51 protein-coding genes and 1 pseudogene (2 of these 52 cut by a window edge) are annotated in these 56,299 nt (G+C 69.1%); 35 read left to right on the top strand and 17 right to left on the bottom strand.

The genetic code is table 11. The features are described from left to right. On the top strand, positions 1–129 hold the end of the coding sequence (locus tag MLE43_RS13455; RefSeq protein ID WP_243304875.1) for a DUF748 domain-containing protein. The gene continues 2,736 nt to the left of window position 1, outside the view; 129 of the gene's 2,865 nt are visible here — the last part of the coding sequence; its start codon lies beyond the left edge, outside the window; its stop codon occupies positions 127–129. Here MLE43_RS13455 and MLE43_RS13450 read toward each other — a convergent pair. The 4 genes and pseudogenes from MLE43_RS13450 to MLE43_RS15120 form a co-directional block, all read right to left on the bottom strand. After that, entirely contained in the window at positions 116–730 is a 615-nt protein-coding gene (locus MLE43_RS13450) for a 1-acyl-sn-glycerol-3-phosphate acyltransferase (RefSeq protein WP_243304874.1), read from the bottom strand. The genes MLE43_RS13455 and MLE43_RS13450 overlap by 14 nt on opposite strands. A 147-nt stretch (positions 731–877) precedes the next feature. Continuing rightward, the gene (locus MLE43_RS13445; RefSeq protein WP_243304873.1) at positions 878–1,204 is read right to left on the bottom strand and encodes a sll1863 family stress response protein; all 327 of its coding nucleotides are present in this window, start codon (positions 1,202–1,204) and stop codon (positions 878–880) included. Between the two features lie 235 nt (positions 1,205–1,439). Further along, positions 1,440–2,540, bottom strand: a complete 1,101-nt coding sequence (locus MLE43_RS13440) for a sigma-54 interaction domain-containing protein (RefSeq protein ID WP_243304871.1) — start codon at positions 2,538–2,540, stop codon at positions 1,440–1,442. A 66-nt stretch (positions 2,541–2,606) separates the two neighbouring features. Then, positions 2,607–2,945, bottom strand: a pseudogene (locus MLE43_RS15120) (PAS domain-containing protein); the annotation flags it as partial. A gap of 509 nt (positions 2,946–3,454) precedes the next feature. Here MLE43_RS15120 and MLE43_RS13435 point away from each other — a divergent pair. The 4 genes from MLE43_RS13435 (at position 3,455) to MLE43_RS13420 (ending at position 5,826) form a co-directional block, all read left to right on the top strand. Continuing rightward, positions 3,455–4,228, top strand: a complete 774-nt coding sequence (locus MLE43_RS13435) for a 4Fe-4S dicluster domain-containing protein (RefSeq protein ID WP_243304869.1) — start codon at positions 3,455–3,457, stop codon at positions 4,226–4,228. Positions 4,229–4,296: 68 nt separating this feature from the next. Continuing rightward, positions 4,297–5,427 carry an NrfD/PsrC family molybdoenzyme membrane anchor subunit gene (nrfD, locus tag MLE43_RS13430; protein ID WP_243304867.1) on the top strand — a complete coding sequence of 377 codons (1,131 nt, stop codon included), beginning with the start codon at positions 4,297–4,299 and terminating at the stop codon, positions 5,425–5,427. A gap of 39 nt (positions 5,428–5,466) precedes the next feature. Further along, positions 5,467–5,625, top strand: coding sequence for a hypothetical protein (locus tag MLE43_RS13425; RefSeq protein WP_243304866.1), 159 nt, complete (start codon positions 5,467–5,469; stop codon positions 5,623–5,625). A 15-nt stretch (positions 5,626–5,640) separates the two neighbouring features. Next, positions 5,641–5,826: a hypothetical protein gene (locus MLE43_RS13420; RefSeq protein WP_243304864.1), complete on the top strand. Its 186-nt coding sequence runs from the start codon at positions 5,641–5,643 to the stop codon at positions 5,824–5,826. A gap of 108 nt (positions 5,827–5,934) precedes the next feature. On the opposite strand, the gene MLE43_RS13415 is transcribed toward MLE43_RS13420, so the two are convergent. After that, positions 5,935–6,516 carry a peroxiredoxin gene (locus tag MLE43_RS13415; RefSeq protein WP_243304862.1) on the bottom strand — a complete coding sequence of 194 codons (582 nt, stop codon included), beginning with the start codon at positions 6,514–6,516 and terminating at the stop codon, positions 5,935–5,937. Between the two features lie 188 nt (positions 6,517–6,704). On the opposite strand from MLE43_RS13415, the gene MLE43_RS13410 reads away from it, so the two are divergent. The 8 genes from MLE43_RS13410 to MLE43_RS13375 all read left to right on the top strand — a co-directional run bounded on the left by MLE43_RS13410 (position 6,705) and on the right by MLE43_RS13375 (position 15,625). After that, positions 6,705–8,006 carry an arginine deiminase gene (locus MLE43_RS13410; protein WP_243304860.1) on the top strand — a complete coding sequence of 434 codons (1,302 nt, stop codon included), beginning with the start codon at positions 6,705–6,707 and terminating at the stop codon, positions 8,004–8,006. Continuing rightward, positions 8,003–9,124: a glycosyltransferase family 9 protein gene (locus tag MLE43_RS13405; RefSeq protein WP_243304858.1), complete on the top strand. Its 1,122-nt coding sequence runs from the start codon at positions 8,003–8,005 to the stop codon at positions 9,122–9,124. The genes MLE43_RS13410 and MLE43_RS13405 overlap by 4 nt, the downstream gene beginning before the upstream one ends. Positions 9,125–9,191: 67 nt before the next feature. Continuing rightward, positions 9,192–10,160 carry a lysophospholipid acyltransferase family protein gene (locus MLE43_RS13400; RefSeq protein WP_243304855.1) on the top strand — a complete coding sequence of 323 codons (969 nt, stop codon included), beginning with the start codon at positions 9,192–9,194 and terminating at the stop codon, positions 10,158–10,160. Positions 10,161–10,211: 51 nt separating this feature from the next. Further along, positions 10,212–10,682 carry a GreA/GreB family elongation factor gene (locus tag MLE43_RS13395; RefSeq protein ID WP_243287802.1) on the top strand — a complete coding sequence of 157 codons (471 nt, stop codon included), beginning with the start codon at positions 10,212–10,214 and terminating at the stop codon, positions 10,680–10,682. Between the two features lie 25 nt (positions 10,683–10,707). Then, positions 10,708–11,952: an ATP-dependent Clp protease ATP-binding subunit ClpX gene (gene clpX, locus MLE43_RS13390; RefSeq protein ID WP_275976216.1), complete on the top strand. Its 1,245-nt coding sequence runs from the start codon at positions 10,708–10,710 to the stop codon at positions 11,950–11,952. Positions 11,953–11,965: 13 nt separating this feature from the next. Then, positions 11,966–14,398: an endopeptidase La gene (gene lon, locus MLE43_RS13385; protein ID WP_275976215.1), complete on the top strand. Its 2,433-nt coding sequence runs from the start codon at positions 11,966–11,968 to the stop codon at positions 14,396–14,398. Between the two features lie 64 nt (positions 14,399–14,462). Then, the gene (locus tag MLE43_RS13380) at positions 14,463–14,663 is read left to right on the top strand and encodes a hypothetical protein (protein ID WP_243287799.1); all 201 of its coding nucleotides are present in this window, start codon (positions 14,463–14,465) and stop codon (positions 14,661–14,663) included. 8 nt (positions 14,664–14,671) lie between these two features. Continuing rightward, entirely contained in the window at positions 14,672–15,625 is a 954-nt protein-coding gene (locus MLE43_RS13375; RefSeq protein ID WP_243304852.1) for a YihY/virulence factor BrkB family protein, read from the top strand. A gap of 268 nt (positions 15,626–15,893) precedes the next feature. Here MLE43_RS13375 and MLE43_RS13370 read toward each other — a convergent pair whose 3' ends face one another. Beyond that, positions 15,894–16,217 (bottom strand): hypothetical protein, encoded by a 324-nt coding sequence (locus MLE43_RS13370; RefSeq protein WP_243304850.1) that lies wholly within the window; start codon positions 16,215–16,217, stop codon positions 15,894–15,896. A 177-nt stretch (positions 16,218–16,394) separates the two neighbouring features. Between MLE43_RS13370 and MLE43_RS13365 the strand changes: the two genes are divergently transcribed. Together MLE43_RS13365 and MLE43_RS13360 are read left to right on the top strand one after the other, a co-directional pair. After that, entirely contained in the window at positions 16,395–17,582 is a 1,188-nt protein-coding gene (locus MLE43_RS13365) for a transglutaminase-like domain-containing protein (protein WP_243304849.1), read from the top strand. Beyond that, the gene (locus MLE43_RS13360; protein ID WP_243304847.1) at positions 17,579–19,573 is read left to right on the top strand and encodes a transglutaminase domain-containing protein; all 1,995 of its coding nucleotides are present in this window, start codon (positions 17,579–17,581) and stop codon (positions 19,571–19,573) included. The genes MLE43_RS13365 and MLE43_RS13360 overlap by 4 nt, the downstream gene beginning before the upstream one ends. On the opposite strand, the gene MLE43_RS13355 is transcribed toward MLE43_RS13360, so the two are convergent. From MLE43_RS13355 to MLE43_RS13340, 4 genes are all read right to left on the bottom strand, one after another. Continuing rightward, positions 19,570–21,066, bottom strand: a complete 1,497-nt coding sequence (locus tag MLE43_RS13355; RefSeq protein ID WP_243304845.1) for a sigma-54-dependent transcriptional regulator — start codon at positions 21,064–21,066, stop codon at positions 19,570–19,572. The two genes, MLE43_RS13360 and MLE43_RS13355, sit on opposite strands and share 4 nt — an antisense overlap. A 41-nt stretch (positions 21,067–21,107) precedes the next feature. Beyond that, positions 21,108–21,827 carry a helix-turn-helix domain-containing protein gene (locus tag MLE43_RS13350; protein WP_338029083.1) on the bottom strand — a complete coding sequence of 240 codons (720 nt, stop codon included), beginning with the start codon at positions 21,825–21,827 and terminating at the stop codon, positions 21,108–21,110. A 28-nt stretch (positions 21,828–21,855) separates the two neighbouring features. Continuing rightward, positions 21,856–25,494 (bottom strand): DNA polymerase III subunit alpha, encoded by a 3,639-nt coding sequence (gene dnaE / locus MLE43_RS13345; protein WP_243304841.1) that lies wholly within the window; start codon positions 25,492–25,494, stop codon positions 21,856–21,858. A 73-nt stretch (positions 25,495–25,567) separates the two neighbouring features. Beyond that, positions 25,568–26,782: a hypothetical protein gene (locus tag MLE43_RS13340; RefSeq protein WP_243304840.1), complete on the bottom strand. Its 1,215-nt coding sequence runs from the start codon at positions 26,780–26,782 to the stop codon at positions 25,568–25,570. Positions 26,783–26,945: 163 nt separating this feature from the next. Here MLE43_RS13340 and MLE43_RS13335 point away from each other — a divergent pair, with 163 nt between their 5' ends. From MLE43_RS13335 to MLE43_RS13320, 4 genes are all read left to right on the top strand, one after another. After that, entirely contained in the window at positions 26,946–27,869 is a 924-nt protein-coding gene (locus MLE43_RS13335; protein WP_243304838.1) for an ABC transporter ATP-binding protein, read from the top strand. Positions 27,870–27,871: 2 nt separating this feature from the next. Continuing rightward, entirely contained in the window at positions 27,872–28,732 is an 861-nt protein-coding gene (locus MLE43_RS13330) for a hypothetical protein (RefSeq protein ID WP_243304836.1), read from the top strand. After that, positions 28,732–29,652, top strand: a complete 921-nt coding sequence (locus tag MLE43_RS13325) for an ABC transporter ATP-binding protein (protein WP_243304915.1) — start codon at positions 28,732–28,734, stop codon at positions 29,650–29,652. Before MLE43_RS13330 ends, MLE43_RS13325 begins: the two co-directional genes overlap by 1 nt. A 166-nt stretch (positions 29,653–29,818) precedes the next feature. Next, entirely contained in the window at positions 29,819–30,607 is a 789-nt protein-coding gene (locus tag MLE43_RS13320; protein WP_243304833.1) for an ABC-2 transporter permease, read from the top strand. Positions 30,608–30,643: 36 nt separating this feature from the next. On the opposite strand, the gene MLE43_RS13315 is transcribed toward MLE43_RS13320, so the two are convergent. Continuing rightward, positions 30,644–31,630 carry a quinone oxidoreductase family protein gene (locus tag MLE43_RS13315; protein WP_243304831.1) on the bottom strand — a complete coding sequence of 329 codons (987 nt, stop codon included), beginning with the start codon at positions 31,628–31,630 and terminating at the stop codon, positions 30,644–30,646. 133 nt (positions 31,631–31,763) lie between these two features. Here MLE43_RS13315 and MLE43_RS13310 point away from each other — a divergent pair, with 133 nt between their 5' ends. After that, the gene (locus MLE43_RS13310) at positions 31,764–32,072 is read left to right on the top strand and encodes an ArsR/SmtB family transcription factor (RefSeq protein ID WP_243304830.1); all 309 of its coding nucleotides are present in this window, start codon (positions 31,764–31,766) and stop codon (positions 32,070–32,072) included. 38 nt (positions 32,073–32,110) lie between these two features. After that, positions 32,111–33,379 (top strand): M16 family metallopeptidase, encoded by a 1,269-nt coding sequence (locus MLE43_RS13305; protein ID WP_243304827.1) that lies wholly within the window; start codon positions 32,111–32,113, stop codon positions 33,377–33,379. Here MLE43_RS13305 and pdxR read toward each other — a convergent pair. After that, on the bottom strand, positions 33,376–34,809 hold the full coding sequence (pdxR, locus tag MLE43_RS13300; protein ID WP_243304825.1) for a MocR-like pyridoxine biosynthesis transcription factor PdxR: 1,434 nt from the start codon (positions 34,807–34,809) through the stop codon (positions 33,376–33,378). The genes MLE43_RS13305 and pdxR overlap by 4 nt on opposite strands. An 85-nt stretch (positions 34,810–34,894) precedes the next feature. On the opposite strand from pdxR, the gene MLE43_RS13295 reads away from it, so the two are divergent. From MLE43_RS13295 to rlmN, 5 genes are read left to right on the top strand one after another with little or no spacing between them, the layout of a single operon-like run. Next, complete coding sequence (locus tag MLE43_RS13295; protein WP_243304822.1) at positions 34,895–35,344, top strand: carboxymuconolactone decarboxylase family protein; 450 nt, start codon at positions 34,895–34,897, stop codon at positions 35,342–35,344. Beyond that, positions 35,341–35,802: a GNAT family N-acetyltransferase gene (locus tag MLE43_RS13290; protein ID WP_243304820.1), complete on the top strand. Its 462-nt coding sequence runs from the start codon at positions 35,341–35,343 to the stop codon at positions 35,800–35,802. Before MLE43_RS13295 ends, MLE43_RS13290 begins: the two co-directional genes overlap by 4 nt. Then, positions 35,802–36,230, top strand: coding sequence for a hypothetical protein (locus MLE43_RS13285; protein WP_243304819.1), 429 nt, complete (start codon positions 35,802–35,804; stop codon positions 36,228–36,230). The genes MLE43_RS13290 and MLE43_RS13285 overlap by 1 nt, the downstream gene beginning before the upstream one ends. Continuing rightward, complete coding sequence (locus tag MLE43_RS13280) at positions 36,227–37,111, top strand: DMT family transporter (RefSeq protein ID WP_243304817.1); 885 nt, start codon at positions 36,227–36,229, stop codon at positions 37,109–37,111. The genes MLE43_RS13285 and MLE43_RS13280 overlap by 4 nt, the downstream gene beginning before the upstream one ends. Positions 37,112–37,140: 29 nt before the next feature. Next, positions 37,141–38,217 carry a 23S rRNA (adenine(2503)-C(2))-methyltransferase RlmN gene (gene rlmN / locus MLE43_RS13275; RefSeq protein ID WP_243304815.1) on the top strand — a complete coding sequence of 359 codons (1,077 nt, stop codon included), beginning with the start codon at positions 37,141–37,143 and terminating at the stop codon, positions 38,215–38,217. 9 nt (positions 38,218–38,226) lie between these two features. On the opposite strand, the gene MLE43_RS13270 is transcribed toward rlmN, so the two are convergent. Next, the gene (locus MLE43_RS13270; protein WP_243304813.1) at positions 38,227–38,775 is read right to left on the bottom strand and encodes a metal-dependent hydrolase; all 549 of its coding nucleotides are present in this window, start codon (positions 38,773–38,775) and stop codon (positions 38,227–38,229) included. A gap of 137 nt (positions 38,776–38,912) precedes the next feature. Continuing rightward, complete coding sequence (locus MLE43_RS13265; RefSeq protein WP_243304811.1) at positions 38,913–40,043, bottom strand: hypothetical protein; 1,131 nt, start codon at positions 40,041–40,043, stop codon at positions 38,913–38,915. A 154-nt stretch (positions 40,044–40,197) separates the two neighbouring features. Here MLE43_RS13265 and dut point away from each other — a divergent pair, with 154 nt between their 5' ends. The 8 genes from dut to MLE43_RS13225 all read left to right on the top strand — a co-directional run bounded on the left by dut (position 40,198) and on the right by MLE43_RS13225 (position 50,026). Continuing rightward, complete coding sequence (gene dut, locus MLE43_RS13260; RefSeq protein WP_243304808.1) at positions 40,198–40,653, top strand: dUTP diphosphatase; 456 nt, start codon at positions 40,198–40,200, stop codon at positions 40,651–40,653. Between the two features lie 188 nt (positions 40,654–40,841). Beyond that, positions 40,842–44,378 (top strand): PKD domain-containing protein, encoded by a 3,537-nt coding sequence (locus MLE43_RS15010; RefSeq protein ID WP_420843203.1) that lies wholly within the window; start codon positions 40,842–40,844, stop codon positions 44,376–44,378. Between the two features lie 180 nt (positions 44,379–44,558). After that, positions 44,559–45,323 carry a dienelactone hydrolase family protein gene (locus MLE43_RS13250; protein ID WP_243304804.1) on the top strand — a complete coding sequence of 255 codons (765 nt, stop codon included), beginning with the start codon at positions 44,559–44,561 and terminating at the stop codon, positions 45,321–45,323. Positions 45,324–45,401: 78 nt separating this feature from the next. Further along, positions 45,402–46,229 (top strand): helix-turn-helix domain-containing protein, encoded by an 828-nt coding sequence (locus MLE43_RS13245; RefSeq protein ID WP_243304802.1) that lies wholly within the window; start codon positions 45,402–45,404, stop codon positions 46,227–46,229. A 165-nt stretch (positions 46,230–46,394) separates the two neighbouring features. Then, positions 46,395–47,648 (top strand): porin, encoded by a 1,254-nt coding sequence (locus tag MLE43_RS13240; RefSeq protein WP_243304800.1) that lies wholly within the window; start codon positions 46,395–46,397, stop codon positions 47,646–47,648. A 94-nt stretch (positions 47,649–47,742) separates the two neighbouring features. After that, entirely contained in the window at positions 47,743–47,910 is a 168-nt protein-coding gene (locus tag MLE43_RS13235) for a twin-arginine translocase TatA/TatE family subunit (protein WP_243294860.1), read from the top strand. Between the two features lie 47 nt (positions 47,911–47,957). After that, positions 47,958–49,643, top strand: coding sequence for an FAD-dependent oxidoreductase (locus MLE43_RS13230; protein WP_243304798.1), 1,686 nt, complete (start codon positions 47,958–47,960; stop codon positions 49,641–49,643). A gap of 29 nt (positions 49,644–49,672) precedes the next feature. Then, positions 49,673–50,026 (top strand): cytochrome c3 family protein, encoded by a 354-nt coding sequence (locus tag MLE43_RS13225; RefSeq protein ID WP_243304796.1) that lies wholly within the window; start codon positions 49,673–49,675, stop codon positions 50,024–50,026. Between the two features lie 3 nt (positions 50,027–50,029). Here the strand turns inward: MLE43_RS13225 and MLE43_RS13220 are convergent, their stop codons facing one another. Both MLE43_RS13220 and MLE43_RS13215 read right to left on the bottom strand, forming a co-directional pair. Then, a complete protein-coding gene (locus tag MLE43_RS13220; RefSeq protein ID WP_243304793.1) occupies positions 50,030–51,097 on the bottom strand; it encodes an alpha/beta fold hydrolase in 1,068 nt (355 codons plus the stop codon). A 1-nt stretch (position 51,098) separates the two neighbouring features. After that, a complete protein-coding gene (locus tag MLE43_RS13215) occupies positions 51,099–54,374 on the bottom strand; it encodes a S41 family peptidase (protein ID WP_243304791.1) in 3,276 nt (1,091 codons plus the stop codon). Between the two features lie 136 nt (positions 54,375–54,510). Between MLE43_RS13215 and MLE43_RS13210 the strand changes: the two genes are divergently transcribed. Further along, entirely contained in the window at positions 54,511–56,040 is a 1,530-nt protein-coding gene (locus MLE43_RS13210) for a M28 family peptidase (protein ID WP_243304790.1), read from the top strand. A 1-nt stretch (position 56,041) separates the two neighbouring features. On the opposite strand, the gene rsmH is transcribed toward MLE43_RS13210, so the two are convergent. Continuing rightward, positions 56,042–56,299: the final stretch of a 16S rRNA (cytosine(1402)-N(4))-methyltransferase RsmH gene (gene rsmH, locus MLE43_RS13205; RefSeq protein WP_243304788.1), read on the bottom strand. It continues 768 nt past the right edge of the window; only the last 258 of its 1,026 coding nucleotides appear in the window; the start codon falls outside the window, past its right edge — the gene reads right to left on this strand; the stop codon is at positions 56,042–56,044.

Raw genomic sequence — 56,299 nt, 5'->3', positions numbered from 1 at the left:
CTGGCGGATGCCCGGGCCAAGGGCGTGCTCGCCTGGCTCCTGGATACCGGCAAGGCCGATCCCGCCCGGATCTTCCAGGTGCGGAGCGGCCAGGCCAAGGGCCCGGCCGTGGCGTTCACGCTGAAGTAGCCGCCCCCCTGGGCCGCTCCCGCAGGCCGTGGATGTCCTTGAACAGGGCCTGGATGCGGGGGAGGTCCAGGTCCAGGTTCCCGTCGGGCCGGAACACGGGCATCAACCGGATCACGTGATCCCGGAAATCGAACCCCACGGGGAAGAGGGGCACTTTCGCCGTGGTGGAGATGGCGTAGAAGCCGGATCGCCACTGGCTCACGCCCTTGCGGGTGCCTTCCGGTGCCAGGGCCAGCAGGCGGGCGGGGACGCCCTCGAAGGCCTTCACACAGGTGTCGACCACCCCATGGCGCACCTGGCGGTTCACAGGGATGCCGCCCAGCCAGAGGAAGAAACGCTTGAGCGGGGTCTGGAAGAGGGAGTGCTTGCCCAGCCAGGACACGCGCAGTTCCAGGGCGAAGACCACGGCCACGCCCACCACGAAGTCCCAGTTGGAGGTGTGGGGGGCCACGATGGTGACGAACTTGAGCTCTTCCGGGAAGGCGCCCTCGATGCGCCAGCCGCCCAGGCGCAGGTAGGCCCGTCCCAGGGCCCGCCACAGCCAGCCCCGGGGCTGGCGGAGGGCCTCAGGGGGGGCTGGGTAGGGTGTGGACTGGTGCAAGCGATGCCTCGGGAGAGCGGGGACGGTGTCTGCTGTGAGATGGGGCCTCACAGGGTAACCGCCCTCCCTTTCTAATGACAGAAGGGCACCGCCAGTCACCCATCCCCATTCAGAACCCACCCGCCATGGACCGCCTTCGACATCCGCTCAGATCTCGGCCTCGGCCCGCCGAAGGCGGGTGCGAATGAGCGTCCATCGGTTGTCCAGCTCCGCCAGCAAGCTCTCCCCGCCGAGGCCGGTCGAACCCTTCAGGCGCATGACCTGTGCGCCAGCCTCATTCCGGAGGAGTTGCAGCTCATCCGCGATCCGGTCGAATTCGAGCCCGGTGTCTGGCCTGCACCGCTTCGCCCTGGCCCGGGCCTGCGCGATGGTTGCGGTCCATTCCGCGAGCAGGGCCTCCAGGCGCTCGGTGTCGGCCTTTCGCCTGGAGAATGTGGAGAGGGGAGGTAGGGGGGAGTCCTCTTTGGCGCGCATCGTTCCATCCCGTCCAGAAGTGTTGGAGGCCGGGCCGGGGCCCGGCACCTGCTCTTTGACGACCTGGATCTGGAGGTGTCAAATCACGTGCCAGACGATGTAAAGATGAAAAAATTGTCTTAATGATGATAGATGTGCAGCTTGACCGATCCATGCCTGCCGGCACAGCCGGAATCCCGGTCCGGCCCACCGCGCCATGGCGCGGATTCGTCAAATGCGACGGACCTCCGCTTGGTCAGGGGCGGTGGATGCCCTCCTTCCGCATCCGGCCGCGGAGGGTGCTCGGATTCAGGCCGAGGATGCGGGCCGCCCCGTGGCTGCCCTCGATCCTCCAGTTGGTCTTCCGCAGCACCTGATCGATGTAGTCGCGCTCCAGATCGACCAGCGGCTTCGCTTCATCCTGCGGCCCGGCCAGGGAGGGGGCCTCGAAATGGTCCAGCACCTGCAAGGTCGTGCCCCTGGAGATGATCACGGCCCTCTCGATGACGCTCTCCAGCTCCCGCACATTGCCGGGCCAGGAGTGGGCCATGAGGTCACTCATGGTGCCATTGGTGACCATTTTGATGTTTTTCCCAAGCTTGCGATTGAACTTATCAAGGAAGTATTCCACGAGCAGAGGGATGTCCTCTTTGCGCTCCCGCAGTGGGGGCACGGTGATGGGAAAGATATTGAGCCGGTAGAACAGATCCTCCCGGAAACGGCCCAGCCGGATCTCCTCGTAGAGGTCCCGGTTCGTGGCCGCAATGATGCGGACATCGACCTTCACCGTCTTCGCGCTGCCCAGGCGGCTGAACTCGCCTTCCTGGATGACGTGCAGCAGTTTGGCCTGCAGCTCGAAAGGCAGGTCGCCAATCTCGTCCAGGAGGATGGTGCCCTTGTCGGCCAGTTCGAAGCGGCCCAGCTGCTGGGAACTGGCCCCCGTGAAGGCGCCCTTCTCGCGCCCGAAGAGCTCGCTTTCGATCAGGTTGCCGGGCAGGGCGGTGCAGTTGACGGTGACGAGGGGGCGGTGCTTGCGCAGGCTCCTGCTGTGGATGGCGCGGGCGACCAGTCCCTTGCCCGTTCCCGTCTCTCCCAGCAGCAGCACCGTCGAATCCTGGGGGGCCACGGCTTCGACCCGGAAGAAAACGTCCTCCAGGCAGTGGCTTTGTCCGATCACCTCACCGAAGTTGTAGGTGCGGTTGATCTCCTGGAACAGGTACGCGTGCCCCGCCTGAAGATGCTTCTTCAGCTCCTGTATCTCCGCGTGGGCCCTGTGGAGTTCCGCTTCCGCCTGTTCCCGGAGTTCCTGTTCCCTCGAGAGCGGGTGCGTGGGCTGGCCTGGTCGTCCGCTTCCCATCAACGGCTCCTGGCCGGATGGGAAAGGGTGGGCTCCCGCCCGCCTTCCCCAGGTGATATCCGAGTGGACGCCCACGGCACCGATGATCCGGCCCATTTTCAGAATGGGCGCGGCCGTGATCCGGAGGATGATTTCATCGCCGGTCCCGGCGTGGGTGGCCAGAACCATTTCGGTCAACCGTTCCCCCGAGAGGGCGCGTGTGAGGGGGCGCTCCTCCTCGCGGAGGGGGAGTTGGCTGTTCGGCCATCGAAGGGTGAACCCCTCAAGATTCCTTCCGAAGGTTTCCCGAAGCTCATCGAGCGAGGTGGCGCCAAACATCCGGAGGGCCGCGGGATTGCACCGGGTGACCCCGGCCTTGGACATGATGCAGACGGCGTTTGGAGTCGTATCGAGAATGGCATTCATCTCAGTCCGCTTCAGAAGCAGTTCGGACACGAGGGCTGCGAGGGACCGGCGCCGTCGGCCTTGAACGGGGTCGAAACGAAAACGGACTCCGGAGGTCTGGCTGGGATGGAATGCGTAAGGCCCATGGTGCATTGACATTACAGCCCCCCAACGATTTGTTAAATACCTACCGGTCATCAATCAATGTAAGGCTTTTCCCTTCGCAAACCCGCGAATCCCGAAATTCCGCATCGAGTCTTTACGAACTGTTTAAGTACCCATCAAGTCCCAATCCAAGTCTGCATCCGTCGCATTTGACGGTTCCGCGCCAGGGCGTGGTGGGGAGGGCACAGCCCGGGTCTGATCTGGGCGACATTCATTATTTAAGATTAATTATTAAAGCAGATGGATAATGAGCGGTCGCTCCTTCGCTCTGGCATGGGACTTGATTTATAGGCACTAGGATGGTGGCCAATATCCTATGCACTCAATAAATAAATTTTTTTCATCCTGATGGATGGGCAGAGACCATGAGTCAAAAGAAAGCCATGCTAATTGACCTGACTCTCTGTGTCGGGTGCAACGCCTGCCAGAGCGCCTGCAAGGAAGAGAACCGGCTTCCCCCCAACGAGGAAAAGCACCTGTCCTTGACCGCCTACACGGCCCTGGACAAGTACAACGACCTGTACGTGCGCCGCCTGTGCCAGCACTGTGATGTGCCCACGTGCGTGTCGGTCTGCCCCGTGGGCGCTCTCAGCAAGACGGAAGCCGGCCCCGTGGCTTACGATGCCGAGAAATGCATCGGTTGCCGCTATTGCCTGCAGGCTTGCCCATTCCATGTCCCGAAATATGAATGGAGCAGCACAAAGCCTCGTATCCAGAAGTGCAAGTTCTGCGCACCCAGGTTGGCCAGGGGGCTTCCGCCCGCCTGCGCCGAAGCCTGCCCCACTGGGGCGACCCTGTTCGGTGATCGTGAGGAACTGCTGATCGAAGCGGCCCGCCGGATCGACGCCGAGCCGGCCAAGTTCGTTCACAGGATCTACGGCAAGGATGACGTTGGCGGCACATCGATGTTCTACCTAAGCCCGGTTCCGTTCGAGCAGCTGGGCTTCGATTCCCGGATGGGGAAGACGCCCATGCCCATGTTGACCATGAGCGCCCTCTCCAAGGTTCCCAACGTGCTTTCCGTGGGAGGGGTCCTGCTCGGCGGCGTCTGGTGGATCACCAACCGGCGCGCCAAAGTCCAGGCCTTCGAGGCCTCCCAGAAGAAGGACCCCACCTGCCCACCCGAGGACAAGCCATGAAGATCCCAGGTCTGCCGCGTATCACCGGATGGCACCCCATCGCCACCACCCTGATCCTGGCCGGGGCCATGGCGGCCTTCGCCCGGTTCAACTACGGACTCGGCGCCACCACGAACCTGAGCGATGAGTTCCCGTGGGGGCTCTGGATCGGCTTCGACTTCCTCGGGATCGGACTCGCCGCCTCGGGCTTCACCATCGTGGCTGCTGTCAACCTGTTCCACGCCAAGGAGTACGAGCCCATCGTGCGACCGGCGATCCTGACGGCCTTCATCGGGTACCTGCTGGTGGTCCTGGTTCTCATCATTGACCTCGGCCGCCCCGACCATTTCTGGCATCCCCTGGTCATGTGGAATCCGCACTCGGTGATGTGCGAGATCAGCTGGTGCCTCATGTTGTACACCACCGTCCTCTCCCTCGAGTTCGCTCCGATCGTCCTCGAAAAACTGAATATCGTTTCGCCGATCAAGTGGATTCATGCCGTCTCGCTGCCGCTCATGATCTTCGGCGTGCTGCTGTCCACCCTGCACCAGTCCTCGTTCGGCTCGCTGTACCTGATCGTCCCGAACCGCCTGCACCCGCTCTGGTACACACCGCTGCTGCCCGTCCTCTTCTTCATCTCCTGCATCGCGTCCGGGATCTCGATGGTCATCCTCGAATCTCTGATCTTCGCCCGCGGCGGCCGCGACCTCCTTCCCACGCCGCTCCGCGCCAACCTGGCCAAGATCATCGCCGTCGCTCTGGCCGTGTACTCCGTCGTCCGGGTCCAGGATCTTCTGACAAGGGGGGCGTGGCACGAACTGACGACCCTCACCTATTACAGCCTTGCGTTCTACGCGGAGTTGCTGATCGGCTTCGTCCTTCCGTTCGCGATGCTGCTGCTGGAAAGGGTCCGGACCTCGCGACTGGGGCTGTATGCCGCGACCCTGCTGGTGGTGGTCGGGTTCGCCTTCAACCGGATGAATACCGCGATCACCGGGCTGGAGCACTACCCCACGCAGACCTACTTCCCGTCCCTGATCGAGGTGTTCATCACGCTCGGCATCACGGCGGTCGGGTTCAGTGCCTTCTCCTTCATCGTCAAGTACCTGCCGATCTTCGAACCCGTGGTGGCCGGCCCACGCCCTCGGAAGGAGGTCGTGACCGGGCGTCCCGAGCCCATCTTCATCGCCCGTGAAGGTGGAGACCTGGAGTCCCGGTGAGTGGAGTTCCCCTCAGTGAATGTCCTACAGGAGGTCTACATGTTCGATTTGGCCAATTGGAAGAACCCAGAAGCGCTCATGTTGAACATCACGAACAGCGCGCTCGGAATCGCGGCCTTCGTGCTGGTCGCCTGGATCTGCGGCGAGGGGATCCGTGAATTCATCCTTCAGCGCAGGGAATCGCACCGCAAACACTAGACCCGGAGGCCAGCCATGACCATGCTGCTCGTCCTGTTCCTCATCGTCGCATTTGTCGGCACGGACTTTGTCGTGCAGGCCGTCTCCCGGCGGGCGAAAGTCAGGCGGGAAGAACCCCAGGAAACGGTCACGCGGCTGAATCTGTCGGCCGGATCCGCCCAGCTCCAGGGGGCCGAGGGCCACAGACCGATCCACCCTTGAACCTCAGGTCTAGGTGCAGGCCAGCGGCCGGACTTTGGAGGCCATCCTGCTGGCACTGGGTACACGAAGGGGGCGCCTTGGCGCCCCCTTCGTGCATTCCCTTCCGGTCTACTTGGACGCGACGTAGGCCTTCAACCCATCGGTTGTGGGTTTCATCGCCTTCTGGCCCTTGTGCCAGTTGGCGGGGCAGACTTCGCCGTGCTCTTCGGTGAAGTCGACGGCGTCGAGGAGGCGCAGGACCTCATCCACGCTGCGGCCCAGGTCGTTGTGGTTCACGGTGATGTGCTTGAGGATGCCGGCGGTGTTGATGATGAACAGGCCGCGCAGGGCGATGCCGGCGGGCAGCAGCACGTTGTAGTCCTGGGCGATGGTCTTGTTCAGGTCGGAGACCAGGGGGAAGGTCACGCCCTGGATGCCGCCATCCTTGCGGGGGGTGTTGACCCAGGCGTGGTGGCTGAACTTGGAGTCGACGCTCACCCCGATGACCTGGGTGTTCCGGGCCTCGAACTCCTTCGCGGCGTCGGCGAAGGCCAGGATCTCGGTGGGGCAGACGAAGGTGAAGTCGAGGGGGTAGAAGAAGAGGACAACCTTCTTGCCCTTGTAGTCGGACAGCGAGATCTGCTTGAACTCGCCGTTGACCAGGGCATCGGCCTTGAAGTCGGGAGCGGGCTGAGTGACGAATGCGGCCATGGAGCCTCCAGAAGGGGTCATTCCCCGGGTTTCGTTGGGAATAATCAGGCTATGCCGGGGCCCTCCGGGGTTCAAGGAAAATATCCGACCAATTCGGTAAACTATATCGAACCCACGGGTCAACTGAGCGATGCAGTTGCAGATGGGACAGGGCTTCCGTGCTAATCTGCGGGGTTTCAGGACCCCGCATGCAACCCATCCAACTCTCCGTGTTTTCCGAGACCGCCCGGCTCCGGCAGGTGGTGGTCCACAACCCCGGCCCCGAAGTGGACCTGATGGTGCCGGGGATGATGGAGAAGCTGCTCTTCGACGACATCCTCTACGGCGACCTGGCCCGCCAGGAGCACGCCCAGTTCCGCCAGGTGCTGGCCCGCGTGGCCGACGAGGTGCTGGACATCCAGGACCTGTTCATCGCGGCCCTGCAGGACGAGGGCGTGAAGCTGGCCTTCGTCGAGGACCTGCGGCGCCTGGTGGGCCTGCCAGACGACACCTGCAACCTGCTGCGGGACATGGTTCCGGCGGACGTGGCCCGCAGCGTCATCGGGGGCCTGCCCTGGGACGACATGCCGGCCCACACGCACTGGGAGGAGGAGTTCGACTACCGCGTGCGCCCCATCCCGAACCTGCTGTTCATGCGCGACCCGGCCTCGGTCATCGGCGACGGCTACAGCGTGAACTCCATGGCCACCTGGGCCCGGGAGCGCGAGCCCCTGATCCTGAGCTACGTCTTCCGCCACCACCCGCGGCTCCGGCACCACACCGAGCACGACAAGTGGTTCGACCAGGTGACACCCCTCATCCGGGGCGAGATCAAGGCCCCCGTGAGCATGGAGGGCGGCGACATCCTGGTGCTGAGCCGCAAGGTGCTGGTGGTGGGCTGCTCCGAGCGCACCCAGACCGACGCCATCCAGCTGCTGGCCGAGAACCTCCGCGCCCACCGCGCCGAGGACGACAGCAGCTTCGACCACCTGCTCATGGTGCTCATGCCCAAGAAGCGCAGCGCCATGCACCTGGACACCATCTTCACCCGCACCAGCGAGGATGAGTGCCTGGTCTACCCGCCCTATTTCGTGGAAGGCAGCCGGGAGCTCCTGAACGTCACCAGCATCGACCTGCGCCACCCCGAGCTGCGCATGAGCACCCACCCGAGCCTGCTGAAGGCGCTGAGGGGGGTGGGCATCGACCTGCAGCCCATCTTCTGCGGCGGGAACGACTCCATCCTCCAGCAGCGGGAGCAGTGGACGGACGGCGCCAACGCCTTCTGCCTGGCCCCGGGCGTCATCACCAGCTACGGCCGCAACCTCGCCACCGCCGAGGCGCTGGACCGGGCGGGCTACCGCGCCCTCACGGCCCGGGAAGTCCTGGCGGACCCCACCCTGGACCTGCTGGACGGGAAGAAATACCTCGTCCAGATCGAGGCCAGCGAACTGAGCCGCGCCCGGGGTGGACCGCGCTGCATGACCATGCCCCTCGCCCGGGAGGGCGCATGAGCGCCGGCCCGGGGGGCGCCGGGAGCGCTGCCGCCCGCCACCCGGCCCTGGCCCGCTTCGACCGGGCCCTGGCCGGCGGCGCGGCCCCAGAAGTGTGGATCCGCTTCCCGAGGCAGCTGGGCGACGTGGTGATGACGCTGCCCTTCCTGCGCACCCTCCAGCACCACTGGAATGCCGTGGCGGCGGAGCGGGGCGTCTCCCTGAAATGGATCGCCGTGGGCCACCACATCGGCGCGGCCCTGCTGGCCGAGGCCGACCCGGCCTTCATCGCCGAGGCCCACATCGAGGGCGGCGGCGCGGCCAAGCCCGATCCCTGGGCCCTGGTGCGGGGCTGGCGGAAGCGCCCGCCCGCAGCCTTCCTGAACCTCTCCCAGAGCGCCCGGCTGCCCTTCGCCGCCTGGCTGAGCCGGGTGCCGCTCCGCGCCGGCATCGCCGACAACCACCTGCGCCTGCTCTACCACCACAGCATCCGCTACCGGAACCTGCCCCTCCACATCGCCACCCGCATCCAGCCCCTGCTCGAAGCCCTCTCCGGGGACGACCGGGCCCTCTGGCTGCCCCTCACGCCGGCCCTCCTGGGCGGCCACCAGGGACCGGACAAGCTGCGGGCCGAGGGCTGGGCCGACGAGCCCTATGCCACCCTGGCCTTCGGCACGCGGGGCTTCGGCAAGCGCTGGTTCCCGGAAGACCGCACCTGGCCGGAGCTCATGCGGCTGCTCCAGGGCCTGGACATCCGTCCGGTGCTCCTGGGCGGGCCCGACGAGGCGGCCCTGGGCGCGGCCCTGGCCGGGGCGGTGCCCGGAGCCATCAACCTGGCGGGGAAGACGACCCTGCCGGAAGCCTGCGCCATCCAGGCTGCGGCCTGGGGCAATGTGGCCATCGACACGGGCCTGGCCCACACCGCCGCCGCCACGGGCCGGCCCACGGTCACCCTCTTCGGGCCCAGCCCCGAAGTGTGGGTGAACCCCATCGGGCCCCGGGCCCTGCCATTGCGGGGGCCGGACGTGGACTGCGATGCCGAGGTTCCGGCCGGCTTCCCCACCCACGGCTCCAGCGCCCACCGCATTTCCCCCGTCAGGGTTCTGGAACTGCTGGAAATGCTCGTGAAAGAATCCTGAGCCGGGTTGCTGCTAGACTGGTTTTCCGCGCCTCGTTCTCCGAGGCGCCCCTTTTTTTAGGGCCGACTTGACCGCCACCCCCTCCCCGAGCCTCCGGCACCGCCTCGAGTACGGTCTGTTCCGACTGCTGGACGGGGTTCTCGGCCGCCTGCCCTGGACCACGGTCCAGGCCCTGGGTGAGGGCGCCGGGTCGCTGTTCTACCTGGTGGATCCCCGGCACCGCCGCATCGTCCGGGAGAACCTGCGCTTTGCGGACCTGGGCCTGTCCGAGGCCGAGACCCGGGCCATGGCCCGCGGCTGCTTCCGGCACTTCGGGTCGCTCTTCGTCAGCCTCCTGCGCCTGCGCCATGCCACGCCGGAGGAACTGGACCGGTGGATCAAAGTCGAGGGTCTGGAACACTTCGACGCCGTCCAGGCCGCGGGCAAGGGCTTCATCCAGCTCACAGGCCACTACGGCAACTGGGAGGCCGTCGCCCTGGCCCAGAGCCGCCACGGCCGTACCATTGACGCCATCGGGCGGGAACTGGACAACCCGCTGCTGGAGCCCATCTCCCTGGGTTTCCGCACCCGGTTCGGCAACCGGGTGATCCTCAAGGACGGCGCCATGCGCGACACGCTGAAGGCCCTCAAGGCGGGGCGGGGCGTGGGCTTCCTGCTGGACCAGGACGCCCTCACCAGCGGCGTGTTCGTGCGGTTCCTGGGCCAGTGGGCCTCCACCTTCTCCACGGCCGGCAGCCTGGCCGCCCGGTACGACCTGCCCGTCCTGCCGGTCTTCAGCTGGCCCAATCCCGACGGCACCACCACGGTGCGCTTCGAGCCCGCCTTCCGGGTGCCGGCCACCGGGGACGCGGCCCGGGATGCCTGGGTGGCCACCCAGCTCATGACCGCCCGCATCGAGGCCCAGATCCGGAAGGATCCCCGCTGGTGGTTCTGGATGCACCGCCGCTTCAAGACCCGGCCGGGGGAGGGGCACCCCCTCCCGGCATCGCTTCCCCCCCCGGAGTGGGTAGAATCGATCCAACCACCCCTTGCCTGACCGGGCCCTTTCGGCCCGCCTTTTTTTGACCCCCCTTTCCAGGACAGCCCCATGCCCAAGCACGTGCTTGCGAAGCTCGAACAGGAACTCAAGACCGTCAAACAGGCCCTTCTGGTGGACATCCCCCAGGAGATCGCCCGGGCCGCCGGCCAGGGCGACCTGTCCGAGAACGCCGAATACGAACAGGCCCTCGCCAAGCGGGACATGTTCCAGAACAAGCTGGTGACCCTCGAGAAGCGCATCTCGGAAGTGGCCAGCCTGGACATCAGCCGGCTGCCCAAGACCCGGGCCGCCTACGGCTCCAAAGTCACCATCCTGGACCTGGATTCCGAAGAGGAGTTCACCTTCAAGCTGGTGCTCCCCGAGGAACTCGATGGCCACCCCCAGCATCTCAGCATCAGCTCCCCCATCGGCATGGCGCTGGTGGGCCAGGAGGAGGGCAACGAGGTGCGGGTCCAGATCCCCGCGGGCATCCGGCGCTTCGAGATTCTGGAACTGAAGACCATTCACGATGTAGCCTAAGTCCGCACCGGTCGCGGGAGCGAAAATGAACAAGTACAAGCGCGAGCAGAAATGCTCCTTCTGCGGCAAGGAGCCCCACGAGGTGGAGCAGCTCCTGGCGGGGCCGGAGGCGTTCATCTGCAACGAGTGCCTGGAGGCGGGCCAGCTCCAGCTGCGCATGAGCCGCCAGGGCAAGCCCCTGGGCAAGCCCGACGCCCGGCTCAGCCGCCCCAAGGAGATCAAGGGCTTCCTGGATGACTACGTCATCGGCCAGGAGTCCGCCAAGAAGCGCCTGAGCGTGGCGGTCTACAACCACTACAAGCGCATCGTCACGCCCCGGAAGGCCCTGGGCGGCCCCGAAGTCGAGCTGTCCAAGAGCAACATCCTGCTGCTGGGCCCCACGGGCACCGGCAAGACCCTGCTGGCCCAGACCCTGGCCCGCTTCCTGGACGTGCCCCTGGCCATGGCCGACGCCACCACGCTGACGGAAGCCGGCTACGTGGGCGAGGACGTGGAGAACATCCTCACCAAGCTGCTCCAGGCCGCCAACTACGATGTGGAGCGGGCCCAGCGCGGCATCGTCTTCATCGACGAGATCGACAAGGTGGGCCGCAAGAGCGAGAACCCCAGCATCACCCGCGATGTGAGCGGCGAGGGCGTGCAGCAGGCCCTGCTGAAGCTGGTGGAGGGCACTGTCGCCAACGTGCCGCCCCAGGGCGGACGCAAGCATCCGCACCAGGAGTTCATCCAGCTGGACACCAGCAACATCCTGTTCATCTGCGGCGGCGCCTTCGTGGGCATCGAGGACATCATCAAGCAGCGCATCCGCGCCAAGGCCGTGGGCTTCGGCTCCACGCCCTCCTCGAAGGAGGACAAGGAGAACCTGCTCCGCCTGGTGGAGCCCGAGGACATCATCAAGTTCGGCCTCATCCCCGAGCTGGTGGGCCGCCTGCCCGTGGTGGCGGGCCTCACCCCGCTGGACCGCGAGGCCCTGGTGGCCATCCTCACCCAGCCCAAGAACGCCATCACCAAGCAGTTCGTGAAGCTCTTCGACATGGACGACGTGGACCTGACCTTCGAGGACGGCGCCATCGACGCCATCGCCGAGCAGGCGCTCACCCGCAAGCTGGGCGCCCGCGGCCTGCGCAGCCTGGTGGAGCAGATCCTGCTGGAGCCCATGTACGAGCTGCCCTCGGACAAGCGCACCTCCCGCGAGTCCCTGCGCATCACCCGGCAGAAGGTGGAAGAAGTGCTGGGGCTGCCCTCCCAGCCCATCTCCGCCGCGGGCTGAGCGCGCGAAGGCCATGGCTGTTCCCAAGACCCTGACCCTGCCGGCCATCCCCATCCGGGACATGGTGCTCTTCCCCGGTGCGCGGGTGCCCTTCGTGGTGGGTCGCGCGGCGTCGGTGCGCACGCTGGAGCTGGCCATCAAGGCCGGCGACCACCTGCTGATGCTCACGCAGAAGGATGCCAAGGTGGAGGCGCCGGGCCAGGACGACCTGTTCGCCATCGGCACCCTGGCCCTGGTGGAATCCGTCATCGCCCTGCCCAAGGACTACTACAAGGTGGGCGTGAAGGGCATCGCCCGGGTGAGCCTGCGCCGCTACGACGACAGCGGCGAGGTCATCCAGGCCGAGGCCTACCTGCTGGCCGAGCCCACCCAGCCGGCCCCGGAATCCCTCCAGCCCTTCCACCAGGCGGTGGAGACCTTCCTGGGCCGCAACTCCGATGCCTCGCGGCTCCTCAGCCTGGACCAGATCCGGGAGCTGCCCCTGGGCAAGGCCATCGACACCGTGGCCGGCCTGGTGCCCGCCGAGGTGAAGCAGAAGCAGGAGATCCTCGAGCAGCTGGAGATCGAGCCCCGGCTCGAAGCGCTCATGCGCCTGCTGCAGCTGGATGCCGCCCGCTCGGAGGTGGACCGCACCCTGGACGAGAAGACGCGCCAGCGCCTGGACCAGGACCACAAGCAGTACGTGCTGAACGAGAAGATGCGCGTCATCCAGCAGGAACTGGGCAAGAAGGAGGAGAAGGACGAGTTCGCCCGGCTCAAGGACCAGATCGAGGCCGCCGGCATGAGCACCGAGGCCAAGGCCAAGGCCCTGGAGGAGCTGGAGCGCCTGGAGGCCATGCCGCCCCAGAGCGCCGAGGCCACCGTGAGCCGCACCTACCTGGACTGGCTGCTGGCCCTGCCCTGGACGGCCATGGCCGACGAGCGCCTGGACCTCATGGAGGCCGAGCGGGTGCTGGACGAGGACCACTCCGGCCTCGACAAGATCAAGGCCCGCATCCTGGAGCACCTGGCCGTCATGGCGCGGCTGCAGAACGGCGGGAACGGGGAGGCAGGCGCCCGCCCCCCCCTCCGCGGCCCCATCCTCTGCCTGGTGGGCCCCCCCGGCGTCGGCAAGACCTCCCTGGCCCGCAGCATCGCCCGGGCCCTGAACCGGCCCTTCGTGCGGCTCTCCCTGGGCGGTGTGCGCGACGAGGCGGAGATCCGCGGCCACCGCCGCACCTACATCGGCTCCATGCCCGGCCGCATCATCGCGCTCATGAAGAAGGCCAAGGTCCGCAACCCGCTCATGCTGCTGGACGAGATCGACAAGATGGCCTCGGACTTCCGCGGCGACCCCAGCAGCGCCCTGCTGGAGGTGCTCGACCCCGAGCAGAACGCCAGCTTCCAGGACCACTACCTGGACGTGGGCTTCGACCTCAGCCAGGTGCTCTTCCTGGCCACGGCCAACGTCCGGCACCAGATCCCCGAGCCGCTGGATGACCGCCTGGAGGTGCTGGAACTCTCCGGCTACACCACCAAGGAGAAGCTGGCCATCGCCGAGCAGCACCTGCTGCCCCGGGCCCTGGAGGGCCACGGCATGAAGGAGCTGGGCGTGCATTTCGAGCCCGCGGCCCTGGAGAAGCTCGTGCAGGACTACACCCGCGAGGCCGGCGTGCGCCAGCTGGAGCGGGAGATCGCGAACATCCTCCGCAAGCTGGCCCGGCATACGCTCCAGCCCCACCTGTCCGATGCGGCGGGCGAGGCCTTCGATCCGGTCATCACCGCCGACCGGGTGCCGAAGCTGCTCGGTCCCGAGAAGTTCCTGGAGACCCGCGCCGAGGACACCGCCCCGCCGGGGCTGGTGAACGGCCTGGCCTGGACCCCCACCGGCGGCGACCTGCTGACCATCGAGGCCGCCGTGCTGCCCGGCAAGGGCGTCCTCAAGCTCACCGGCAAGCTGGGCGAGGTCATGCAGGAGAGCGCCAACCTGGCCCTCAGCTACGTCCGGGCCCGGGCCGAGCGCCTGGGCCTGAAGCGCGACTTCCTGGACACGGTGGATCTCCACGTCCATGTGCCCGAGGGCGCCATCCCCAAGGACGGCCCCAGCGCCGGGATCACCCTGGCCACGGCCCTCATCTCCGTGCTGACGGGCATTCCCGCCCGGGCCGACCTGGCCATGACCGGCGAGCTGACCCTGCGGGGCCGGGTGCTGCCCATCGGCGGCCTCAAGGAGAAGCTCCTGGCCGCCCACCGCCAGGGCCGCAAGGCCGTGCTCATCCCCAGCGAGAATGCCCGCCACCTGGAGGAGATCCCCGCCGAGATCCGCGAGCAGCTCAGCATCCACCTCGTGAGCCACATGGACGAGGTCATCCAGCTGGCCCTCACCCGCATGCCCCAGCCCCTGGGCCCAGAGGGGGTGGGCTCACAGGCGGCCAATCCCGCCCGCGAGAATCCGGCCACGCAGTAGGAGCCATCAGCCCTCAGCCATCAGTAGCCGACAGCTGACAGCTGACAGCTGATAGCCTATTCCCATGCGCTTTCTCTCCAGCCACGTCATCCACTTCGTCGTCATGGGGCTCGGCATCTCCCTGGTGTTGGGGCTCCTGCATCCCACGACGCGGCCGGAGCGGACGCGGGCCTCGATCCTCAAGCATGCGGCCGGGCTCATCGGCATCGGTCTGGCGCTGGCCTGGCTGATGTACCTGCTGCCCCGGCATCCCGTCCGCTTCTAGGAGCCGCCGTGGTCGAGCAGGTCCTGGGTCTCTGGGCGACGGTGATCGCCACCCTGGAGCGGATCGGGCGGCTGGCGACGGCGTTGTGGCGCGAGCTCGCCCGGACCGTGCCGCCCCTGGGCCGGGCCGGGGCCTTCACCGTGGAGGTGCTCGGCAAGTACCACAAGGATGATTGCCTGAGCTATGCCGCCGGGCTCAGCTTCTGGTTGATCGTCAGCCTGGTGCCGCTGTCCACCCTGCTCTTCAAGCTCCTGGGCGCCATCCTGGGCAGCCGGGCCTACGGGCCGGGCACGCTGAAGACCCTGCAGGAGATCGTGCCCTACCTGCCCAAGGAATTCGTCTACGACGCCGTGGCGAACAGCCAGAAGATCGGCGGCATGGGGCTGTCCTGGATCGTGCTGCTCTTCGGCAGCTACTGGGGCATCAGCCAGCTGGACACCAGCCTGGCCCACGTCTTCGGCCTGCGCATCAAGAAGCACCGGCAGACCCGCAAGAACCACCTGCTGCGCCAGGTGGCCTTCCTGGTGGTGGGCCTCCTGACCGTGGTGATCTTCCTCGCCATCCTCCTGGGCGGAGCCTTGCGGAAGTTCCTGCCGAAGCAGACGGATTTCCTGCCGTATCTGGCACCCCTCGTGGGCCTGGTGGTGGTGACCGTGGTGCTCCAGCACCTGCCCCGCCTGCACGTGAAGTTCCGGCACGCCTTCCTGGGCGCGGGCATCTCCACCGCCCTCTGGTGGCTGGCCAAGTGGGGCTTCGGCGTCTACCTCCGGCACACCATGACCTGGGGCATCATGTACGGCTCCCTGCTGGGCATCGTGGCGGGCCTGACCTTCCTCTACTACAGCTGCGCCATCCTGTTGCTGGGCGCCGAGATCACCGCCGCCTTCTACCGCCACGAAACCGGCGCCACCACCGTGCCGCCCTGGCTGCGGGCCAAGGGGGAGCCGGCCGGGCGGCCCTAGGGCCTGTTTTCAAAGTGGGGTGTGGCCGCGCAAGGGGCGCCGCCCAAGCGAGGCAAGGAAAGCGACGAAGGCGATAGCGGCACTATCGGTGAGGAGCTTGACGCAGCATCGCGCCGGGCGCCGCCCCTTGCCCTCCGGGACGCCGCCCAGCCGCACCCCTGGCTACGTTGACGGCCTCGAACGATGTCCCGCATCGCCCTTCGGCCGCCGCCTTGCCATGAGCGCGGCTGGGCGGTGTCGCGGCTCGCCTCCACTTTGAAAACAGGCCCTAGGGGACCAGGCCCGACACGGACTGGCCGGCCACGTACCAGTGGGTCACCGTGGGCTCGAACTCCAGGAGGAAGTCTCGGTCCTCGGCGTAGTACTTCGCCGTCTCCACGGGGTCGCCGGCGAAGCGACGGAGGGCGTCGAAATCCTCCCAGAAGGTGAGGGTCTGGAAGTGCGCGACCCCCTCCTCCTCGCGCTCCAGGATGAAGACGGCACGGTTCCCGGGGGTGGACTGGTAGTCGGGGATGGCCCGGGCGCGGAGGAAGTCCCGGTAGGCCTCCTTCCGGGCGGAGGGGACGCGGCCATGCCACAGACGGGCGATCATGGGGGCTCCTGGCAGGTTCTCCGATGAAAGGCGCGGCCCGTTCGGCCGTCAACCCCCTGGAGCGCCTGACCAACACCCAGCCGCGGGAAGGCGAGGGGGGAACTCGGTCCGGCGCTCTAATCCGAGGGTCCGGCTTCCCGTAACCGCACCATCGGATCCCATGACCGGGAGGACCTCATGCCCCGACTCCACCTGGCCCCCTTGGGCCCAGCCCTCGTCTGCCTCATCGCACCCGGCCTGCGGGCCCAGGCGCCCCTTCCGCCGCCGGACCTCCAGGCGGAGAACGCCCGCATCCAGGAACTCTGGAAGGGGAAGCGATATGAAGAGGCCCTGAAGGTCCTGACCCTGCGGGCGCAGTCCCCCACCTTCAGCCAGCTGGGCGCCGAGACCCGGGCGGGCGTGCACTACAACATGGCCTGCGCGGCCTCGCTCCTGGGCCGGCGCGGCGAGGCCCTGACCTATCTGGGCACGGCGGTGGGGGAAGGTCTCAAGGACTGGGCGACCTTCAGCACGGATTCGGACCTGGACTCCCTGCGGAAAGAGCCGGGGTTCCTCTGGCTGGAGGCCATCGTCCGCCAGCGGGGGGACTTCGTGGGCATCCTCCGGCGCTTCCAGGACTACGGGCCCACCCTGGCCTCAGTTGCCACAGCGGCTCCCGCCTTCACCTACCAGCCCCAGGACGCACCGGACCTGGTGGCCCTGCGGAAGGCCTGCCGCCTGGACGAGGTGGCCGGCAGCGGCTCCGAGTTCGAGCGGATCGTGAACCTCATGCGGTGGGTCCACGCCCAGGTGCGCCACGACGGCAGCTCGAAGAACCCCGAGCCCATGAACGCCCTGCACCTGCTGGAGGTGTGTCGCACGGAGAAGCGGGGGATCAACTGCCGCATGATGGCCACCATCCTGAACGAGGCCTACCTCGCCCTGGGCTTCAAGTCCCGCCAGGTCACCTGCCAGCCCTTGGACGAGACGGACCCGGACTGCCACGTGATCACCACTGTGTGGTCCAGGGACCTGGGCAAGTGGCTCTACATGGATCCCACCATGGAGGCCTGGTTCACGGACGGCCAGGGGCATCCACTCTCCATCGCCGAGGTGCGCGAGCGCCTCATCTCCGGCGGACCTCTCGAACTGGCCAAGGGCGCCAACTGGAACGGACGCCCCGAGAACCCGGCCACCTACAAGGCCTACATGGCCAAGAACCTGGTGCGGATCACCTGCCCCGTGGAGAGCGCCTACGGCTACGAGTCCCGGCCGGAGCGCCGCTACGTGACCCTGGACGCCGCGGCCTTCCCGCCCCGGCCCGCCCGCGACGCCGCCGAGGGCCTCATCGTCCATGACCCCGTCGCCTTCTGGGTCCGGCCGTGAAGCGCCCCGGCCTCCTGCTGCTCCTGCCCGCGGTCCTGGCCGCCCAGGCGGCGCCGGGTCTATCCCGTTCCGAGGCCCTGGCCGCCCTGGCACGGCCCGGGGCGGCGGAGGCCCGGGTGCGGGCCCTGGTGGACCACCTCCACCAGCGCATGCCCTGGGTGGCCACGGACTACCGCACCCGGAGCGTGGACGAGATCCTGGCCCGGGGCAGCGGCAACTGCGCGGACCACGCGAAGGTGCTTCTGGACCTGTTGAAGGCCGGGGGCTTCGAGGCCCGCTGGGTGCGGGAGATCAACCTCCAGGCCCCCTCGGAGCGCCGCCAGGCCTCGGCTCGGGCCAAGGTGGCCGAGGGCGGGAAGGGCTTCAGCGTCTTCGGGTACCAGCACAACGACCACCGCTGGCTGGAGGTGCGCGATCCCGCCAGCGGAGCCTGGTTCCCGGCGGACTCCTCGCTGGGCGTGGTGGGCGGCGGGGCCTGGGCCGCGGCCCGGCTGGGCTTCGGCACCCGGCCCGCCGCCGTGGCCGACATGATCGCCCCGGTCTTTGTGGAGGCCGTCCAGCCGGGCCGGCCGCCGGAGCCCCGCAGCGAGGCCTACCTCCTCCAGGCCTTTGGGGCCATGGGGGGCGGACGCATCCGGACCCTGCCGGCCTGGCCCGCCTGGGAGCAGGCCGTCCGGGCCCTGGAGCCCCACGCGTCAAGCGCCTTCCAGGGGACGGAGGACCTCCACGCCCAGGCCGGGACCCTCGCGGCCCTTGCAGACGCCTACGCGGCCCTGCGGGCCCAGGCCCAGGCCCTGCCGACCCCCTCCGCGGCGGAGCTCGCCCAGCAGGGCCACCGGGCCCTCCTCGCCAAGGAGCCTGTCCGCGCCGCCGACCTCTATGACCGCGCCCTCGCGGCGGGGCTGAAGGGCGCCCAGCACCCCTACCAGGGGGCCTGCGCCCACGCCCTGGCCGGGCACGGGGACGCCGCGTTCGGCCTGCTCCAGAAGGCCCTGGACCAGGGCTTCCACCAGGCCGCCGCCCTTCGCGAGGATGCCGACCTGGCCCCGCTCCACGCCGATCCCCGCTGGTCCGGCGTGGTGGCCGCGGCGGAGGCCAACGCGCAGCGCTTCCGGACCGTCCACTCGGATCCCGACGGCGCGCGGTTCATCGCCACCGATGTGGACCTCTTCTGGAAGGCCTACGCGAAGCTCCCGGCCGCTCCGGACCCCGCGGACCTCCTGAGGCGGGAGTACCTCGACCCGGGCAGCGCGGGGCTGCAGGACTTCATCCCGAACCGCATCCGGAGCGCCGCCAACCTCCTTGAGGTCATTCAGCGGCACCCGCGCTACTTCGCCGCCATCCGCGCCAACACCCTGAAGGCCGCCGGGGTGGAGGCCGCCGCGCGGCGCTCCTTCCGGGCCTTCAAGGCGCTCTACGCCGACGCGATGTTCCCCGATGTCTATTTCGTCGTGGGCGCCCTGGACTCGGGCGGGACCTCGTCCTCCAACGGCCTGCTCCTGGGCGTCGACCTGTTCGGCGGGGGACCCGGCGTGCCCATGGACGAGATGGGCCCCTGGCACCGGGCGGTCATCCACACACCGGTCGACCTGCCCAGCATCGTGGCCCACGAGCTGATCCACTTCCAGCAGACCCACCCGGTGCGCACGCTGCTGGAGAAGGCCTTCCACGAGGGGTCGGCGGATTTCCTCGCCTCACTCATCGCCGAGGGCAACTTCAACCGGGCCGTCTACGACTACGGCTACGCGCACGAGGCGGAGCTCTGGCGCCAGTTCCGGGCGGAACGGGCGGGGACCGATGCCTCCCGCTGGCTCTACGGCAGCAGCCAGCGGGATGGGCGGCCTGCGGATCTGGGCTACTTCGTGGGCTTCCGCATCGCCCAGGCCTACTACCGGCAGGCGCAGGACAAGCCCCGGGCCATCCGCGCGATCCTGACCTCGGACGACATCGGACAGATCCTGGCAGAGAGCCGGTACGGGGAGACCTTCTAGTCCCCGCCGCGCTGGCTCGGCGGGATGGCGAAGCCGTCGGCCTTGTATTCGTTGATCTTGTTGCGCACGGTGCGCAGGGCGATGTCGAGCTGGGCGGCGCAGTGGGTCCGGTTGCCCTTGAGGGCGCTGAGGGTGGAGAGCAGCCAGAAGCGCTCCAGCTCGGGCAGGCTCAGGCCCAGGGGCAGCACCACGGGGGTGCCCAGCGGCAGGCCCACCAGCGGGTGGTGGGGATCGGCCGTGACGGCGCCGGCCAGGGGCGTGGCTTCCGGCCGTAAGGAGGTGCCCTGGGCCGAGGTGCGCCAGGGTTCGAGGGCCGCCCCGGGGGCGTCCTCGGGCAGACCCTCGAAGGCCTCCGCGGGGAGGAGCCACCGCAGATCCTGCTGGGTGAGGCGATGTCCCGGGCTGAGCACGACACAGCGCTGGATGACGTTCTCCAGTTCGCGGAGGTTGCCGGTCCAGGCATGGCGGGCCAGGGCGGCGTAGAAGCTGGGGGCCAGCTCGGGCACGGCGCGGTCGTTCTCCCGGGCATAGCGCTCGGCGAAGTGCCGGGCCAGCAGGTCCAGGTCGCCCAGCCGGTCGCGCAGGGGCGGCAGGTTCAGCGGGATCACGTTCAGGCGGTAGTAGAGCTCCTCGGGGAAGCGGCCCGCCTTCACCTCGGCCAGGAGGTCGCGGCTGGTGAGGGAGATGAGGCGCACATCCACGGGAACGGCGTGGCCGCCCCCCACCCGCTCCACGGCGCGCTCCTGGAGGATCCGCAGCAGCCGGGCCTGGAGCCCGACGGGCAGGGCATCGACCGCCTCGAGCACCAGAGTGCCGCCATCCGCCTGCTCGAACCCGCCGGGTTTTCCGGCCGAGCCGGGCTGAGCGGCCTTGTCCTGGCCGAAGAGCTCGATCTCGAGCTGGCTCTCCGGAAGAGCCGCGCAGTTGACGATGGCCAGGGGCCCGCTGCGGCGGGGGCTCGAGCCATGGACCAGCCGGGCCAGCAGTTCCTTGCCGGTGCCGCTTTCCCCCTGGATGAGGATGGTCGCCCGGCTGTCCGCGGCACGGCGGGCCAGGGCCAGCGTCTCCTCGAGGGCCCGGTCCTGGGTGAGGACCAGGGCCGCCTCGGCCGGGGCGCCGGCGCGGAGGTGCCCCTCGTAGGCCATGGCCTTCTGGAGGGCGGCGGTGAGTTCTTCGGGGCTGAAGGGTCGTGCGAGGGTATCGAAGGCGCTCATTCGCAGGGCCTCTCCGGTGGTGTGGCGGTCATGGGCGGGGACAACGAGGAGGACGGGCAGGGCGGGCTCCACGGCCCTGAGGCGGGCCGTGAACGGCAGGCTTTCCTGGCGGAGGTCGACCACCGCGGCGGCGTAGAGGCCGGGCCGCACGAGGCGGAGCGCCTCGTCGCCGCTCCGGGCCGGATCGGCGGTGGCTCCCGAACGCTTCAGGCTCTGGGTCAGGCCCTCCCGCGCTCCGGGATCATCGCTCACCACCAGTACCCGAAGGGTCGTCGCCATAGTTGGACATCCGTACCGCGGCGGATCAGCCGCACCCCCCGTTATCGGGTTCCGGGCTCCAGACTGGAGTTTTGTGCCGATCTCCTCTTTTTCAGGCGCTGGGGCAGGTCCCCGGAGGCCGCCTCGCCCCGGACGGGATCCCCGTGCCGGCGGATGAGCAGGTAGAGCTGGCGGCGGCTCACGCCCAGGCGGGTGGCGGCCTCCAGCCGGTTGCCGTAGGCCCGGCGCAGGGCCCGGTGGAGCAGGAACCGCTCCAGGTCGTGGAGGTTGGTGGCCAGGTCCTCGGCTTCGAAGCGCGGTGGGCCGGCCGGCTCCGGGCCCGGCAGCTGGCCCAGGAGCTTCCAGCGCAGCAGGCGGTTGCGCAGCTCCCGCAGGTTCCCGGGGCAGGGCAGGGCCGCCAGGGCCGCCGGCCAGGGTGAGGGGAGGCCCTCCTCCTCGGCCAGGGCCGCCAGGAGCCCGGGAATGCAGGCGGGATCCTCCTCCAGGTCGGGGAGGCGCAACTCCAGGCAGGCCAGGGTGCCGGGCATGGGGCTCCGGGCGGCCACCACGCCCCCGGGGTGGGCGGCGAGCCAGGCGACCCCCGCTTCGGGGGTGTCCGGCTCCGCCCAGGGCTGTTGGCGCTGCCGGGCCAGCTCTGCGGCCACGGTGGAAACCCCCGAGCCCGAGGGGCCGTGGATCCACAGGGCCTCGGGCCTGGCCAGGAGGGCCTCCAGGTGGGCGCCCCAGCGGCCGAAGCCGGGCAGAAGGGGGAGGGGGATCACAGCGGCTCCGCGCCCGGGACTGCGGGCATCAGTAGGTCCAGGTCAGGGTGCAGCCCGTGTCCCTGGCCAGGATCTCCGCCAGGTCGGGGTCATGCTTGAGGCGCAGGTCCCGGCCGGCCCGGACCCGGGCCACCAGGCCCTCCTTCGAGCGGTACTCGAAGGTCACCGGCAGGTCGCCCAGGTGGCCCTTGAGGATGGCTTCCAGGCGGGGCGGGCACTCGCCCACGGGCAGGCGCACCAGGGCGCCCGTGAACCCCTGGCCCTGATAGGACTCCAGGGGCTCCAGCTGCGTGGCGAAGACCTTCACCACGGTCTGTTCCTCCTCCTCCTCGGCCTCTCCGTTGCCGCCGCCATTGCCGCTGGCCTGGAGGGTCTCCACCCGCAGCTCACCCGTGATGCGCAGCATGGCCTCGGGCACGGCCAGGTGCCGGTAGCGGTCGAAGGGCCGGAGGGCGTCCTTCCGCTTGGTGACGGGGTCCCACTTGCTGGCCATGAGGAGGACTTCCATCTTCCCGGCCAGGTCCTCCACCTGGAGGATGGCCCAGGGCTCGCCCTTCTGGTTGGTCTTGAAGGCCACGGTGGAGACCATGGCCCCGAGGGTGACCTCGTTCCGGTCCCGCAGGCGGCCGGAGGCCACGTCCTCCAGGATCTTGGCCAGGGTGCCGTGGGTGTGGACCTGGATGGCGTCGGCGAACTCCTCCAGGGGGTGGCCGCTGACGAAGAGGCCCAGCACCTCGCGTTCCGCTGCGAGGCGGGTCCGGCGGTCCCAGGGTTCGATGCCTTCGGGCACCCGCCAGTCCTCGCTGAGGGTGGCCATCTCCGCGTCGTCGAAGAGGCTGGTCATGCCCGTATCGCTGCTGCCCCGGGAGGCGGCGGACAGGGCATCCGGCAGGCCCTGGATGAGGGCGGCGCGGTTGGGTTCCAGGCTGTCGAAGGCCCCGGCCTTGATGAGGGACTCCCACACCTTGCGGTTGGCCTTCGAGAGGTCCGTGCTCTTCAGCGCGTGGAACAGGTCCTTGAAGCCGCCCTCGGCCTCGCGGGCTTCGAGGATGGCCTGCAGCGCCGCTTCCCCCAGCCCTTTCACCGCGGCAAAGCCGAACCGGATCTGCCGGTCCGAGGTGGCCGTGAAATCCAGGGCCGACTCGTTGATGTCGGGACCCAGCACCTCGATGCCGCCCTCCCGGCAGTTCTGCACGTACTTGGCGACGTCGTCCGTGCGGCCCGACTTGGTGGACAGCAGACCCGCCATGAACTCCACCTTGTAGTTCGCCTTCAGGTAGGCGGTCTCGTAGGCCACCATGGCGTAGGCGGCGCTGTGGCTCTTGTTGAAGCCGTAGCCGGCGAAGTACTCGATGAGGTCGAACATCTCCGCGACCTTGGCCCGGTCATAGCCGCGGGAGACACCCTGTTCGATGAACTTGGTCTTCTCCTTGGCCATCTTCTCCTTGTCCTTCTTGCCCATGGCCCGGCGCAGCATGTCCGCCTCACCCAGGGAGTACCCGGCGACGAGGCTGGCGATCTGCATGACCTGCTCCTGGTAGAGGATCACGCCGTAGGTGGGCGCCAGGATGGGCTCCAGGTCCGGGAACATGTAGGTCACGGGCTCGCGGCCGTGGCGCCTTTCGACATAAGTCGTGCCCATGCCCGCGCCCAGCGGGCCCGGCCGGAAGAGGGCGTTGAGCGCGATGAGGTCGTCGAAGCGGTCCGGGCCCAGCTGGCGGAGCAGCTGCTTCATGCCGCCGGACTCGAACTGGAAGACGCCGTCCGTGTCCCCGGCGGCGAAGAGTTCGAAGGTCTTCTTGTCGTCGAAGGTGCGGATGCTGGTCATGTCCTTGGGCGCGCCGTGGCGCCGGGCGATGACTTCCTGCGTCTTCGCGATCTGGGTGAGCGTCTCGAGACCCAGGAAGTCCATCTTCAGCAGGCCCGCCCGCTCGGCCTCGACCATGGTGTACTGCACCATCACCTTCTTGTCCTTGTCCATCGACAGCGGCGCGAACTGGGTGAGCTCGTCCGGCGCGATGATGACGCCCGCCGCGTGGACGCCGGTGTTGCGGGCCAGGCCCTCCAGCCGTGCGGAGATGTCGAGGATGTTCTTCACCTCGGGATCGCTCTCGTACAGTTCCCGCAGCTTGTCGCTCTTCTCGAGCGCCTCGCCCACGGTGATGGGCTTGCCGGGCTCCTGGGGCACCAGCTTGGTGAGGTTGTTGGCGAAGGCGAAGTCCTTCTCGAAGACCCGCGCCACGTCCTTGATGACGGCCTTGGTCTTGAGCTGGTTGATGGTGACGATGCTGCTGACCTTGTCCTGGCCGTACTTCTCGGTGACGTAGTCGATGACCTTCTGACGGCCGTCGCGGCAGAAGTCGATGTCCACGTCGGGCATGGACACGCGCTCGGGGTTCAGGAAGCGCTCGAACAGCAGGTCGTACTGCATGGGATCGATGTCGGTGATCATCATGGACCACGCCACGATGCTGCCGGCGGCCGAGCCACGGCCGGGACCCACGGGCACACCCATCTCCCGGGCCTTGCGGATGAAGTCCCAGACCAGCAGGAAGTAGCCGGGGAACCCCATCTTGAGGATCATGTCCAGCTCGAAGGCCAGGCGCTCGCGGTACTTCGCCTCCGGGTGCTTCAGCGTCCCCGCCTGCCAGAGGGGCCGGCATTCCGCGATGCGCTGCTCGAAGGTCTCCTTCGCCACGTGCAGGAAGTACGATTCCAGGTCGTAGCCTTCGGGCACGGGGAAGCGGGGCGTGACGGGCTTCCGCGTGATGGGGAACAGGTCCACCTTGGCGGCGATCTCCAGGGTGCGCTCCAGGTATTCCGGATGGTCGGGGAACACGGCCCGCATCTCCTCGGGCGTCTTCACGAAGAACTGGTCCGTGGAGAAGCGCATGCGCTTCTCCTTGGCCTTGGTGGTCTTCGTGCCGATGCACAGGAGTGTGTCGTGCAGGTCGGCATCCTCGTGATTGAGGTAGTGGGCGTCGTTGGTGGCCACCAGGGGGATGCCCAGCTTCGCGGCCAGCTCCATCTGGGAAGGGATGATCTCCTTCTCCTTGTCGAAGCCCTGGTCCTGGATCTCCAGGTAGAAGTCCTCGCCGAAGATGTCCCGGAAATCCCGGGCCACGCGCTCGGCCTGGTCCAGGCGGTTCTGGAGGATGCGGGCCTGCACCTCGCCGCCGAGGCAGGCCGACAGTCCGATGAGCCCCTCGCTGTGCTGGCGGAGCAGGTCCTTGTCGATGCGGGGCTTGTAGTAGAAGCCTTCCGTGAAGCCCGCGGACACGAGCTTCGACAGGTTGGCGAAGCCCACGGGGTTCTTGGCCAGCAGCACCAGGTGGTAGCCCGCGTCGCGGGAGCCGCTGGGGTCCACGCAGTCCTCCAGGCCCTCCTCGCCCGTGAGGTTCTTCGCCTCGAGCTTGCGGTCGAAGCGGGTCTTGGGGGCCACGTAGACCTCGCAGCCCAGGATCGGCTTCACGGCCCAGTTGCCTTCGGCGTCCTTCGTCTTCTCGCAGGCGTCGAAGAGCTTCATCATCCCGAACATGTTCCCGTGGTCGGTCACGGCCACGGCGGGCATGCCGCTGGCCCGGCACTTCTTGATCAGGTCCGGGATGCGGGTCAGGCCGTCGAGAAGGGAGTGCTCGGTGTGCAGGTGGAGATGGGCGAAGCTCATGCCCCCATTCTCCGACGGATCGCGCGCGGCCGGGCAAGTGCCCAGGACTCAACACCCGGCCTCCCGGCGGGGATCAATGCCGGGAGAGCAGGTCCCGGAGCAGGTTCCTCAGGCTGGCGGCGTCCAGGTCCAGGTCCAGGCGGGCATGGGGACCCGCGGTGATGGGCCCGCCCAGCTGCACCCACCGGGGCCGCCGGCGGAGGAGGTCGTCCTCCCGCCAGACCGCCAGGATGCTGGGTTCCCGGGCCCAGATGAGGACGCTCGGGTAGGGGCCTTCCCGGGGGGGGACCGTGCCCCAGAGGTGCACATCAGCCCCCCAGCTGCGGAGCCATTCCTGGATCCGGACGCTGGCCGCGGGATCGTCCATGCCCAGGGCCACGGTCCACCCGGCCAGGAAGCCCCGCGCGCCGGGCTGGGTGTCCTCCTCCCGCTCGTACCAGCCCAGCCGCTCGTGGTGGTGGAGGAGGCGGGTCCGCAGGCGGTAGGAGGAGCCGTCCAGGGCCACCAGGGGGGTCTCGGGGTTCTCGCGCACGCGGTCGGCCCAGCCGGTTCCGAAGAGCCCCTCCATGAGCGCCGAGGGCCGGTCCGTCCGGAAGGCGTTGCCGGGCACGAGGCTGCGCCAGACCTCCACCTCGGTCTCGGCCCGCTGGATGCGGGATTCCATGGTCCGGACCACGAGCCACTGCCAGGACGTGCCGATGGCCATGGCCAGGATCACGAGGCTGAAGCCCGACAGGCGGATCTTCATCCCGAAGAAGCTCTGGGCGGCGATCTCGACGACCACGGGGATGGTCAGGCTGAGAAAGCCGAGGAAGAGCCGGCGCCCCATGGGGTCGCCGTCCTGGCGGGCGCGCAGGGACCAGTGGACGATGAGGGCGCAGCCCACCAGGTAGGTGAGGTTGTAGAAGTGGTGGGTCCAGACCTCCGCCAAACTCGGGTGCGGCAGGACGAGATTGCGGATGTAGTTGGGGATCATGCCCAGGGCGATCCAGACCGGGAACCGCCGGGGGATGTGGCGGGGGAAAAGCTCGACCAGGGCCGTGCAGAGGGCGATGAACCCGAAGGCCACCAGCAGGCTCTGGGCGCGGTCCACGAGATCCGGGTTCCAGTTCGGCAGGGTGCCGAGGACCAGCACGCCATGGCGCAGGCCGACCAGCAGGCAGGTGAAGGCGATCCAGCCCATCATGCGATCCCGCCGGGACAGGGCATCCGTGCCGAAGCTGACGAACAGGGCCGCCAGCGCCCCGGTCTGGAGGGCATCGAGGATGGGCCAGTCCAGGAGTTGCATGCGGAAGTCCCCGGGGGGTGGGAGGATGGTTCCCATCAGCCTAAGTCGCTTTCCTCGAACAATCCATTCCACAGCATCCCGTTGCGGCCCCTAATCCATTCCCGGCGACGCTCGTAGCAATCCACATCCTGGAGAATGCCGTGACCATCATCTGGAGGCTCCGTTGATCGCCTTCGAGAACCTGGAAGTGCGCTACACGGCCACCGCGGCGCCCGCCCTGAAGGGGCTGACCTTGGCCCTGGACCGGGGCATCGTCGGCCTGCTGGGGCCGAACGGGGCCGGGAAATCCACCTTGTTGAAGGCCCTGCTGGGCCTCCTCCAGCCCTCCGCCGGCCAGGGAACCGTGCTGGGTGTGGCCCTGGGCGCCCCCGAGGCCGCGAAGCTGCGTTCCCGGATCGGGTACATGCCCGAGTACGATGCCCTCATCGAGGACGCCTCCGCCTATGAGCAGGTGGCCTTCTGGGGTGAGCTGAGCGGGCTGGCGCCGGAAGCGGCCCGGGACCGCGCCCACGAGGTGCTCTACTTCGTGGGGCTCGACGAGGCCCGCTACCGCCCCGTCAGCGGCTACTCCACGGGCATGCGCCAGCGGGTGAAGCTGGCCCAGGCCCTGGTGCACAGCCCAGAGCTGATCTTCCTCGACGAGCCCACCAACGGGCTCGACCCCGACGGCCGCCGCCGCATGCTGGACCTGGTGCTGCGGGTCCACGCGGAGCTGGGCACCGGCGTCATCCTGGCCTCCCACCTGCTCGGCGACGTGGAGCGCGTGGCGGACCAGCTGGTGATCCTCGACCAGGGGCAGATCAAGGCCGCGGGCTCCATGGCGGGGCTGCGCAGGGCCCTGGCCCGGCGCGTGGAACTGCGGTTCCTGGATCCCCTGGACGCCGCGCAGGAGACCGCCCTGGCGTACCTCGGCGTGGTGCTCGAGGCCCGGAACGGCCTCTACGACCTGGAGCTGGCTGAGGCCGACCCCACCGCCGCCTTCCGCTGGGCCGAGAAGCAGGGTGCCACCCTCATCCAGCTCACGCCGCGCCACGACCGCCTGGACGAGGTGCTCCTGCGCGCCCTGCATCCTCAGATGGGAGCCTAGGCATGCCGATCTACGCACCCACCCTCCCTCCCGCGCCGGAACTGGGCCACGGCCAGCCGCCGGCCCTCGTGCTCGCGCGCTTCGACCTGACCCGGCTCTGGCGCCAGAAGATCGGCCGCTTCTTCGGCATCGCCTTCCTCCTGATCCTGCTCTGGAAGGTGGCCCGCATCTACGTGGACCACCTGCTGCAGACCAACCAGACCTTCAAGCCCATGCAGGACTTCGCCCGGACCATCCTCACGCAGGGCGCGGACTTCCAGGCGGACCTGCTGAACCCCGCCAGCTACCTGCTCTGGTTCCTGGTGGCCCTGGTGGGCGGCGGGCTGGTGGCCCGGGACACGCTCTACCGCGTGCGGCCCCTGATGTACGCCCACCCGGTGGCGCCCCGGGACTACCTGCTCGCCAAGCTGGGCTTCGCCTCGGCCCTGCCCTTCGCCATCCTCCTGCCCTTCGCCCTCCTGCCCTGGCTCATGTCCCTGATCCTGGCCGGCACCAGCGGCCCCGTATGGGTGACGGCGCCCCTGCGGCTGCTTCCGGCCATGGCCATCAGCTCGGCCCTGATGGGCGCCTTGGCCGTGGGTGCCTCCAGCATGGCCGCCACGCCCCGGGCGGGCATCGGCTGGGTGCTGGGCCTGGTGCTGGGCGCGGGTACCCTGGCGTCCATGATCCACGGTCTGACGGGCTTCCGGGCCATCGATGGCCTGAACCCGGTCCTGCTGGCGGAGGCTTGGCCCCAGCTCTTCGTGGGCGTGGAGCATCCCCTGGTGGCCTGGGTTCCCGCGCTCCTCGGCACGGCCTTCCACCTGGGCCTGTGGACCTTCGTGGCCGCGAAGCGGACCATGCCCTCCGAGGCGGTGATCTGATGATTTCCCTCGATCGCGCCTCCCTCCGCTACGGCCCCATCCTGGGCCTCAGCCCCACCACCTTCGAGCTGCCGGACGGCGGCGGCATCACGGGCCTGCTGGGCCCCAACGGCGCCGGCAAGTCGTCGCTCCTGCAGCTGCTCTCGGGCCTGCTGCCCCCTTCGGGCGGCGTGGTGGAGGTCTTCGGCGAGGCCCCCTTCCGCAACCCGACGGTGCTGGCCCGTCTGGGCCTGGTGCCCGAGGGCGACCGCCTGCCCACCGGCCTGCGCGCCGACCGTTGGCTCCGCATGATGGGCGAGCTCTCGGGCCTTTCGGGCGAGGCGCTGAAGGCCGCCGTGGCGCGCGCGCTGGCCACCGTGGGCATGGGCGACCGCGCCCACCTCACCTTCGCCCGCATGTCCAAGGGCATGCGCCAGCGCATCCGCCTGGCCCAGGCCCTGCTGCACGAGCCGGAGCTGCTCATCCTCGACGAGCCGTTCAACGGGCTGGATCCCGAGGCCCGCCTCACGCTCATGGCCCTGCTGCGCGAGCTGGCCGCCAAGGGCACGCGCATCCTGGTGTCGAGCCACATCCTCAGCGAGATCGCCCAGCTCACCGACCGCATCCTGCTGCTGTTCCGGGGGCGCCTGCTGGCAGAAGGCACGGTCACGGAGATCCGCCAGCTGCTGGACCGCCACCCGGTGGAGCTCCGACTCACGGGCGACGCCCAGGTGCTCGCCCGCTGGGCGGTGGAGCAGCCGGAGCTGGCGGCCCTGCGCCTGGAGGAGGACGCGGTGGTGATCTCCGTGCGCTCGCCCCGGGACATCCTGCCCAGGCTTCAGAAGGCCGCGGCCGAAGGCGGCATCCCGCTGCGCACCCTGGACCCGCTGGATCTCAACCTGGATGCGGTCTTCCAGTATCTGACGAGGGACCACGCCTAATGCTGTCCGGGGGCTCATCGCTGCGCGACTCCAGGTATCCCAACGCTTTGCGTTGGTCCCACGCGCCTCTGGCTTGTGGACATGGAGCCTCCCCCGGGGCCCCCGCGCCGGGGCCAGGCGGAACCTGTCCCCGGCTTGCTCCACTCTGTTGCGATTCGAGGTGCCGATGAGCACTGCAATCCCCACACCCCTGACGACGATCCGCGCCACGGCGCGGGGCTACGCGCCCCGCGTCCTCCAGGGCCGGGGCTGGGTGCTGGCGGCGCTGGTCATGGCGCCGGTGGGCCTCAGCATCCTCATCTTCACCATCGGCCAGTTGCGGGGGCTGGACGCCAACCCCGGCGAAGCCCTCCGCATCTTCCACGAAGGGCTGGTGAAGATGATGCTGCCCATCATGGCCCTGGTGGCCGCCCCCGCGGGCATCCGCGAGGACCTGGAGCAGCGCACCCTGCCCCTGCTGCTGGTGCGCCCTGCGCCGGCCTGGGCGCTGCCCCTGGGCAAGGGCCTGCCCTGGTTCGCCTGGGGCGCCGCCTGGCTCATCCTGGGGGCCCTGGGCCTGCAGGTGGTGGGCGGCGACCCGGCCCTGCTGCCGGGCCGCATCCTCGCGCTGGTGGGCGCCTGGTGGGGGGAGCTGGCCCTCATGACCCTGGTGGGCCTGCTCTTTAAGCGCGGCACGCTCTGGGGCGCCGTCTACTTCTTCCTCTGGGAGCCCCTGGTGCGGGTCTTCCCGCCCTTCCTGCAGCGCCTGACCTTCACCCACCACATCGAGAGCCTGGCGGGCAGCCGTGCCGCCGAAGTGAGGGCCCACCAGCTGCTGGCCCAGGAGCAGGTGACCACGCACCCCGCCCTCGCCCTCCTGGCCCTCCTCGCCTTCGGCGCCCTCTGCTGGGCCCTCGCCGGCTGGAAGCTCCACCGCACGCCCGTGGGCTTGGCGGGCAGCGAGGCGGAGGGCTGAACTCTTTGCCCCCCGCCAGGCGGCATCCGAGAACCTTCAGGGGAGGAGCACCAGGGCGCCCCGGGTCGCCCGGGACTCGAGCAGGGCATGGGCCTGGGGGGCCTCGCGCAGGGGAAGGGTGCCGTGGATGTGGGCCCGGATGATCCCCTGTGCCTGCGCGGCGAACACCTCTGCGGCGGCGGCGCGGAGGGTCGCGGGATCGGCGATGTGGTGGAAGATGCTGGGCCGCTGGACGCCGAGGGAGCCGCGCTTCGCCAGATCCGCGGGGTCCACCAGGGGCAGGGGGCCGCTGCTCCGGCCGAAGGAGGCCAGGAGCCCGAAGGGGGCCAGGCTGTCCAGGGAGGCTTCGAAGGTGTCGCGTCCGACCGAATCGAACACGGTGCCCACACCGCGGCCTCCCGTGATCCGGCGGACCTCAGCGGCGACGCCATCGTAGGCGGCACTCCTGGGTACGACGAGGGTGGCTACGGCGCCTTCGGTCTCTGCCATCCGGGCCTTCCCGGGACTGCTCACGAGCCCGATGACCTTCGCCCCTTCGCGAGCCAGCCACCGGGTGAGGATCAGCCCCACACCACCCGCCGCAGCGTGGACCAGGACCCAAGGTTCCGCCCCGGCCCGCCACACCCGCCGGACCAGCATGTGCGCCGTCAGGCCCTTGAAGAGAAGGGCCGCGGCCGCCTCGTCGGGCAGGCCCGCGGGCAGCGGGACCAGGCGGTCGGCCGGGTGGTTCCGCGCCTCCGAATAGGCGCCTGTGGGCCCGTCCACGTAGGCGACCCGCTGGCCCACCTCCAGATCCGTCACGCCGGGTCCCAGGGCCTCCACGACTCCGGCGGCCTCGAAGCCCGGCACCGCGGGCAGGGGCACCGGGTAGGCGCCGCTGCGGTGGTAGACGTCGATGTAGTTCACGCCGATGGCCGTGTGGCGCAGGCGGACCTCGCCTGGCCCCGGGTCGGGGAGGTCCGCCTCCACCCACTGGAGGACCTCGGGGCCGCCGGGTGTGGTGAACTGGATGCGATGGCTCATGGCGTCTCCTATTGTTTGATTATGATCAAACAATAGATTGATAAATCCACCGAGGGCTCCCGGTCAATGAAAATAGTTTGAAAACAATCAAAATATTTGATGACCGGAGCCCGGATCCGGGCATCCTGGATCCATGCGGAGCCTCCACCATCCCGGGCGCGAACAGCTCGACCTCCCCGCGGTGCTCTACGCGCTGAGCGATCCCACGCGCCTCGAGATCGTGCGCAGGCTCGCGGGAGACGGGGAACTGGCCTGCGGGACCTTCGGCCTGCCTGTCACCAAGGCCACGCTGAGCCACCACTTCAAGGTCCTGCGGGAAGCCGGGCTCATCCAGACGCGGGTGGAGGGCGTCCATCGCTACAACAGCCTGCGGAAGCAGGACCTGGACACCCGCTTCCCGGGCCTGCTGAAGGCGGTCCTCAAGGCCTCCGTCCCCGGTTGAGACGAGGCTCTGAGACGCCGGGGCGATAGACTGGAGGGATGCCTGAACCCCTCCGCACCCTCACGCCCGACGGCACCGAAATCCTGATCGAGCCCATCTCCCACGTGCGGAGCTGCTCGGTGGGGTTCTGGGTGCGGCGGGGTTCGCGCCATGAGGGGCCGGCGGAGGAGGGCCTGGCCCACTTCCTGGAGCACACGGTGTTCAAGGGCACGGAGTCCTTCGCGACGCCGGATGAGATGGCCGCGGCCACGGACCGCCTGGGGGGGCATGTGGATGCCTTCACGGGCAAGGAGGTGGCCTGCTTCTATGGCAAGGTGCTCGCCGACCAGCTGCCGGAGCTGGTGCACCTGCTGGGGGAGCTGGTGACCTCACCCCGCTTCGATGCGGAGGAACTGGCCCGGGAGCGGAGCGTCATCCTGGAGGAGATCGCCCAGAGCGAGGACCAGCCGGATGACTGGGTGAGCGAGCTCTTCTACGGCGGGTTCTGGGAGGGCACGCCCCTGGCCCACCCCATCCTGGGGCGGCGCGACCAGGTGTCGGCCTACGGGCCCGCGGAGGCCAGGGCCTTCTTCGATCACACCTACCGGGCGCCGAACCTCGTGGTGGCCGCGGCGGGCGCCATCGAGCCGGAGTCCTTCCACGGCCTGCTGAAGCCCTTCCTGGATCGCCTGCCGAAGGGAACGGAGCATGCCCCCCATCGGCCGGCCCGCACCCAGCCCTTCCTGCTGAATGTGCCCCGGAAGGACCTCCAGCAGGCCAACCTGGTCATGGGCTTCCCCGCGCCGGACCACCGCTCTCCGGATCGGGCGGCGGCCCATCTGCTCAGCTACGTGCTGGGCGGCGGCATGGCCTCCCGGCTGTTCCTGGAGCTGCGTGAGCGCCGGGGCCTCTGCTACCAGGTGGGCAGCTACCTCAGCCCCTACGCGGATACGGGCGCCCTCCAGATCAGCGCCAGCTGCGCCCCGGCCCAACTCCGGGAGCTGGTGCAGCGCACGATGGCCGAATGCGCGCGGGTCCGCGAGGCGGGCGTGGCGGCCGACGAGCTGGATCGCGCCAAGCTCCAGGCCCGCACGAGCCTCGTGTTCAGCCAGGAGAGCAGCAGCAGCCGCATGTTCAGCCTGGCCCACCAGGCCATCCACCAGGGGGAGCTGTACAGCCTCGACCAGCAGATGGCCGAGATCGAGGCCGTCACCCTGGAGGATCTGCTGCGGGTGGCCCAGGACCTGCTGGACCCCGCCCAGGTGGGACTCAGCGCCCTCGGCACGCGGAAGGGCGGCGAGATCCGCCTGAAGGACCTGGTGGCCTAGGGCAGGGCCCGGGCCAGCCGCCGCACGGCCTCCTCCAGTTCCCGCTCGTCCAGCGCGGAGAAGGCGAGGCGCAGGTGGGGCCGGGGCCGGCCCAGGAAGTCGAAGGCGCGGCCTGTGGTGATGCCCACGCCCCCCTTGCGGGCCGACACCGCCCAGGCCTCCACATCGATCGAGGGATCCACCCGCAGCCACAGGCTCATCCCTCCCGCCGGGAGGTCGAAGGCTGCGGCCCCGCCCAGGTGCCGGCGCAGGGCTCCGGCCAGGGCCTCGCGGCGGGTCTGGTAGATCCGCCGCATCTTGCGCGCGTGGCGCTGGAGCAGACCGTCCTCCAGGAGCTCGGCGGCCGCGCGCTGAAGGAGGTGGTCCCCCTGGCCATCCGCCGTCTCCCGGCGGGCGGCCAGGGCCTCCACCAGGGCCCGGGGGCCGGCCACGAAGCCCAGGCGGAGTCCGGGCGCGAGGATCTTCGACAGGGTGCCCAGGTAGATCACCACGCCGCTAGGGTCCTCCCCTGCCAGCGGCAGCACGGGACGGCCTTCGAAGTGGAACTCGTTGTCGTAGTCGTCCTCCAGGAGGGCGATCCGGTGACGGGTCGCCAGCTCCAGGAGGCGCAGCCGGCGGGCGGCGCCCATGGTCACGGTGGTGGGGAACTGGTGGTGGGGCGTGAGGTAGACGGCGCGGAGGGGCGCTTCGGCCAGGTGCTCTGCCAGCGCCTCGACCCGCAGGCCCGCCTCGTCCACGGGCACGGGCACCAGCTCCGCTCCGGCGGCCCGCAGGGTCGCCCAGGCCGCGGGGTAGCCGGGGTCCTCCACCGCCACCCGGTCCCCGGGCCGGATCAGGGTGCGGGCCACGAGGTCCAGGGCGCCCTGGCTGCCGCCGGTGAGCATCAGGCGATCCTCGGACGCGGCCAGGCCGCGCGTCTCCGACAGCAGCCGGGCCAGCGCGAGCCGGAGCCGCGCCTCGCCGCGGGCGTCACCGTAGCCCAGCAGCTCGCGGCTGCCGAGCGCCCGCCGGTAGGCCCGGGCCAGGAGTTCCGTGGGCACCAGGCGGAGGTCCGGCAGTCCGCCTCCGAAGGTCAGGAGGCCCACCTCCCGGAGGCTCCGCCGCGGGCCCGGCCCGGCGAGGTCATAGCCCGGGCGGCCCATCGAGTCGACCCGAGGGGCGGCGGGGGCCTGGGGCAGATCCCGGGCCACGCGCGTGGTGCGCTGCTCCGCCACGGTCCACCCTTCGGCCTCCAGTTCCCGGTAGGCGGCCAGCACGGTGTTCCGGTGGACTTCCAGGGTCATGGCCAGGCTGCGGGACCCGGGCAGCGGGTCTCCCGGCCGCAGACGGCCCCGCCGGATGTCGCCCCGGATGGCCTGGGCGATCTGCTGGAAGACCGGCTCACGGGAGGTTCCGGGCTGGAGGGCGATGGGGAAGACCCAGGGGCGCATGGTCTAGTTGTAATGACATAAATGGATCTTTTCAATGGTCCATGTGGGCCGATCCTGGAAGTGGCCACCCGGCCCCGGAGGCTCCATGCGCACGTCGAAACCCCATCCCGAGCTCGCCCCCAAGGGGTACCAGGGCTTCCTGCAGGTCGTCCGGCACCTTCATGGAAGCGGCCTGGACCATGGCCTCCTCCACCTCGTCGAAGTGCGGGCCTCCCAGCTCAACGGCTGCGCCTTCTGTCTGGACATGCACGCCACCGCGGCCCTCGAGGGCGGCGAGCCCCCGCGGCGCCTGAACCTCGTGGCCACCTGGCACGAGGCGCCCGTGTTCACACCCCGGGAGCGGGCCGCCCTGGCCTGGACCGAGGCGCTCACCGAACTCGGCCGGCACGAGGCGGACGACGCCCTCTACGCGGCCACCCGCGAGCACTTCACCGAGCAGGAGCTGGTGGACCTCACCTACGCCATCGCCCTCATCAACGCCTGGAACCGCCTGGGCGTGGGCCTGCAGCCGGATCTCCCCGGGGTGTCCGCATGAGCGCCGACCTGACCTACCGCCTGGACCGGATCCCCCCGGTGGAGGCCATCCGCGCCCTCTACGCGGCCGCGCCCCTCCGCCGGCCCATCCATGATCCCGAGCGCATCCGCCGCATGTTCGCGGACTCGAACGTGGTGATCTGCGCCTATGACGGGGATCGCCTCGTGGGCCTCCTGCGCGGCTGGACGGACTTCGTCTGGGATGGCTATGTCTGCGATCTCGCCGTGCATCCGGCCTTCCAGAAGGCGGGCGTGGGCCGCCAGCTGCTGGACCTGGCGCTGGGCCTGGGCGAGGGCATCCAGTGGGTGCTCCAGGCCGCGCCGCTGGCCCGGGACTACTACGTCCACGTGGGCTGGGAGAAGATCGAGAACGGCTGGAAGATGAACCGCGCGGGCTGGGTTCCCACCTCCTACGAGGCCTACCAGGCGGAACACGCGGACCTGGCGGCGAGGGCCTGATGACCGGCCCCGCCTCCCGCGCCCTCGACCGCTGGGCCCTCCGCTACGCGCGGTGGGCCCTGGGCGCGGCCTTCCTCTCGGGGATCGCCTCCCGGTTCGGGTGGTGGGGTCCGGGCCGGGGCTACGGCACCTTCGCCAACTTCATGAAGTACACCGCCCAGGTGAACAGCTTCATGCCCGCCCGCACCATCCCCTTCCTGGCCTGGGCGGCCACCGTCGCGGAAACCAGCCTGGGCCTGGCGCTGCTCCTGCCGCTGCGGGGCCGGGCGGCCCGGATCGCGGCTCTGGCCAGCGCGGGCCTCCTGGCCGTCTTCGGCCTCGCCATGGCGGTCTCCTTCGGCCCCAAGGAACCGCTCGACTACTCTGTCTTCTCCGCGTCCGCAGCGGCGCTGCTCCTGGCGCGCCGCCCTGAATCCGAGGCTCCATGAACGACCTGTCCCTCTACCTCGTGTCGGTGCTGATCTGGGGGTCCACCTGGATCGCCATCACCTTCCAGTACGGGCGGGTGGCGCCCGAGGTCTCCGTGGTCTACCGCTTCGCCCTCGCCGCCCTCCTGCTGGCGGCCTGGTGCCTCCTGCGGGGGTTGAAGCTGCGGTTCACGCGGCGGGAGCACGGCTGGCTGGCCCTCCAGGGCGCCCTGATGTTCGGGATCAACTACGTCTGCGTCTACCTCGCGGAGCAGCGGATCCCCTCGGGCCTCATGGCGGTGATCTTCTCCCTGCTGGCCATCCTCAACCTGCTCGGGGCGCGGGTCTTCTTCGGGACGCCGGTGGCGCGGAAGGCCCTCATGGGGGTGGCCCTGGGCATCATCGGGGTGGGATTGGTGTGCCTGCCGGGTGCGGGCTTCGGCGCCGGGTCCCTCCAGGCGGGGCTGGGGCTGGCCCTGGGCGGCACCGTGGCCGCCAGCCTCAGCAATCTGGTCTCCCAGCGCAACCAGCGGCACGGCATCCCGGTCATGCAGGGCAACGCGGTGAGCATGGCCTACGGCGCGGTCTTCGTGGCCCTCTACTGCGCGCTGGCGGGCCGGCCCTTCACCTTCGACGCCTCGCTCCACTACCTGGGGTCCCTGGCCTTCCTGGCCGTGTTCGGGTCGATCCTGGCCTTCGGCGCCTACCTCACGCTCGTGGGCCGCATCGGGGCCGGCCGGGCCGGCTACGCCATGGTCGCCATCCCCGTGGTGGCCCTGGCCCTTTCCACGGTCGTGGAGGGCCTCCGGTGGCACTGGGGCCTGGCCCTGGGCGCCGCGCTCTGCCTGGCGGGCAACCTCCTCGTGCTGCCCGGGGCCCGCCCCCGGTTGGCCCGGGCCTGAGCGACCGGCCGGGCCGATAGACTGGAGGGATGACGAACGCCGCGCCCATGCCCTGGGATCGCCCCGCCCCCGAGCGGGAGGGCCTGCCTTCGGCCTGGTCGCTGTTTCCGGAGGACTTGGCTACGCTCGGCTGCCCGGGCAGCGCCCTGGAGACCTTCAAGCGCCTGCACCGGCCCTGGACCTGGAGGGACGGCGCGCCGGACCTGGGTTCGGGCATCCGCCGCTGGCTGGAGGGCGTGGCGGACCTGCGCCTGCCTCGCCTCGCGGAGCGGCAGCCCTCGGCGGACGGTTCCACCAAGCTGGCCCTGGAGCTGACGGACGGCAAGCGCATCGAAGCCGTCCACATGCCGCGCAAGGTGCGGAACCCCCGCGTCACCTACTGCATCTCCAGCCAGGTGGGCTGCGCCATGGGCTGCACCTTCTGCGCCACGGGCAGCATGGGCATCCTGCGCAACCTCCAGCCCGGCGAGATCCTGGGCCAGGTGCTGACGCTCATGGCGGAGCTCGGGCCGGACCGCGGGCACGAGCTGACGCTCGTGTTCATGGGCATGGGCGAGCCCCTGCACAACCTCGACCACCTGCACCGCGCCATCCGGCTCATGTGCCACCCGGCGGGTCTGGGTCTGGGGAAGAACCGCATCACCGTGAGCACCTCGGGCCTGGTGAGCGGCATCGAGAAGCTGGCGAAGCTGGAGCCCCGGCCCCTGCTCGCCCTCAGCCTCAACGCCACCACGGACGCGGCGCGCAGCCGGACCATGCCCGTGAACCGCGTGTGGAACCTGGCGCGGCTGCGGAAGGCCCTGGACGACTGGGGCCCGAAGCGCGGCGAGAAGTTCTGCTTCGAGTACGTGCTCCTCGCCGGCGAGAACGACACCGAGGCCGACGCCCAGCGCCTGGCGGACTGGCTAGGCGACCTGCGCAGCGGCCACAACCTGAACCTCATCCCCATGAACGAGCACGCCGCCAGCGCCTTCCGCGAGCCCGGCGAGGACCGCGTGCAGCAGTTCGCCGAGTGGCTGAAGGCCCGCGGCTGCTTCGTCACCGTCCGCCGCAGCCGGGGCCGGGATGTGCAGGGCGCCTGCGGGCAGCTGGTGAAGGGCCGCTGAGCCGTCAGGTCAGGGCGTCTCCTCGGAGCGCCGGCGCAGCCGGAGCCACTGGAGCGCCCGGGGCACACTGAGCACCAGCAAGGCGGGGAGGCCGATCCACACCACCTCGGTGCCCAGGGAGAACAGCAGCCAGTCGAGGAGCTTCCCGGAGAGGGGGATCGGCGATACGAAGATGGGCTGCCAGACGCAGACGAACCGCGCCTCGGAGAAGGGCAGCAGGAAGGCCACGCCCGTCCCCCCGAAGGTGCAGGCGTCCAGCAGGCTGTGCGACAAGGCGGCGGAGAGCAGGCAGGCCCAGAGGCGGAGGCTCCGGAGCTGGGACCGGAACCCGAGGACCATGGCCACGGTCGCCAGGAGCAGCAGGGCGAGGAGGGAGTGGCTCATCCCGCGGTGGGCGAGGCTGGTGCCCCCGAGCCCGAGGAAGGCGGTGAACCAGTCCAGGTCCGGGGCCACGGCGCAGGCGGTCGCGAAGGCCAGGACCCGGCGGGGGGGCCGGCCCTGGTGGAAGGCTGCGCTGAGGGTGAGGCCGGCCAGGGCGTGGCCGAAGACTGAGGACATGGGGGGATCCGGGAGGTCGGGAACTGGCTGGAGGCCGTTCGGAGGGCGCCTGGCCGGACCCGCATCGGGTGGAGGTCCGCCGGCAGGCGCGCGGCGTTCCATGGTATCCGGCGCGGCGCGGGGCGGCCAGCGGGTGGTCACTCCTCGACGGCGAACACCACCTTGTCGTTCTTGAAGCGGGGCGGGGCGAGGAGGTCCACGGTGGCGGTCTGGCCATCGGTGCCGAGGGTCAGGCGGTAGTGCTCGCCCGCGGTGTAGGAGCCGGGGACGACAATCACCTTCCCGATGCGCTTCAGGCCCAGGTCCTGGGCCCGGATGGTGAGGGTGGTGCCGGTGCGGAGGTCCAGGTGCTGGGTGAACGCCGCATCCCGCCAGTTCGGGCCCGAGTGGTCGAGGCCGAACAAGGGGACCTCGATGATCCCTTCCGCCTCCAGCGCGGCCCGCACGCCGACCAGGTAGTGCAGGGAATTCAGCCGGGCCAGCTGGTCGGCGTTCTCCCAGCGGAGGCGGGCCTGCCCTTCGAGGAAACCCAGCCGCTCCGCCTGGATGCCGGAGATTTCGCGCTCGATCTGCCGCTTCTGGGTCTCCAGGACGCCGAGCTGCCTCTGGAGCCGCCGGCTGGTGGCCACCGCCGCGTCCCGCTGGCCGGGGAGGGGGTCCGGCTCCCGGCGCTCCAGGTCCCGGGGCGAGACCGCGGCTCCGCCCTGGGAGACCCAGGTGCCGTACTCGCCGCGGACGAAGAAGTGGTAGACCTCGAAGCCGGGCGCCAGACGCTCCGCCAGGGGCACCTGGGCGAGGGCCCGCCGGGCGGCCTCCTCCGAGAGGCCCCGGCCTTTGAGGAAGCGCAGCGCCAGCCCGTAGTGGCTGTCGTTCGCCTGGGTGATCTCCGGCGGGGGAAGGGCCGTCTTGAGCGTCATGAGGCGGTCGCTCAGCACCCGGAGTTCCGCCTCCTTGTCCAGGATCTCCTGGAGCAGGCCCCGGCGGGAACTGTCCCGCTCGGTGCGGAGCCGCGCCTCCAGGGCCCGCTTCTGCTCCGCCGTCAGCAGCATGGGGCTGGCGTCCAGGCGGAGGTTCCGGACGCCGACCAGGGCCAGCCGCCGGAACTGGGCGCTCCAGGCCTGCCGGAGCTGCCGCCCCGCCTCGTCGGCCTGGGCGGCCTGCTCGGTCAGGACGCGGATCTGCGGGTCCTCGCGCTGGCAACCCAGGAAGGCGGCCGCAGCGAGCCCCAGGAGGAGCGGGACGGAGCATCGGCGGCCAGCGCGGGCCATGAGCCTCCAGAACAGGATGGCCCGGGATGCCCGGGCCAAAGGTCGAGTGTACGCAGGGCGCGGGTCCCGGCCAAGGAAGAGCGGGATCCTGCCCGGCAGCCGGCCCTGGGATTTCCCTTTGCACCGCGGCCTCTCCGCCTGGGAACCTTGGTGCATGCGCATTCCGGTCCACCAGCTTCCCCACGGCCTCGGCCTCGACCTGCCCGCCGCGGCCACGGCCCATGCGGCGGGCATGGACCTGCGGGCGGCGATCCCGGCCGGGGACACGTGGGCGCTCGCCCCGGGGCAGCGGCGGCTGGTGCCCACGGGGCTGGTGCTGGCCATCCCCCAGGGCTTCGAAGGCCAGGTGCGTCCCCGGTCGGGGCTGGCCCTGCGCCACGGCCTCACGGTGCTGAACGCGCCCGGCACCATCGACGCCGACTACCGCGGCGAGGTGCAGGTGCTCCTCATCAACCATGGAGATGCACCGTTTGAACTGCGCCGGGGCGAGCGCATCGCCCAGCTCCTGGTGGCCCCGGTGGAGAGCTGGACCTGGGTTCCCGAGCCCAGCGTCGAGGCTCTGGGCGACACCGAGCGCGGCGGCGGCGGCTACGGCAGCACCGGGCGCTGAGGATCGAATCGCGCGACCTTCACTGGGCGTGGAGCCGCATCCCGAGGTCTGCCTCGATCCAAGGATTAGATGAAAACGGACATAAAGGTTGCTAATGTCTGTTCAGAACTGATTTTGCGCAGCCATATTCATAGAGATGTTGGCCCCAAGGGCTATTCGCAAATGGGGCGTTTTTTTGCGGGGAATTCATGAGACCACCTAGCTCATCCTGCGGAATCAGGAAATCACTGTTCAGCGGTCTGATGGCAAGTCTGCTGATCTTCTTGATGGCCGCCTGTGGCGGCGGTGGAAGCAATGGGTCCACGAACCACCCCCCGGTCGCTGCCACCGGCTCCATTCAAACCGTGTACAAGCGGTCCATCGTCACCTTGGATGGGAGTCCCAGTAGCGACCCGGACCAAGACTCCCTGACCTACGCATGGACCCAGACTGGAGGCCCTTCGGTGGTGCTCAATGGCGCCACAAGTGCCAAGCCCTCCTTCGTCGCCCCCTCTGTGTCGGGAACCCTGGCCTTCTCTCTGGTGGTGAATGACGGGAAGGTGGCCTCCTCCCCTGCGTTGTCCTCCGTCCTGGTACAGAATCGTCCGCCAGTGGCCGTCACCTCTGGTGATGCGACAGTCAAGGCGAACAGCGCCTGCGTTCTGGATGGATCCCTCAGCACAGACCCGGATGGAGACCCCGTGACGTGCAGCTGGGTCCAGACCAGCGGAACTGCCGTGAGTCTCCAGCCTCTGGGCGCGTCGAAGGCCACCTTTGTCGCTCCAGGCACAGTCGGGGTGTTGACCTTCCGCGCCCTGGCCAATGATGGTGAAACGAATTCCCAGCCCGTCACGGTCACCATCACGATCGAGATCTCCAGCAACGGCATGCCGATAGCGAACGCCGGGCCGAACCAGACCGTGGGGCGGCGCGCGCAGGTCACGCTGGCAGGGTCTGGGAGTGATCCAGACCTGGATCCCCTGTCCTACCACTGGGAGCAGACTGGAGGAACGGTCGTCAGCCTTCAGAACCCGAATGTCGCGAACCCGACCTTTTCGGCCCCGGCCATAGACGGCGATCTGCAGTTCGTCCTGTTCGTGAATGATGGCCAGGCAAACTCTCTTCCCAGCGCCGCCACGGTCCACGTGGTGGACCGCGCACCCACCATCACCAGTGTTGCCCTGGCCCCTTCAGCTCCGAAGCGGGGCGATGCCATCAGTGCGGTGGTCAAGGCCACGGATCCTGACGCCGATCCCCTCTCCTATGCCTACACCTGGAAGCGGAACGGAGTCGTTGTTCCCAGCGCCACCGAGGCGACCTATCCATTGGGCAACCAGGCCAAGAACGACGTGATTTCCCTCACCGTGACGGCCTCGGATGGAACTCTCTCAGCGACTTCCACAGCCCAAGTGACGATCGTGGATACCCCTGCGACCCTAAGCGTCTCGGCCCCCACGACGGCTTCGGTGGGGCAGACCGTCAGCTTCCCGGTGAGCGCAGTCGATGTGGACGGGGACGCGATAGGGGATCTCGAAATGGAGTTCGGGCCTGCCGGTTTCACCATTACGAAGGCAGGCCTCGTGACGTGGAGCCCCTCGGGCCCCATGTTCGACCAATCCATGGATTTCAACTGGGCCGTGCGGCTGAAGGCGGATCCGACCGCCAGGCTGACAGGCACGATCACGCTGAATGATCCCAACCGCAAGTACCCGCTCATGCGGACCAATCCGGGCGTTCCCCTCGGGAGCCATTGCCTCGACATCCAGGACTTCGATGGCAACGGATCGAAGGTGGCCCTGATCGGGAGCAATGTATCGCTCTACATCCTGGGCAAGGTCGGGACGGAGTACGTGCAGACCTGGGCCTACCCCTTCGATCCCGGACAGGGCTCGGTCATCAGCGCCGTGGCTTCGGGAGATGTCGATGGGGATGGACGCCGGGAAATCTTTTTCGCGTCCGGGAACCTAATTGTCCAGCTCGATGGCGTGAACCGCCGGGAGGCTGCCCGATTCGGCGGGGTGCTGTCCGATCTCGGTGGCCCCACCGCGTTGGTGACCTGGAAAGCCTTGAAATTTGCGGACGTCGACAAGGACGGCGTGGCTGAGTTGATCTGCCTTGGCAGCGAAGGCAGCTACGGAGGGACGGACTGGCTCTATGTCCTTGACGCCAGGACGCTGGCCCTGAAGTGGAAGACCAGCCAGCCCAGCATGGGATCGTCACTGGCCGTGGCCAACGTCGATTCCGATCCTGCCCTCGAGATCATCACCTCTGGCGGCTACGTGTTCGATGGAAGCACCCACGCCAACGAGTGGTACTACGGTGCGGGCTTCGGTTCCGTCGTGGATGCCGGCGATGTCGATGGCGACGGGGTGGCGGAGATCATCGGTCTTGTGGGCTGGTCTCCCGTCAGGGTCTACAGCGCCACGTTGAAGTCGCCCCTCTGGGAGATCAGTGGATTCGACTTCGACTCCATCAAGCTGGTCGACCTGGACGGCGACGGCAAGGCGGAGATCCTGGTCGGAGACGGCCAGTGGGGCAATGTGACGGTCTACCGCTATGATTCTCAGACCAAGGCCGGAGCGGTGGTCGCCCAGATCAATTCCCAAGATCACGGCGTGAGCGGCCTTGCCGCGGGTGATCTGGATGGAGACGGGAAGGCAGAGCTCATCTGGGGTACGGGCCTGAGCTCTTCGGGAGCCGATGTCCTCGTGGTCGCAGGCTGGAATCCCACACTCGCGGTGGAGTGGAAGGGCCCGAGTCCCCAGCTCGACGGCCCGTTCACGGGCGCTAAGCTTGCGACCACCGCCCCTGGGCAGACTCGCCTCATCTATGCCACACCCCAAACGGCAAGCGGGTACCAGGGCATGCGAGTCCTGGCGATGGACCCTGATACCGGCGCCATGAGCCAATCCACCGAAGTGGACAGCAACTGGTCCAGGGTTTCGGCCTGTGATGTCGGGGATGTGCTGGGAACTGGCCTCGACCAGGTGCTCTTGGGAACGGCCGCTTGGTACGACAACTACTTCACCGCGATCGATTTCGCGACCAGCATGAAAATGTGGTCCAGCATGAAACTCGGTTCTGCGGCGGCCATTGCTCACGCCGACCTCAATGCGGATGGTGTTTCCGATCTCGTGGGTATCACCACTGACGGCTATGTCTATGCCTGGGACGTGGCGCACCAGATCTCCATCTGGACCAGCACGGGGTTGGGAAGCGGGCGGGACGCCGCGGTGGCAGACCTGGATGGGGACGGGAAGCCCGAGATCATCGCCCTGGCTGGAAACCGGCTCGTGGTGTTCTCCAAGTCCGTGGCGGCGGGAACCTATCTGGAATCGGCCAGCTATGCCATCACGGGGAGCGACCTGCTGGTGGCGGATACGGATGGGGATGGTAAGCCGGAGATCTACGTCCTTGGCTATTCGACGAGCGGAGGCGCCCTGCGGGTTTACCGCTTCGATGCCAACCTGCAGGTGGCCGCATCGTTCCCGGCAGCTGGGGCACAGAGCCTGCACCTGGAGGAGTCGGACTTCGCCCGGAAGAACCTCCTTGTCTCCTTCGGAGGGAACTCCTACCCTCCTTCCTCCGCTAAACTCCTCGCCGTGGATCCGATGTCCGGTGCCACGATCTGGTCGTCTCCAGACCTGAAGGGGGGCATCCCCATCAACAGCCTTGGGTTTTGCGGTGCCACAGGCCAGCGGCGAATCTCGTTCGGCACGACCAAGGGGATGTACGTGACCCGCTAGACGCACAACAACCTGACCTGAGAGCGAGCCCTCCGGTTGATTCCGGAGGGCTCTCGTCTGGGGGACGGGGGCCCGCTCCCGATGCCCTCGACTTCAACCTTCAGGTCCTTCGGTTCGCCTGGTTCCCCTGGCACACGACGCGGAACAGCTATAGCATCGGTGTTCCGCTTTGGAGGTCCCATGCGACGCGCCGCCCTCGCCCTCTCCCTTGCCTCCCTCCCGCTGCTGGCCGGCCAGCCGATGACCTACTCGGACGGTCCCACCAAGCTGGCGGGCTACCTGGCCAAGCCCGCCGCGGTGAAGGGCAAGGTCCCCGGCGTCGTGGTCATCCACCAGTGGATGGGCCTCACGGACCACGAGCGCAAGGTGTCGGATGACCTGGCGAAGCTGGGTTTCGTGGCCCTGGCCGCGGACATCTATGGCGAGGGCGTGCGCCCCGCGAACACCGCCGAGGCGGGCAAGCTGGCAGGCCAGTACAAGGGCGACCGGGCCCTCTATCGGCGCCGCATCGCCGCGGCCCTCGCCGCGCTGAAGGCCCAGAAGGGCGTGGACGGGACCCGCGTGGCGGTGATCGGCTTCTGCTTCGGCGGCACGGGCGCCTTGGAAGCGGCTCGCGCCGGCCTTCCCGTGAAGGGCGTCGTGTCCTTCCATGGCGGCCTGGATGTGCCCGCGGACTTCAAGCCCGGCCCCATCGCGGCCAAGGTGCTGGTGTGCCACGGGGCGGATGATCCCTTCGTGCCCGCCAAGGATGTGGCCGCCTTCCAGGACGAGATGCGGGCCTCGAAGGCCGACTATGTGTTCGTGGCCTATGCCGGCGCCGTCCATGCCTTCACGCAGAAGGAGGCGGGCAACGACAACACGAAGGGCGCCGCCTACAACGAGGCCGCCCACCGCCGGAGCTGGCAGCACATGAAGGACTTCTTCAAGGAAATCTTCGGCAAGTAGCTCCTGGGACCTTGCTCAAGATAACCCTGTGGTCAACAATGGTCCGCCTCGGGACCTTTCGAGCCACAGGGTTGTCCCATGAAGTCGCTGTTCACGGTCTGGCCCCTCGACGAGCGGAGCAACCTCAACTGGCTCATGGGCCAGCCGGTGCCGCACAGCCATCCCTTCCACCAGGTGTTCTTCCTGACGAAGGGCACGGGCAGCCACTGGGTGGACGGCATCGAGACTCGCTTGGAGGCGCCCTGGGTCATGCTTATCGCCAAGGGGAAGAAACACCTCTTCCTGCCGGACGTGCCCGCGGAGGGCTGGATGTTCGACTTCGGCGAGGACTTCTTGGACGACGACGCCTCCTGGATCTTCTCGGATTTCCTGGCGGCGCCGAACCTGCCCCTGCACGATGACGCGCTGGTGCGCCAGGCGTCGGCCCTGGCCCGGCTCCTCTGGGACCTGGGCCAGGTGGCGCGGGAGGAGACGCGGCCGGCCATCCGGCACTTGCTGGCGGCCTTCCTGCACCTCTTCCAGGCCCGCATCCGGGAACAGGCGGCCCGGGCCCAGGCCCAGAGCAGTGCCGACTTCAAGCTCTTCCAGGCCTTCCTCCACCAGCTGGACAAGAGCTTCCAGGAGGAGAAGGAGGTGGAATTCTACGCACGGAAGCTCCGCTGCACCCCTCGCCGCCTGGGCACCGCCTGCAAGGCCGTGCTGGGCAAGACGCCGCAGACCCTGATCATCGAGCGCGTGATGCTGGAGGCCAAGCGACTGCTCCTGCATACCGACATGAGCGTGCAGCAGATCGCGTCCCTGCTGGGCTGCGAAGAGCACTCGAACTTCACCAAGGCCTTCCGCAAGGCCACGGGCGAGACGCCTTCGGCCTTCCGGCGCACCCGGCAGCTGGAGAGCGCGACCTGAAGGCGAGTCCAGGACGGGATTCACCAGAAATTGTCCGTTCCGTACCAGGCCGGACGGACGCGGGAGGTCTAAGCTTGCCTTGCCTCGGGAATTGAAAACCTAGAGGTCAACATATGGATTCAACCGTTGAAATGTTGCGACTAGGCAACAAAGAGGAGGTCTGTCTTGAAGCTCCGAACCCTCACCGCCGCCCTGGTCTGTGCCTGGCCCGCGCTCCTCGCCGCCCAGGCGAGCGAGACGCAGATCTACGGCACTTTCCTGCCCTTCGTGGACCACATCAGGACCAGCGGTGCCACGGCGCCGGGCCTGTCCCCCGCCACGGGCGGGGCCACGCAGGTGGCCGCCTCCGCCTATACCGGCGACGCGGGCAACCTGGCCGCCCGGAACCGCATGACCTCGGGCACGTCGAACCTGGGCTTCCGCGGGAGCTTCAAGGTCAGCGACGACCTGAAGATCATCTGGCAGATCGAGAGCGCCGTGAGTCCCGACGGCGACGCGCCCAACTCCCTCACCAGCCGCAACAGCTGCCTGGGCCTGGAAGGTCCCTGGGGCCGCGTGTTCTACGGCAACTGGGACACGCCCTACAAGTACCCGATCCTCTTCGTGGGCGCCCTGCGCGGCCTGAACCCCTTCGACAACGCGCTCACCGCGAACCCCGGCTTCAACGTGCCCGGTACCACCACCCAGAACGGCCGCGTCAACGGCAAGGCCGACGCCGCCTTCAACCGGCGGCAGGGCAACAGCATCCAGTACTGGAGCCCCGAGGTGAACGGCTTCTCGGGCCGCGTGGCCTACTCGGTGAACGAGGGCAAGACCACCGCCTCCGCCACCGTGCCTTCCATCAGCCCCGAGCTGTATTCCGCCCTCCTGTCCTACAAGCGCGGCGCCTTCACCCTCAGCTACGGCTACGAACAGCACAAGGACTACTTCGGCCTGGCCCAGCTCGGCGGCTCCCTGGGCGCGACGCCCACGAACGCCTCGTCCAGGGACGTGGCCCACGAGCTGGTGGGCAGCTACGCCTTCCCCACGGGTACCAAGATCTCCGCCATCGTGGAGCGCCTGGCCTACGACACCGACGACACCGTTGACGGGAAGGTCAACCACTACGAGCGCGACGCCTGGTATGTCCTGGTCCAGCAGCGCTGGGCGAAGCACCAGCTCTTCGGCGCCTACGGCAAGGCGGCCGCCGGCAGCGTCACCGTGGTGGGCGGTGGCCCCGCCACCACCAACGGGTTGGGCGGCGCGCAGTGGAGCGCGGGCTACAGCTACAGCCTCGCCAAGTCCGCGGATCTCTACGCCTCGGTCTATGGCATGACCAACGAGCGGTCCGCGAGCTACGCGCTGTTCCCGCCCGTGGGCATCGTGGCCCCGGGCGCCTCCACCACGGGCTTCGGCCTGGGCATCCTCTACACCTTCTGACCCTGGGGGGAACGGGCGGGATGGGCCCCTGGAAGCGGCCCGGCCCCTCCCGCCCGGCATTCCCGCGGGGCCGCTTCCATCCGAGGAGCAAGCCATGGGCAACCTGGGCATGACCGAGATCCTGACGATCGGCGGCGCGCTGCTGATCTTCTTCGGGCCGTCGCGCCTGCCCAGCCTGGGCAAGTCGCTGGGCCAGAGCATCCACGAATTCAAGAAGGCCGGGCGGGCGCTGACCGCCGAGGCCACGGACCGCGCCGAGTGAGCTGAGGGCGCGGCGATCCCCGCATCCGAGTGACAAGGAGACGACACATGAGCGATGAACCGAGAGAGGAAGGGCAGGGGCCGGACGCCTACACGCGCCGGGTGCTGGAGCAGGGCCTGTCACGCCGGAGCTTCCTGGGCCGGGCGGCGGGAGGCGCCGCCGCCGTGGGGCTCTTCGGCATGGGGGCTTCCCCGGCCCTGGCCGCGGCCGTCAAGGAACCCAAGGCGGAGGGCTTCGCCACCAGCACGGACGGCGGCGCCACGCTGACCTTCCTGCCCAAGCCGAAGCCCATCCGCGACCGCGAGATCTCAGAAACCCTGACCTTCGACGTGGTGGTGGTGGGTGCCGGCGCCTCGGGCGTGCCCGCGGCCCTGTCCGCCGCGGAGCACGGCGCCAAGGTGGCCGTGGTGCAGAAGGCGCCCTTCGCCCTGTCCCAGGGCAACACGGGTTCCGGCATCGACCTGGCCGCCAGCGAGAAGGCCGGCGTGGAAGCCCTGGTGGCGCGCCTCATCGCCGATAGCAACCACCGCTGCGACCCCAAGCTGATCCGCCAGTGGGCCTACCACTCCGGCGAGGCCGTGCGCTGGGTCATCGACCGCGCGAAGCAGGGCGGCGCGACGGTGGTGGACCAGGGCAGCCCGGCCCAGCGCGCCATTCTCAAGGTGAACGGCTACAGCATGGGCTACGTCACCTCCTTCTTCGGCCCGAAGCCCTACACCACCGGCGACGGCATGCGGGCCCTGGCCAAGACGGCCGAGAAGGCGGGCGTGAAGTTCTTCTTCCAGATGCCCGCCGTGCAGCTGGTGCAGGGCCGCTCGGGCGAGGTGCAGGGCGTCATCGCCCGGGGCCACGACGGCAAGTACCGCAAGTTCCTGGCGAAGAAGGGCGTCATCCTCGCCACCGGCGACTACCAGAACAACAGGGCCATGTCGGACTACTTCATCCCCGACGTGAAGCACCTGGAGCGCAAGCAGATGGACAGGACCGGGGACGGCTTCGCGCTGGCCTACTGGGCGGGCGGCGTCTTCGAGCCCATCGGGCACACCAAGATGCTCCACGACTTCGACGCGGGGCCGGCCTCCATGTGCGACATGCCCTTCCTGGCCGTGGACCGCAAGGGCCGCCGCTTCGTCAACGAGACGGTGGAGATGTCCTTGCTGAACAACTACCTGAAGGACGCGGAGAACGCCGGGCACTATTCGCAGGTCTTCGACGCCGACTACATGACCCAGGCGGCCACCTGGCCGGGCAAGCTGGTGCCGCCCGATGGGCTGAAGAACTACATGCCCGACGAGCCCGGCCCCAAGAAGGGGGTGTTCGAGTCCCAGGTCAACACCCACAAGGCCGGCACCCTGGAGGAGCTGGCCCGCAAGCTCGAGGTGGATCCCGCCACCTTGGTGGCCACGGTGAGGCGGTACAACGAGGTGGTGGCCTCCGGCAAGGACAGCGACTTCGGCAAGCCCGCGAGCTTCCTCGCGCCCATCCTGAAGGCCCCCTTCTACGGCATCCATCGCCGCGTGCGCGTGTCCGCCATCTGCTCCGGCATGCTGGTGGACGAGCACCACCAGGCCCTGAACGCGGACGGCAAGCCCATCAAGGGCCTCTTCCTCGTCGGCAACCTCGGCGGCGGCTTTTACGGCGGCGTGGACTACCCGCTCACGGTGTTCGGCCTCTCCCTGGGGCGCTGCTACACCTTCGGCTACCTGACGGGCCGCCACGTCGCGCGCCTTTGACCCCTGGACGACGCCCGAACGGAGACGACATGACCATCCACATCCCCTCCCGGATCCTGGGATTCGGCCTCGCCGGCCTGCTGGCGGCCTCCCTGGGCGCCGCTCCCGCGGCGCGGACCTCGAAGCACGCGGCGCGCGGCGTCACCTGCGTCCAGTGCCACGGCAAGAGCGGCAAGCCCGCCGCCGTACCCTTCCGCCAGTGCCAGGGCTGCCACGACCCGGCGGACCTGGCCGCCCGCACAACTCAGGCGAAGCCCACGAACCCCCACCAGAACCGGCACTACGGCACCCAGACGGACTGCACCCGCTGCCATCACGAGCACAAGGCCAGCGAGAACCTCTGCCTGCCCTGCCACACGCGGTTCACCTTCAAGGTGCCCTGAGTCCTAGGGGTGTTCCGACCGCTTGAGCAGGTCCACCAGCAGGTCCTTCCACAGGGCCGCGACGGTGTGGCTGCCGTGCCCCCGGGTCTCCGGGGAGAGCGGCAGCACCACCGCGCGGCCCTTTGGCACGCGCCGGATCTCGCGCTCGAGGAGGCCCAGCTCCGGCGGGTTGATGAGGTCGTCCGCGGAGTTCACGGCCAGCAGGGGGGCCTGAATGCGCTCGAGACCCGGGCCGGGATCGTAGTCCTTCGAGGCCTCCAGGGCGTAGAGCATGTCGTTGGCGTCGGCGGTCTTCACATACCGGTCCACGAAGGCGTCCAGCTTCGCGTCGGCCTGGGCCAGGGTCGGTGATTCCTGCTGGCGCAGCACCGGGTTGCTGCTCATGAAGTAGAGCATCTGGGCCGCCAGGCGCAGGCTGCCGGGCTGGGCCTTGTAGTCTCCGCCCTGCCACTGCGGATCCAGGCGGATGGCGTCGATGGCCATGCGCCGCCAGACGCGGTTTCGCCCGGCGATCTGCGTGGGCAGGCTGGCCAGGGGCATGAGGGCGTCCATCATGTCCGGGTGCAGCTCCCCCCACAGCCAGGTGTGCATGCCGCCCATGGAGGTGCCCATGACCAGGCGCAGGTGGGTCACGCCCAGGGCCTCCGCCAGCAGGCGGCGCTGGGCCTCCACCATGTCGAGGTAGCCGTAGCGGGGGAACCGGGCGTGGAGGCCGTCGCTGGGCTTGCTGGACTTCCCGTGGCCGATGCCGTCGGGCAGCACGATGAAGTGGGTGGTGGCATCCAGGGGCTGGCCCGGCCCGAAGAGCTGGCCTGCGAAGGCGGGGCCGGTGAACTGGGCCCCGCTGCCCGTGGTGCCGTGGGTGATGAGCACGGCGTTCCGCACCACCCCCGACGCATCGCGCCGGGGGGTGCCATAGGTGCGGTAGTGGATGCGCAGCTCGGCCATCGCCTCCCCGGACCGGAACCGGAAGTCCCGGAGGACAGCTTCGCCTTCGGTGGGCGTCTGTGCCGGCAGCAGGCCGGCGCAGACTGCCGCCAGGAGGAGGAGGGGGCCGCGCAGGCAGCGCACGTCAGTTCCCCGAGCGGTTGGGGTAGGCCGGCTTGGGTGTGGCCACCGGCGGGTTCTTCCCGATCGCCGCCTCCACCTCCTGGATGGCGCGGTCCAGCTGGGGATCCTTGCCCTGGGCCAGCAGCGCGGGATCGTCCATCACTTCGATGTCGGGGTCCACGCCGTGGCCCTCGACGATCCACCGGCCCTCCTTGGAGTAGATCCCGAAGGTGGGCACGGTCACGCTGCCGCCATCGATGAGGGCGGGGGCCCCGCTGATGCCGATGAGCCCGCCCCAGGTGCGGCGGCCGATGAGGGGGCCGAGGCCGGCCTGGCGGAAGTAGTGGGGGAAGAGATCGCCGCCGGAGCCGCTCCAGCCATTGATGAGCATGGCCATGGGCCCGTTGTGGGCGATCTGGGGCCACTGCCAGTCCTTGCCGTCGCGCACGCCCCAGTAGTTCAGGGTCTTGCGGCCCAGCATCTCGATGAAGCGGTCGGGGATCTGGCCGCCGCTGTTGAAGCGCTCGTCGATGATCAGGCCGGCCTTGTCCCACTGGCCGCGGAACTGGCGCACCAGGTCGTTCTGCCCGCCGATGCCGGTGTCGGGCACGTAGACGTAGCCGATGCGGCCGTTCGAGGCCTTCTCCACATACTTGCGGTGGGCCTCGATCCAGGCCCAGTAGCGCAGCGGGTAGTCGTTGGCCACGGTCTCCACCAGGAGGTCCCGGGCCCCGTCCAGGGAGGGCTTGTCGTTGACGGTGAGGAGCACGGTCTTGCCCGCCAGCCCCTGGAAGGCCGCCCAGGGATCCGTGCGGGGATCGAGGGGAGTGCGGTTCACGGCGAGGAGGTAGTCGCCCTCCTTCACCTTCAGGCCCGGCTGGGCCAGCGGCGCGCGAGTCTGGGCGTCCCAGTCGGCGCCGCGGAGGATGGTCTTGATGCGGAAGGCGCCGTGCTCCAGCGCGAAGTCGGCACCCAGCAGGCCCACGCCGAGGCGCGCCGGCACCTCCTGGTCGCCACCGCCGCGGTAGGCGTGGGAGGCGTTCAGCTCGGCGATCAGCTCGCCGATGACGAAGTTCACGTCCTCGCGGGTCACGCAGTCCTTGAGCAGCTTGCCGTAGCGGGCCTTCTCGGCCTTCCAGTCCACCCCGTGCATGCCGGGGTCGTAGAACATGTCCCGCTCCAGACGCCAGGCATCGTTGAAGATCTGCTGCCACTCGGCCCGAGGGTCGACCGTCATCATCAGCTCGGTGGTGGGGAGCTTCTTCTCGAACTTCTGGTCGGGCTTGAGGTCCAGCAGGACGTAGTCCAGCTTCCGGTTGACCAGCACCTTCTTGCCGTCGGCGGTGAGGAGGGCGCCGTCGACCTCCGCCAGCACGGCCTTCTCCTCGCGTTCTTCCAGGTCGTAGGTGTAGAGCGTGGCCGTGGTGGTCTCGGCCATGGGGTTGAGCTGGGCGGCGCGGCGGTAGACCAGCTTGCCCTTGGTGGCGGCCAGGTCCGAGTAGTAGCCGGCCGTGGGAGGCAGCAGCACCATGCGGGCCTCCAGGCCCTCGAGGTCGATCTCCACGGGCTTGGGAGCCTCCTTCTTGGCCTCGTCCTTCTTGTCGGCGCCGTTGCCGCCTTCCTTCTTCTCGTCCTTCTTCTCATCCTTGGCAGCGTCCGCGTCGTTGCGGGGGGCCATGGGCGAGGCCACATCCTTGCGGAGGGGCAGGGCGGCGAGGCGGGTGGTGGCGGCGTAGGCCCAGGTGCCGTCCAGGTCGCTGTAAGTTGGGCTGAACTGCTGGCCTGTGGAGAGGAAGAGGTACTTGCCCTCGGGATCGAAGACAGGATCGCTGGCGTTGTAGAACGGCGAGGTCACTTCGTGCCGCTGGCCGCTCTTCGTGTCGTAGAGCGCCACCACGGTGTTGCGGTTGGCGGCGTCATGGGGATAGGCGAACCAGCGGCTGTCGGGCGACCAGCTGGCGCGGAACTCCTCCAGGGGTCCTTCGGACATGAAGAGGCCCCGGTCCACCACCTGCACCTTGCCGGTGGCCAGGTCGCAGAGGTTGATGCGCATGGCCTGGTCGGCGAAGACCGCCTGCTTCCCGTCCGGCGACCAGGCGATGCGGTAGCGGAAGCCGGGGCCCAGGTGCGTGACCTGGCGCTCCTGGCCGGAGCCGTCGGCAGGCCGCACATACAGCTCGTACTCGCCCGTGCGGTCGCTGAAGTAGGCCACCTGCGCGCCGTCCGGCGAGAGGGCGGGATAGCGCTCCGCCGCGCCGGGCGTGCGGGTGAGGTCGACGACGTAGCCCTTCTCCGCAGGCACGGAGAAGACCTCGCCGCGGGCCTCGAAGAGCACGCGCTTGCCCTGGGGCGAGAGGGTGGGGTTCTTCAGCAGCTTGCTGGCGTTCTCCTCCCGCGGCCTCAGGGTGGCCTGGTCGGTCACCACCTCGACCTTCACCTCCACCAGCTTCTCGGAGGGCAGCTCGATGCGGTGGAGCCGGCCGCCGGCCTCCAGCACGATGTCGGAGGGCCCGATGGCGGGGAAGTGGGCGTCGTAGTCCTTGAAGAAGGTGATCTGCTTGAAGACCTTCGTGGCGAGGTCGTAGGACCAGACGTTCGCCCGCTTCGCGCCATCGCGGTCCGAGAGGAAGTAGAGCTTCCCGCCGTGCCACATGGGCTGGGAGTCGTTGGAGCCGCCCTCGCTGGGCAGGCGGCTGGCGGTCTTCTTCTCCAGGTCGTAGAACCAGATCTCCGAGGCCATGCCGCCGCGGTAGCGCTTCCAGGTGCGGAAGTCCGTGCTGATGGGCTGGTAGGCCAGGATCTTCCCATCGGGCGACAGGGCGCCGAACTCCGCGTAGGGCAGGGGCAGCGCCTGGGGCAGGCCACCCTCCCTGGCCACCGTGAAGAGCTTGTTGAAGCGGTCCTTGCCCGACTCCATGCCCGAGGCGAACAGGATGGACTTGCCATCCGGGGTCCAGTCCACCATGCGATCGGGCATGGGATGGTGGGTGATCCGGGTGGGGATGCCGCCGCCCACGGGCAGGGTGTAGACATCCAGGTTCCCGTCGTAGTTGCCGCTGAAGGCCACCTCCCGGCCATCGGGCGAGAAGCGGGCGAAGGACTCCTCGCCCTTGGGCGTGGACAGCCGCTGGGCCGTGCCGCCAGCCTTGGGGACGATCCAGAGGTCGTTGGCGTAGGTGAAGACGATCTGCGTCGCCGACACGTCGGGATAGCGCATCAGGCGGGCGTCGATCTGCGCCGAGGCGCTGACAGAAGCCGCCACGACGAGGGCGGTGGCGAAGAAGGGCAACAGGCGCATACGGCTCTCCGGGTTCCTGAGGGGTCCAGGCATCTTACGCACGAGCTGCCGGGAAGGTTGAGGGCCGATGTTCACTTGCTTTGGACAACCTGACCCTTCCCGCGCCCGGTGAAGTAAGGTGGTCCCGGAGTCCGCCATGCGAACCATCCTCTGCCTCATCCTCGCCTGCTCGGGCCTGTCGGCTCAGCACTCTCCGGTGGAGGAGGGCGCCCTGCGCGCCCACCTGGCCTTCCTGGCGGATGACGTGCTGGAGGGCCGGGGCACCGGCCAGCGCGGCGGCGAGCTGGCCGTGCGCTACCTGGAGACCCAACTCCAGGTGCTGGGGCTCCAGCCGGCGAACGGATCGAGCTACCGCCAGACGGTCCGGCTCGCGGGCGTCCGCCTGGATCCGGCCGCCAGCACCCTGGCCTTCGAGGGGCCCCGGGAGGCGCCGGTGCCCGCGTTGGGGACGGACCTCGTCCTGGGCGCCGCCGGGGCCGAGACGGCCCTGGCCGTGGACGCCCCCCTGGTCTTCGTGGGCCACGGCATCGCCGCCGGGGGGCGCGACGACTACAAGGGCCTGGATGTGCGGGGGAAGATCCTCGTGATGCTCGTGGGGGACCGGCAGGAGGGCGCACCTCTGCCGCTCGGCTGCCAGCCCGAGAACTACCAGGGCCGCTGGACCTACAAGTTCGAGGAGGCCCGCCGCCGGGGGGCCGCCGGCGCCCTGCTGGTGCATACGGACGCTTCCGCCGGCTACGGCTGGACCGTGGTGCGCAACAGCTGGACCGGGGAGCGCTTCCAGCAGGCGGGCTCGGGTCAGGTCGGCGCCGTGCAGGGCTGGATCACCGAGGCCTTCGCGGTCCGGCTCTTCGCCGCGGCAGGCCAGGAGTTCCGACGGCTGGCCGTGGCGGCCGGCGGCCGGGATTTCCGGCCCGTCCCCTTGCCGCTCCGGGCCAAGGGGATGCTGCGTTCGGCGGTCCGCTCCCTGAACCAGTGGAATGTCGCCGGCCTCGTGCCGGGCACCGATCCCGCCCTCCGCGGCGAGTGCGTGATCTACTCGGCCCACTGGGACCACTTCGGCCAGGGGGCCGATGGGGCCATCTACGCGGGCGCGGTGGACAATGCCACCGGCTGCGCCGCGGTGCTGGCCCTGGCCCAGGCGGTGACGGCCCGGCCGTTCCCGCGCAGCGCCCTGTTCCTCTTCCCCTGCGGAGAGGAGCAGGGCCTGCTGGGGTCCTCCGCCTATGTGGCCGCCCCCCTGGTTCCGCTGGCGAAGACCCGGCTCGTCATCAACCTCGAGAGCCTCAACGTGGTGGGGCCCACGCGCGACATCGGCCTGCTGGGATCCGGGGACCCGGTGACCCGCCTCCTCTGCGCCCAGGCGGCGGCCGCCACGGGCCTGGTGATCACGCCGCCGAAGCCGGACCCCGCGGGCCTCTGCTTCCGCTCGGACCACTTCCCCTTCATGAAGGCCGGCGTGCCCGCGCTGTCGCCCGGTTTCTCGCTGGATGGCGGCTGGGACTACCTGGGTGACAAGGCCGCGGCCCAGGCGAAGGCCGCGGCCTTCCTGAACCACTACCACCGGCCCTCGGACCGCTACGACCCCGCCTGGAACCTGGAGGGCCTGATGCAGCAGGCGCGCTTCGCCCTGGAACTGGGACGGCTGGCGGCTTCGGCCCGCTGACTCAGGACGCCCGCACGGCCCAGCGCAGCTTGGCGCTGGTGGAGCGCGGATTGGCGCGGCGCTCCTCCGACGAGGCACGGCGGGGTTCGGGGGCGATGGCCGTGTAGGTTCCGTCGCGGAGGCCCTGCTGGAAGGCCTTCTTCACGCGGCGGTCCTCGCCGGAGTGGAAGGTGAGGATCGCCACGCGGCCGCCGGGCTTCAGGGCGCCGGGCAGCTGGGCCAGGAAGCGGTCCAGCACGCCGAACTCGTCGTTCACGGC

Source organism: Geothrix oryzisoli (assembly GCF_022808865.1).
GTDB lineage: Bacteria > Acidobacteriota > Holophagae > Holophagales > Holophagaceae > Geothrix > Geothrix oryzisoli.
The sequence above is the reverse complement of the archived record's forward strand: the minus strand, read 5'-3'. Positions and strand labels throughout refer to the sequence as shown.

Bases quoted from the DNA above. Each gene is read 5' to 3' on its own strand.
- MLE43_RS13420 (WP_243304864.1), top strand. From the start codon at position 5,641: ATGACCATGCTGCTCGTCCTGTTCCTCATCGTCGCATTTGTCGGCACG.
- MLE43_RS13285 (WP_243304819.1), top strand. From the start codon at position 35,802: ATGACCGGCCCCGCCTCCCGCGCCCTCGACCGCTGGGCCCTCCGCTAC.
- MLE43_RS13290 (WP_243304820.1), top strand. From the start codon at position 35,341: ATGAGCGCCGACCTGACCTACCGCCTGGACCGGATCCCCCCGGTGGAG.
- MLE43_RS13415 (WP_243304862.1), bottom strand. From the start codon at position 6,516: ATGGCCGCATTCGTCACTCAGCCCGCTCCCGACTTCAAGGCCGATGCC.
- pdxR (WP_243304825.1), bottom strand. From the start codon at position 34,809: ATGCGCCCCTGGGTCTTCCCCATCGCCCTCCAGCCCGGAACCTCCCGT.
- MLE43_RS13380 (WP_243287799.1), top strand. From the start codon at position 14,463: ATGCGCTTTCTCTCCAGCCACGTCATCCACTTCGTCGTCATGGGGCTC.
- MLE43_RS13305 (WP_243304827.1), top strand. From the start codon at position 32,111: ATGCCTGAACCCCTCCGCACCCTCACGCCCGACGGCACCGAAATCCTG.
- MLE43_RS13440 (WP_243304871.1), bottom strand. From the start codon at position 2,540: ATGGGAAGCGGACGACCAGGCCAGCCCACGCACCCGCTCTCGAGGGAA.
- MLE43_RS13325 (WP_243304915.1), top strand. From the start codon at position 28,732: ATGATTTCCCTCGATCGCGCCTCCCTCCGCTACGGCCCCATCCTGGGC.
- MLE43_RS13235 (WP_243294860.1), top strand. From the start codon at position 47,743: ATGGGCAACCTGGGCATGACCGAGATCCTGACGATCGGCGGCGCGCTG.
- MLE43_RS13225 (WP_243304796.1), top strand. From the start codon at position 49,673: ATGACCATCCACATCCCCTCCCGGATCCTGGGATTCGGCCTCGCCGGC.
- MLE43_RS13315 (WP_243304831.1), bottom strand. From the start codon at position 31,630: ATGAGCCATCGCATCCAGTTCACCACACCCGGCGGCCCCGAGGTCCTC.
- MLE43_RS13250 (WP_243304804.1), top strand. From the start codon at position 44,559: ATGCGACGCGCCGCCCTCGCCCTCTCCCTTGCCTCCCTCCCGCTGCTG.
- dut (WP_243304808.1), top strand. From the start codon at position 40,198: ATGCGCATTCCGGTCCACCAGCTTCCCCACGGCCTCGGCCTCGACCTG.
- MLE43_RS13310 (WP_243304830.1), top strand. From the start codon at position 31,764: ATGCGGAGCCTCCACCATCCCGGGCGCGAACAGCTCGACCTCCCCGCG.
- MLE43_RS13340 (WP_243304840.1), bottom strand. From the start codon at position 26,782: ATGCAACTCCTGGACTGGCCCATCCTCGATGCCCTCCAGACCGGGGCG.
- MLE43_RS13295 (WP_243304822.1), top strand. From the start codon at position 34,895: ATGCGCACGTCGAAACCCCATCCCGAGCTCGCCCCCAAGGGGTACCAG.
- MLE43_RS13445 (WP_243304873.1), bottom strand. From the start codon at position 1,204: ATGCGCGCCAAAGAGGACTCCCCCCTACCTCCCCTCTCCACATTCTCC.
- MLE43_RS13320 (WP_243304833.1), top strand. From the start codon at position 29,819: ATGAGCACTGCAATCCCCACACCCCTGACGACGATCCGCGCCACGGCG.
- MLE43_RS13210 (WP_243304790.1), top strand. From the start codon at position 54,511: ATGCGAACCATCCTCTGCCTCATCCTCGCCTGCTCGGGCCTGTCGGCT.
- MLE43_RS13330 (WP_243304836.1), top strand. From the start codon at position 27,872: ATGCCGATCTACGCACCCACCCTCCCTCCCGCGCCGGAACTGGGCCAC.
- MLE43_RS13245 (WP_243304802.1), top strand. From the start codon at position 45,402: ATGAAGTCGCTGTTCACGGTCTGGCCCCTCGACGAGCGGAGCAACCTC.
- MLE43_RS13425 (WP_243304866.1), top strand. From the start codon at position 5,467: ATGTTCGATTTGGCCAATTGGAAGAACCCAGAAGCGCTCATGTTGAAC.
- nrfD (WP_243304867.1), top strand. From the start codon at position 4,297: ATGGCGGCCTTCGCCCGGTTCAACTACGGACTCGGCGCCACCACGAAC.
- MLE43_RS13405 (WP_243304858.1), top strand. From the start codon at position 8,003: ATGAGCGCCGGCCCGGGGGGCGCCGGGAGCGCTGCCGCCCGCCACCCG.
- MLE43_RS13270 (WP_243304813.1), bottom strand. From the start codon at position 38,775: ATGTCCTCAGTCTTCGGCCACGCCCTGGCCGGCCTCACCCTCAGCGCA.
- MLE43_RS13215 (WP_243304791.1), bottom strand. From the start codon at position 54,374: ATGCGCCTGTTGCCCTTCTTCGCCACCGCCCTCGTCGTGGCGGCTTCT.
- MLE43_RS15010 (WP_420843203.1), top strand. From the start codon at position 40,842: ATGAGACCACCTAGCTCATCCTGCGGAATCAGGAAATCACTGTTCAGC.
- rlmN (WP_243304815.1), top strand. From the start codon at position 37,141: ATGACGAACGCCGCGCCCATGCCCTGGGATCGCCCCGCCCCCGAGCGG.
- MLE43_RS13265 (WP_243304811.1), bottom strand. From the start codon at position 40,043: ATGGCCCGCGCTGGCCGCCGATGCTCCGTCCCGCTCCTCCTGGGGCTC.
- MLE43_RS13370 (WP_243304850.1), bottom strand. From the start codon at position 16,217: ATGATCGCCCGTCTGTGGCATGGCCGCGTCCCCTCCGCCCGGAAGGAG.
- MLE43_RS13395 (WP_243287802.1), top strand. From the start codon at position 10,212: ATGCCCAAGCACGTGCTTGCGAAGCTCGAACAGGAACTCAAGACCGTC.
- MLE43_RS13410 (WP_243304860.1), top strand. From the start codon at position 6,705: ATGCAACCCATCCAACTCTCCGTGTTTTCCGAGACCGCCCGGCTCCGG.
- MLE43_RS13355 (WP_243304845.1), bottom strand. From the start codon at position 21,066: ATGGCGACGACCCTTCGGGTACTGGTGGTGAGCGATGATCCCGGAGCG.
- lon (WP_275976215.1), top strand. From the start codon at position 11,966: ATGGCTGTTCCCAAGACCCTGACCCTGCCGGCCATCCCCATCCGGGAC.
- clpX (WP_275976216.1), top strand. From the start codon at position 10,708: ATGAACAAGTACAAGCGCGAGCAGAAATGCTCCTTCTGCGGCAAGGAG.
- MLE43_RS13365 (WP_243304849.1), top strand. From the start codon at position 16,395: ATGCCCCGACTCCACCTGGCCCCCTTGGGCCCAGCCCTCGTCTGCCTC.
- MLE43_RS13280 (WP_243304817.1), top strand. From the start codon at position 36,227: ATGAACGACCTGTCCCTCTACCTCGTGTCGGTGCTGATCTGGGGGTCC.
- MLE43_RS13435 (WP_243304869.1), top strand. From the start codon at position 3,455: ATGAGTCAAAAGAAAGCCATGCTAATTGACCTGACTCTCTGTGTCGGG.
- MLE43_RS13230 (WP_243304798.1), top strand. From the start codon at position 47,958: ATGAGCGATGAACCGAGAGAGGAAGGGCAGGGGCCGGACGCCTACACG.
- dnaE (WP_243304841.1), bottom strand. From the start codon at position 25,494: ATGAGCTTCGCCCATCTCCACCTGCACACCGAGCACTCCCTTCTCGAC.